Source organism: Mariniflexile ostreae (assembly GCF_042427585.1).
Taxonomy (GTDB): domain Bacteria; phylum Bacteroidota; class Bacteroidia; order Flavobacteriales; family Flavobacteriaceae; genus Pseudalgibacter; species Pseudalgibacter ostreae.
The window spans coordinates 1-57,671 of the sequence record NZ_JBHMFC010000007.1 but is presented as its reverse complement, the minus strand read 5'-3'; the positions used below and the strand labels follow the sequence as shown (position 1 = coordinate 57,671).

53 protein-coding genes and 1 tRNA gene (1 of these 54 running past the window's edge) are annotated in these 57,671 nt (G+C 35.5%); 24 read left to right on the top strand and 30 right to left on the bottom strand.

Features of this window, described 5'->3' with window-relative positions; all coding sequences use genetic code 11:
- From mdxK to ACFFU9_RS02085, 5 genes are all read left to right on the top strand, one after another.
- A protein-coding gene (mdxK, locus tag ACFFU9_RS02105) for a maltose phosphorylase MdxK (protein WP_379859709.1) crosses the window boundary here: on the top strand, window positions 1–897 show its end. The gene continues 1,395 nt to the left of window position 1, outside the view; the window shows 897 of its 2,292 coding nt (coding positions 1,396–2,292); its start codon lies beyond the left edge, outside the window; its stop codon occupies window positions 895–897.
- Window positions 898–945: 48 nt separating this feature from the next.
- Window positions 946–3,057: a glycoside hydrolase family 97 protein gene (locus ACFFU9_RS02100; RefSeq protein ID WP_379859723.1), complete on the top strand. Its 2,112-nt coding sequence runs from the start codon at window positions 946–948 to the stop codon at window positions 3,055–3,057.
- Between the two features lie 94 nt (window positions 3,058–3,151).
- The gene (locus tag ACFFU9_RS02095) at window positions 3,152–5,101 is read left to right on the top strand and encodes a glycoside hydrolase family 13 protein (RefSeq protein ID WP_379859708.1); all 1,950 of its coding nucleotides are present in this window, start codon (window positions 3,152–3,154) and stop codon (window positions 5,099–5,101) included.
- A gap of 193 nt (window positions 5,102–5,294) precedes the next feature.
- Window positions 5,295–7,175, top strand: a complete 1,881-nt coding sequence (locus ACFFU9_RS02090; protein ID WP_379859707.1) for an alpha-amylase family protein — start codon at window positions 5,295–5,297, stop codon at window positions 7,173–7,175.
- Window positions 7,176–7,211: 36 nt separating this feature from the next.
- Entirely contained in the window at window positions 7,212–8,870 is a 1,659-nt protein-coding gene (locus ACFFU9_RS02085; protein WP_379859706.1) for an alpha-amylase family glycosyl hydrolase, read from the top strand.
- Between the two features lie 33 nt (window positions 8,871–8,903).
- On the opposite strand, the gene recO is transcribed toward ACFFU9_RS02085, so the two are convergent.
- The 3 genes from recO to gdhA all read right to left on the bottom strand — a co-directional run bounded on the left by recO (window position 8,904) and on the right by gdhA (window position 13,443).
- A complete protein-coding gene (recO, locus tag ACFFU9_RS02080; RefSeq protein WP_379859705.1) occupies window positions 8,904–9,623 on the bottom strand; it encodes a DNA repair protein RecO in 720 nt (239 codons plus the stop codon).
- Window positions 9,623–11,971, bottom strand: coding sequence for a type IX secretion system anionic LPS delivery protein PorZ (porZ, locus tag ACFFU9_RS02075; protein ID WP_379859704.1), 2,349 nt, complete (start codon window positions 11,969–11,971; stop codon window positions 9,623–9,625). Before porZ ends, recO begins: the two co-directional genes overlap by 1 nt.
- A gap of 128 nt (window positions 11,972–12,099) precedes the next feature.
- Entirely contained in the window at window positions 12,100–13,443 is a 1,344-nt protein-coding gene (gene gdhA / locus ACFFU9_RS02070) for an NADP-specific glutamate dehydrogenase (protein WP_379859703.1), read from the bottom strand.
- 284 nt (window positions 13,444–13,727) lie between these two features.
- Here gdhA and ACFFU9_RS02065 point away from each other — a divergent pair, with 284 nt between their 5' ends.
- A complete protein-coding gene (locus tag ACFFU9_RS02065) occupies window positions 13,728–14,531 on the top strand; it encodes a THC0290_0291 family protein (RefSeq protein WP_379859702.1) in 804 nt (267 codons plus the stop codon).
- A 68-nt stretch (window positions 14,532–14,599) separates the two neighbouring features.
- On the top strand, window positions 14,600–15,319 hold the full coding sequence (locus ACFFU9_RS02060) for a DUF3298 and DUF4163 domain-containing protein (protein ID WP_379859701.1): 720 nt from the start codon (window positions 14,600–14,602) through the stop codon (window positions 15,317–15,319).
- On the opposite strand, the gene ACFFU9_RS02055 is transcribed toward ACFFU9_RS02060, so the two are convergent.
- Window positions 15,299–15,763 (bottom strand): DinB family protein, encoded by a 465-nt coding sequence (locus ACFFU9_RS02055; RefSeq protein WP_379859700.1) that lies wholly within the window; start codon window positions 15,761–15,763, stop codon window positions 15,299–15,301. The genes ACFFU9_RS02060 and ACFFU9_RS02055 overlap by 21 nt on opposite strands.
- Before the next feature lie 125 nt (window positions 15,764–15,888).
- Between ACFFU9_RS02055 and ACFFU9_RS02050 the strand changes: the two genes are divergently transcribed.
- A complete protein-coding gene (locus ACFFU9_RS02050) occupies window positions 15,889–16,236 on the top strand; it encodes an arsenate reductase family protein (protein ID WP_379859699.1) in 348 nt (115 codons plus the stop codon).
- A 17-nt stretch (window positions 16,237–16,253) separates the two neighbouring features.
- Here ACFFU9_RS02050 and ACFFU9_RS02045 read toward each other — a convergent pair.
- Window positions 16,254–16,325, bottom strand: a tRNA-Arg gene (locus ACFFU9_RS02045).
- Window positions 16,326–16,418: 93 nt separating this feature from the next.
- Window positions 16,419–16,814, bottom strand: coding sequence for a hypothetical protein (locus ACFFU9_RS02040; RefSeq protein ID WP_379859698.1), 396 nt, complete (start codon window positions 16,812–16,814; stop codon window positions 16,419–16,421).
- 270 nt (window positions 16,815–17,084) lie between these two features.
- On the opposite strand from ACFFU9_RS02040, the gene ACFFU9_RS02035 reads away from it, so the two are divergent.
- The 5 genes from ACFFU9_RS02035 to ACFFU9_RS02015 all read left to right on the top strand — a co-directional run bounded on the left by ACFFU9_RS02035 (window position 17,085) and on the right by ACFFU9_RS02015 (window position 21,394).
- A complete protein-coding gene (locus ACFFU9_RS02035; protein ID WP_379859697.1) occupies window positions 17,085–17,804 on the top strand; it encodes a hypothetical protein in 720 nt (239 codons plus the stop codon).
- A 5-nt stretch (window positions 17,805–17,809) separates the two neighbouring features.
- A complete protein-coding gene (locus ACFFU9_RS02030; protein ID WP_379859722.1) occupies window positions 17,810–18,133 on the top strand; it encodes a DUF4286 family protein in 324 nt (107 codons plus the stop codon).
- A 199-nt stretch (window positions 18,134–18,332) separates the two neighbouring features.
- The gene (gene rsmA, locus ACFFU9_RS02025) at window positions 18,333–19,106 is read left to right on the top strand and encodes a 16S rRNA (adenine(1518)-N(6)/adenine(1519)-N(6))-dimethyltransferase RsmA (RefSeq protein ID WP_379859696.1); all 774 of its coding nucleotides are present in this window, start codon (window positions 18,333–18,335) and stop codon (window positions 19,104–19,106) included.
- Between the two features lie 11 nt (window positions 19,107–19,117).
- Window positions 19,118–20,491, top strand: coding sequence for a magnesium transporter (mgtE, locus tag ACFFU9_RS02020; RefSeq protein ID WP_379859695.1), 1,374 nt, complete (start codon window positions 19,118–19,120; stop codon window positions 20,489–20,491).
- A 120-nt stretch (window positions 20,492–20,611) separates the two neighbouring features.
- A complete protein-coding gene (locus ACFFU9_RS02015) occupies window positions 20,612–21,394 on the top strand; it encodes an enoyl-CoA hydratase/isomerase family protein (protein ID WP_379859694.1) in 783 nt (260 codons plus the stop codon).
- A 69-nt stretch (window positions 21,395–21,463) separates the two neighbouring features.
- Here ACFFU9_RS02015 and ACFFU9_RS02010 read toward each other — a convergent pair whose 3' ends face one another.
- Window positions 21,464–21,883 (bottom strand): DUF1801 domain-containing protein, encoded by a 420-nt coding sequence (locus ACFFU9_RS02010; protein WP_379859693.1) that lies wholly within the window; start codon window positions 21,881–21,883, stop codon window positions 21,464–21,466.
- A gap of 237 nt (window positions 21,884–22,120) precedes the next feature.
- Here ACFFU9_RS02010 and ACFFU9_RS02005 point away from each other — a divergent pair, with 237 nt between their 5' ends.
- Window positions 22,121–23,194 (top strand): PA0069 family radical SAM protein, encoded by a 1,074-nt coding sequence (locus ACFFU9_RS02005; protein WP_379859692.1) that lies wholly within the window; start codon window positions 22,121–22,123, stop codon window positions 23,192–23,194.
- Between the two features lie 98 nt (window positions 23,195–23,292).
- Here the strand turns inward: ACFFU9_RS02005 and ACFFU9_RS02000 are convergent, their stop codons facing one another.
- Together ACFFU9_RS02000 and ACFFU9_RS01995 are read right to left on the bottom strand one after the other, a co-directional pair.
- A complete protein-coding gene (locus ACFFU9_RS02000) occupies window positions 23,293–23,892 on the bottom strand; it encodes a hypothetical protein (protein WP_379859691.1) in 600 nt (199 codons plus the stop codon).
- 566 nt (window positions 23,893–24,458) lie between these two features.
- A complete protein-coding gene (locus tag ACFFU9_RS01995) occupies window positions 24,459–25,055 on the bottom strand; it encodes a hypothetical protein (RefSeq protein ID WP_379859690.1) in 597 nt (198 codons plus the stop codon).
- A 205-nt stretch (window positions 25,056–25,260) separates the two neighbouring features.
- On the opposite strand from ACFFU9_RS01995, the gene ACFFU9_RS01990 reads away from it, so the two are divergent.
- Window positions 25,261–26,133, top strand: coding sequence for an AraC family transcriptional regulator (locus tag ACFFU9_RS01990; RefSeq protein WP_379859689.1), 873 nt, complete (start codon window positions 25,261–25,263; stop codon window positions 26,131–26,133).
- Between the two features lie 39 nt (window positions 26,134–26,172).
- On the opposite strand, the gene ACFFU9_RS01985 is transcribed toward ACFFU9_RS01990, so the two are convergent.
- The 5 genes from ACFFU9_RS01985 to ACFFU9_RS01965 form a co-directional block, all read right to left on the bottom strand.
- Complete coding sequence (locus ACFFU9_RS01985) at window positions 26,173–26,826, bottom strand: HD domain-containing protein (protein WP_379859688.1); 654 nt, start codon at window positions 26,824–26,826, stop codon at window positions 26,173–26,175.
- Window positions 26,827–26,896: 70 nt separating this feature from the next.
- Complete coding sequence (locus tag ACFFU9_RS01980) at window positions 26,897–27,889, bottom strand: acyl-ACP desaturase (RefSeq protein ID WP_379859687.1); 993 nt, start codon at window positions 27,887–27,889, stop codon at window positions 26,897–26,899.
- Between the two features lie 10 nt (window positions 27,890–27,899).
- A complete protein-coding gene (locus ACFFU9_RS01975; RefSeq protein WP_379859686.1) occupies window positions 27,900–28,637 on the bottom strand; it encodes a lysophospholipid acyltransferase family protein in 738 nt (245 codons plus the stop codon).
- 26 nt (window positions 28,638–28,663) lie between these two features.
- On the bottom strand, window positions 28,664–29,059 hold the full coding sequence (locus tag ACFFU9_RS01970; protein WP_379859685.1) for a hypothetical protein: 396 nt from the start codon (window positions 29,057–29,059) through the stop codon (window positions 28,664–28,666).
- A 320-nt stretch (window positions 29,060–29,379) separates the two neighbouring features.
- Entirely contained in the window at window positions 29,380–29,790 is a 411-nt protein-coding gene (locus tag ACFFU9_RS01965; RefSeq protein WP_379859684.1) for a BrxA/BrxB family bacilliredoxin, read from the bottom strand.
- Between the two features lie 209 nt (window positions 29,791–29,999).
- Here ACFFU9_RS01965 and ACFFU9_RS01960 point away from each other — a divergent pair, with 209 nt between their 5' ends.
- Window positions 30,000–30,776 carry a TerB family tellurite resistance protein gene (locus ACFFU9_RS01960; RefSeq protein ID WP_379859683.1) on the top strand — a complete coding sequence of 259 codons (777 nt, stop codon included), beginning with the start codon at window positions 30,000–30,002 and terminating at the stop codon, window positions 30,774–30,776.
- A 78-nt stretch (window positions 30,777–30,854) separates the two neighbouring features.
- Here the strand turns inward: ACFFU9_RS01960 and ACFFU9_RS01955 are convergent, their stop codons facing one another.
- The 4 genes from ACFFU9_RS01955 to ACFFU9_RS01940 all read right to left on the bottom strand — a co-directional run bounded on the left by ACFFU9_RS01955 (window position 30,855) and on the right by ACFFU9_RS01940 (window position 33,928).
- Complete coding sequence (locus ACFFU9_RS01955; RefSeq protein ID WP_379859682.1) at window positions 30,855–31,028, bottom strand: hypothetical protein; 174 nt, start codon at window positions 31,026–31,028, stop codon at window positions 30,855–30,857.
- 226 nt (window positions 31,029–31,254) lie between these two features.
- Complete coding sequence (locus ACFFU9_RS01950; protein ID WP_379859681.1) at window positions 31,255–31,905, bottom strand: porin family protein; 651 nt, start codon at window positions 31,903–31,905, stop codon at window positions 31,255–31,257.
- A gap of 197 nt (window positions 31,906–32,102) precedes the next feature.
- Window positions 32,103–32,477 (bottom strand): GreA/GreB family elongation factor, encoded by a 375-nt coding sequence (locus ACFFU9_RS01945; protein ID WP_379859680.1) that lies wholly within the window; start codon window positions 32,475–32,477, stop codon window positions 32,103–32,105.
- Window positions 32,478–32,908: 431 nt separating this feature from the next.
- Window positions 32,909–33,928: a S66 peptidase family protein gene (locus ACFFU9_RS01940; RefSeq protein WP_379859679.1), complete on the bottom strand. Its 1,020-nt coding sequence runs from the start codon at window positions 33,926–33,928 to the stop codon at window positions 32,909–32,911.
- A 181-nt stretch (window positions 33,929–34,109) separates the two neighbouring features.
- Here ACFFU9_RS01940 and metG point away from each other — a divergent pair, with 181 nt between their 5' ends.
- From metG to ACFFU9_RS01900, 8 genes are all read left to right on the top strand, one after another.
- Window positions 34,110–36,188 (top strand): methionine--tRNA ligase, encoded by a 2,079-nt coding sequence (gene metG / locus ACFFU9_RS01935; protein ID WP_379859678.1) that lies wholly within the window; start codon window positions 34,110–34,112, stop codon window positions 36,186–36,188.
- A gap of 27 nt (window positions 36,189–36,215) precedes the next feature.
- Complete coding sequence (locus ACFFU9_RS01930) at window positions 36,216–36,734, top strand: ferritin (protein WP_379859677.1); 519 nt, start codon at window positions 36,216–36,218, stop codon at window positions 36,732–36,734.
- A 76-nt stretch (window positions 36,735–36,810) separates the two neighbouring features.
- Window positions 36,811–36,972: a hypothetical protein gene (locus ACFFU9_RS01925; RefSeq protein ID WP_379859675.1), complete on the top strand. Its 162-nt coding sequence runs from the start codon at window positions 36,811–36,813 to the stop codon at window positions 36,970–36,972.
- Between the two features lie 151 nt (window positions 36,973–37,123).
- Window positions 37,124–37,594 (top strand): lipocalin family protein, encoded by a 471-nt coding sequence (locus ACFFU9_RS01920; protein ID WP_379859674.1) that lies wholly within the window; start codon window positions 37,124–37,126, stop codon window positions 37,592–37,594.
- A 10-nt stretch (window positions 37,595–37,604) separates the two neighbouring features.
- The gene (locus ACFFU9_RS01915; protein WP_379859673.1) at window positions 37,605–38,312 is read left to right on the top strand and encodes a YiaD family glycine zipper/OmpA-like lipoprotein; all 708 of its coding nucleotides are present in this window, start codon (window positions 37,605–37,607) and stop codon (window positions 38,310–38,312) included.
- An 18-nt stretch (window positions 38,313–38,330) separates the two neighbouring features.
- A complete protein-coding gene (locus ACFFU9_RS01910) occupies window positions 38,331–39,116 on the top strand; it encodes a copper resistance protein NlpE N-terminal domain-containing protein (RefSeq protein WP_379859671.1) in 786 nt (261 codons plus the stop codon).
- 170 nt (window positions 39,117–39,286) lie between these two features.
- Window positions 39,287–41,410: a Tex family protein gene (locus tag ACFFU9_RS01905; RefSeq protein WP_379859670.1), complete on the top strand. Its 2,124-nt coding sequence runs from the start codon at window positions 39,287–39,289 to the stop codon at window positions 41,408–41,410.
- Between the two features lie 118 nt (window positions 41,411–41,528).
- Window positions 41,529–42,440: a DMT family transporter gene (locus ACFFU9_RS01900; protein ID WP_379859669.1), complete on the top strand. Its 912-nt coding sequence runs from the start codon at window positions 41,529–41,531 to the stop codon at window positions 42,438–42,440.
- Between the two features lie 14 nt (window positions 42,441–42,454).
- On the opposite strand, the gene ACFFU9_RS01895 is transcribed toward ACFFU9_RS01900, so the two are convergent.
- The 12 genes from ACFFU9_RS01895 to ACFFU9_RS01840 all read right to left on the bottom strand — a co-directional run bounded on the left by ACFFU9_RS01895 (window position 42,455) and on the right by ACFFU9_RS01840 (window position 57,558).
- Window positions 42,455–42,958, bottom strand: coding sequence for a hypothetical protein (locus ACFFU9_RS01895; RefSeq protein WP_379859668.1), 504 nt, complete (start codon window positions 42,956–42,958; stop codon window positions 42,455–42,457).
- A gap of 91 nt (window positions 42,959–43,049) precedes the next feature.
- Window positions 43,050–43,337, bottom strand: a complete 288-nt coding sequence (locus tag ACFFU9_RS01890; protein WP_379859667.1) for a hypothetical protein — start codon at window positions 43,335–43,337, stop codon at window positions 43,050–43,052.
- A gap of 225 nt (window positions 43,338–43,562) precedes the next feature.
- A complete protein-coding gene (locus ACFFU9_RS01885) occupies window positions 43,563–44,390 on the bottom strand; it encodes a hypothetical protein (RefSeq protein WP_379859666.1) in 828 nt (275 codons plus the stop codon).
- Window positions 44,391–44,400: 10 nt separating this feature from the next.
- Window positions 44,401–46,155 (bottom strand): sodium:solute symporter family transporter, encoded by a 1,755-nt coding sequence (locus ACFFU9_RS01880; RefSeq protein ID WP_379859665.1) that lies wholly within the window; start codon window positions 46,153–46,155, stop codon window positions 44,401–44,403.
- A 12-nt stretch (window positions 46,156–46,167) separates the two neighbouring features.
- Complete coding sequence (locus ACFFU9_RS01875) at window positions 46,168–47,307, bottom strand: Gfo/Idh/MocA family protein (protein ID WP_379859664.1); 1,140 nt, start codon at window positions 47,305–47,307, stop codon at window positions 46,168–46,170.
- Window positions 47,308–47,714: 407 nt separating this feature from the next.
- Window positions 47,715–48,149, bottom strand: coding sequence for an RbsD/FucU domain-containing protein (locus tag ACFFU9_RS01870; protein ID WP_379859663.1), 435 nt, complete (start codon window positions 48,147–48,149; stop codon window positions 47,715–47,717).
- A gap of 66 nt (window positions 48,150–48,215) precedes the next feature.
- Window positions 48,216–48,986: an SDR family NAD(P)-dependent oxidoreductase gene (locus tag ACFFU9_RS01865; protein ID WP_379859662.1), complete on the bottom strand. Its 771-nt coding sequence runs from the start codon at window positions 48,984–48,986 to the stop codon at window positions 48,216–48,218.
- A 175-nt stretch (window positions 48,987–49,161) separates the two neighbouring features.
- Complete coding sequence (locus ACFFU9_RS01860) at window positions 49,162–49,869, bottom strand: FadR/GntR family transcriptional regulator (protein ID WP_379859661.1); 708 nt, start codon at window positions 49,867–49,869, stop codon at window positions 49,162–49,164.
- A 176-nt stretch (window positions 49,870–50,045) separates the two neighbouring features.
- The gene (locus ACFFU9_RS01855; protein ID WP_379859660.1) at window positions 50,046–51,386 is read right to left on the bottom strand and encodes a RagB/SusD family nutrient uptake outer membrane protein; all 1,341 of its coding nucleotides are present in this window, start codon (window positions 51,384–51,386) and stop codon (window positions 50,046–50,048) included.
- A gap of 19 nt (window positions 51,387–51,405) precedes the next feature.
- Entirely contained in the window at window positions 51,406–54,597 is a 3,192-nt protein-coding gene (locus ACFFU9_RS01850; RefSeq protein ID WP_379859659.1) for a SusC/RagA family TonB-linked outer membrane protein, read from the bottom strand.
- Between the two features lie 532 nt (window positions 54,598–55,129).
- Window positions 55,130–56,347 (bottom strand): D-mannonate dehydratase ManD, encoded by a 1,218-nt coding sequence (gene manD, locus ACFFU9_RS01845; protein WP_379859658.1) that lies wholly within the window; start codon window positions 56,345–56,347, stop codon window positions 55,130–55,132.
- Window positions 56,348–56,448: 101 nt separating this feature from the next.
- Window positions 56,449–57,558 (bottom strand): polysaccharide lyase family 7 protein, encoded by a 1,110-nt coding sequence (locus ACFFU9_RS01840; protein WP_379859657.1) that lies wholly within the window; start codon window positions 57,556–57,558, stop codon window positions 56,449–56,451.
- Window positions 57,559–57,671 lie beyond the last annotated feature (113 nt).

The following is a 57,671-nucleotide window of genomic DNA, read 5'->3' as shown; positions in this document are numbered from 1 at the left end:
TTTTGGCAACAACGCGCCACATTTTCAAAAAACAAAAACGAGTATGTTATCTTGGGCGTTACAGGACCTAATGAATATGAAAATAATGTAAACAACAACTGGTATACAAACTATTTAGCACAATGGTGCATCCGCTATACTATTGAGAATATTGAAAAAGTAGAAAATGAATTTCCTTCAGATTTTACTAGAATCATAAATAAAGTGGCGCTTAGGCCTTCGGAAATCACAGAATGGAAAGCTACCGCAGACCATATGTACCTCCCTTTTTCGGAAGAACATGATATTTATCTCCAACAGGATGGTTTTTTAGATAAAGAGCTTATTACCGTTTCAGATTTAGACGACGCTCAACGCCCCATCAACCAGAAATGGAGTTGGGATAGAATTTTGCGTTCACCATATATCAAGCAAGCCGATGTTTTACAAGGGTTTTACTTTTTTGAGACTCATTTTTCTACAGAAGCATTAGAACGTCATTTCAATTTCTATGAGCCATTTACAGTTCACGAGAGCTCTCTATCGCCCTGCGTACATAGCATTCAGGCTGCAAAACTGGACAAAATGGACCAAGCGTACACCTTTTATTTACGCACCTCTCGTTTGGATTTAGATGATTATAACAAAGAAGTGCACGAAGGTCTACATATTACCTCTATGGCGGGCACTTGGATGAGTATTGTTGAAGGGTTTGGAGGCATGAGAATTATAGATAATCAATTGTCATTCACACCTAAAATCCCCAAACAGTGGGAGGCGTACTCGTTTAAGGTTAATTTTAGAAATCAAATTTTAAAAGTCACTATCACCCAAAAAGAGACGCATTTCGAAATAGAACAAGGCACAGAGTTAAATGTGCTTGTAAACAACAAACCCAGATTACTTAAGAAAAAGTAGTGGGATTCTTAAAATAAAGTAGCGTACTAATATTTAATACTAATGAAGATGAAATCATTTGGAATCATTCTAGCCTTTTTTTTAATAACAAGCTCGGGACACGCCCAAGAATTAAAATCACCTAATGGCGCATTGTCGATGCAGTTTTTAATTGAGACCAACGGCATACCCACATACAAACTATCTTATAAAAACAAAACTGTTATAAAAACAAGTCGTTTAGGCTTGGAGTTAAAAAACGATAAAACATCGTTGGTTAATGACTTTGTGATTTCAAACACAGAAACGGCAACATTTGATGATACATGGCAACCTGTATGGGGCGAAGTAAAAGACATTCGCAATCATTACAACGAACTGGCCGTAACCTTAAAACAACAAGAAACCGAACGACGTATTATAATTCGGTTTAGACTATTTGATGACGGACTAGGCTTTCGCTACGAATTCCCGATGCAAAAGAACTTAGTATATTTTATTATTAAAGAGGAAAAAACCCAATTTGCCATGGCTGGCGACCATACTGCTTTTTGGATCCCGGGTGATTATGATACCCAAGAATATGATTATACAGAATCTAAATTATCTGAAATAAGAGGGTTTTCAGAAAAAGCCATTACCGAAAATTTATCGCAGACCTCCTTTTCACCTACGGGCGTACAAACGTCTTTAATGATGAAAACCGACAATGGCCTTTATATTAATTTACATGAAGCCGCGCTAATAAATTACTCTTGTATGCACCTTAATTTGGACGATGAGAATATGATCTTTGAATCGTGGCTAACTCCTGATGCCAAAGGGGACAAAGGTTACATGCAGGCCCCTTCTAATACGCCTTGGAGAACCGTTTTAGTGAGTGATGATGCTCGCGACATTTTAGCTTCTAAGATGACTTTAAACTTAAACGAGCCCAGCGCTATAGACGATACCTCGTGGATAAAACCCGTTAAATATATTGGTGTTTGGTGGGAAATGATTACCGGAAAAAGCTCATGGGCCTATACCGACGAATTACCTGCAGTACAACTTGGCATCACAGATTATTCCAAGGTGAAGCCCAATACCACGCACGCTGCAAATAACACTAAAGTAAAGCGTTATATCGATTTTGCCTCTAAACATGGGTTTGATGCTGTTCTAGTTGAAGGCTGGAATGAAGGCTGGGAAGATTGGTTCGGACATTCTAAAGATAATGTTTTTGATTTTGTAACCCCATATCCCGACTTCGATGTTGAAGAAATCCATGCGTATGCTCAATCTAAAGGTGTTAAAATGATGATGCACCATGAAACCTCATCTTCAGTACGAAATTATGAAAGACATATGGACAAGGCCTATCAATTTATGAAAGACCATGGTTATGATGCCGTTAAAAGCGGTTACGTTGGCGATATTTTGCCAAGAGGAGAAAATCATTACAGCCAATGGATTGTAAACCATTATCAATATGCTTTAGAAAAAGCGGCAGATTACAAAATTATGGTGAATGCTCATGAAGCGGTACGCCCTACAGGCATCTCTAGAACTTATCCTAACTTAATAGGAAACGAATCTGCTCGAGGCACAGAGTACCAGGCCTTTGGAGGCTCCAAGCCCAATCATGTTACGGTATTGCCTTTTACACGATTAATTGGCGGCCCGATGGATTATACACCTGGTATTTTTGAAATGGATATTAGCAAGTTCAGTCCAAATAACAACTCACACGTTAATAGCACCATAGCCAACCAACTGGCGCTCTATGTTACCATGTACAGTCCGTTACAAATGGCAGCCGATCTACCAGAACATTATGAGCGGTTTATGGATGCTTTCCAATTTATAAAAGATGTGGGAATGGATTGGGATGAAAGCCATTATCTCGAAGCAGAACCTGGCCACTATCTCACCGTAGCCCGTAAAGAAAAAAATACTGGTAATTGGTTTGTAGGCAACGTGAATGGTAACGAAATAAGAACATCGAAAATAGCATTCAATTTTTTAGAAAAAGGCAAAAAATACAAAGCTACCATTTATGCAGATGCTAAAGATGCACATTACAAAACCAATCCGCAAGCCTATACCATTTCAACAAAAACAATCACCAGTACATCAAAATTATCACAACGATCTGTAGCGGGCGGTGGTTACGCGATTAGTATCCAAGAAATTAAGTAGCATAGTATTTATAAATGTTCGCAATACCACACTAATCAATTAAAAGTATAAGTATTATAATGGCTCATGTTTAAGCCAATTTACAACCAATACCATGAAAAAATCGATAACTTTATATTTTTTATGTGTTATGGCACTTAACAGCTCTTGCCAAAAACAAAACCCCATGACTATAGAACAGGTGGAGACTGCATTGATTACAACAGAAAGGCATGACCTAAATCGTGTTGAGCCCCCCAATTGGTGGATTGGCTTTAAAAACACATCTTTACAATTACTGATACATCATCCTGAAATTTCAAAAACACATCCTGAAATCTCTTATGCTGGCGTTTCTATTAAACAGGTTCATAAAGCGAATAGTCCAAATTATTTATTTATCGATTTAGAGATTTCAAAAAACACAAAGCCAGGAACATTCAACATCATATTCAAACAAGAAAATCACGAGGATTTAGTTTACACCTATACGCTAAAGTCCAGAGAGCAACCCGCAGAAGATTATGTTGGCTTTAATAGTAGCGATGCTGTGTATTTGATTACGCCCGACCGTTTTTCGAATGGAGACCCTTCGAATGACATACATGAAACATTACTTGAAAAAACTATCGATAGATCCAACAATTATGCTCGTCATGGTGGAGATATACAAGGGATTACCAACCATCTAGATTACATTCAGGATTTAGGTTTTACAGCCATTTGGCCCTGCCCTCTTCTTATGAACGATATGTCACAAGGCTCTTATCATGGGTACGCGATGACCGACTTCTATCTTATAGACCCTCGTTTTGGAACTTTAGAAAACTATTTGGAACTCAGTTCTAAAATGTCTAAAAAAGGCATGAAACTAATTATGGATCACGTGGCGAACCATTGTGGTGTTGAGCATTGGTGGATGAAAGACTTGCCCTTTAAAGATTGGATAAATCATCAGGATATTTTTGAAAAGAGCGAAAAAGACCAAGATGTTAAAAACCCGATAATAACGAGCCATAGACGCACCACGAATCAAGACCAATACGCCTCGGAAATAGATAAAAAAGCGATGAATGAAGGCTGGTTTGTTTCGGCCATGCCAGACTTAAACCAACGCAATCCTTTTATGGCCAAATACACCATTCAGAATAGTATTTGGTGGATTGAAACAGCAAAATTGAGCGGTATTAGACAAGATACCTATCCTTATCCCGATAAAAATTTTATGAGTACTTGGGCCGGCGAAATCATGAATGAATATCCCAACTTTAGTATTGTAGGTGAAGAATGGACTACCAACCCTTTATTAATTGCGTATTGGCAACAAGGCCATCAAAACAAAGACGGCTACAATTCCAATTTAAAGTCTCCCATGGATTTTGCCATGCAGGATCAAATAGTTAAAGGCTTAAATAATGACGAGTCTTTTAGTACGGGACTAATCGAAATCTATAAAGGTCTTGCCAATGACTTTGCTTACGCAAAGCCCGAAGACCTTATGGTTTTTGTAGACAACCATGATATGAGCCGTATTTTTACTCAATTAAAAGGCGATGTAGCAAACACAAAAGCAGCACTAAGCTACTTGTTGATGTTACCACGTATTCCACAAATCTATTACGGGACAGAAATTTTAATGCACGATTTCGACCACCCTGGAGACCATGGCCTAATTCGCAGTGATTTCCCTGGTGGCTGGGAAGGCGATAGTGCAAATGCATTCACAACCGAAGGCTTAACGGATGCCCAAAAGGACATGCAAATATATTTAAAGAAAATATTAAACTATCGTAAAACTAGTAAAGCCATACATGAAGGCAAAACTATTCATTTTGCACCAGAAGATGGTGTTTATGCATTGTTTAGGGTTTTAGAGGAAGAAACCGTAGTTCATATTATAAATAAAAACGAAAATGGTATTCAATTAAATACGCAAAGGTTTGATGAGATGGGATTAAAAGGAAAAACATTAAAAAACATTATCAATGAACAGCAGTTCGATTGGCCAGAAAGCTTATTTCTTCAAGAAAAAGGAAGTATTATCTTAAGCACTAAAACAGATTAAATATAAACAATCAAAGCATCAAAATCAGGTCGTTATATTTCATTACAAAGCAAGCAACCGCTATTGTATTTATAAAAACCATGGCAACATAGCAATGCACGCCATGCTTAAACACGTTTTTCAAGGAAATAAAGTTTAAAAAGACCTTATAACAGTGGATTGTTCTTAAAATACTCCATTAAAAAAATCCAAAATGAAACACATAACTATTTTTATCGCATCATTTGCCCTAGTCTTTCTCTTTGGATGTAAAGATGACAAAACACCAGTACAAGACCCCACCATGCAGTTTAATAAACTTAATAAAAAAGAAGTTATTTATCAAGTGTTCACGCGCTTGTTTGGCAATACGAACACCAACAACATCCCTTGGGGAACTATTGAAGAAAATGGCGTAGGCAAATTCAATGATTTCACAGACAAAGCTCTAATGGAGATAAAAGATTTAGGTGTAACATACATTTGGTATACAGGTGTTCCACACCACAATGTTATTAAAGATTATAGTGCTTATGGCATTTCTGATGACGACCCCGATGTTGTAAAAGGTCGAGCAGGATCACCTTATGCTGTAAAAGATTATTACAACGTAAACCCAGATTTAGCTGTAAATGTCGAGAACCGATTAGCAGAATTTCAGGCACTTATTGAACGCTCTCATAACGCTGGCCTAAAAGTTATTATTGATATTGTACCCAATCATGTTGCGAGAAACTACCAAAGCATAACCCACCCAGAAGGTGTTAAGAATTTTGGAGAAGAAGATGATAAAAATGTGGTTTATCATGTAGACAACAATTTCTATTACAACCCAAACGAATCTTTTAAAGTTCCCATTTGGGAAGAAGGCTACTCCCCTTTAGGGCCAGAAAAGCATCCTTTAGAAGATAATGAATTTGATGAGACCCCAGCAAAGTGGACAGGAAATGGCTCACGGTTATCTCAACCACATGTTAACGATTGGTATGAAACCGTAAAAATCAATTATGGCGTGTCTCCAGAAGGGAAAAACGATTTTGACGCCTTACCAGAAGGGTTTGAAAATGAAGACTATAAAAAACATTTTAATTTTTGGAAAGATAAAACTGTACCAAATTCATGGATTAAGTTTAAAGATATCGCACTCTATTGGTTAAATATGGGCGTAGATGGCTTTAGGTATGATATGGCAGAGATGGTTCCTGTTGAATTTTGGAGTTTTATGAATTCCACTATTAAAATGAAAAATCCTGAGGCTTTTTTATTAGCAGAAGTCTATAACCCTGCATTATATAGGGATTATATTAAAAAAGGGAAAATGGACTACCTTTATGATAAAGTCCAGTTGTATGACACCATTAAACATATTATGCAGGGACATGGAAAGACCGATTACATCCCTCACATCCAGAATGAGCTTAAGGACATAGAACACCACATGCTCCATTTTTTAGAAAACCACGATGAACAACGCATTGCAAGTCCGGAATTTGCAGGACAAGCGGAAAAAGGAAAACCCGCTATGGTGGTTTCCACCACGATAAGCAGCTCGCCTACCATGATCTATTTTGGTCAAGAACTAGGAGAACCAGGTGCTGAAGATGCAGGCTTCGGGAAACCTTCAAGGACTTCTATTTTCGATTACATTGGTGTTCCTCATCTTCAACGTTGGGTAAACAACAAACAATTTGATGGCGGGCAATCCACTTCAGAAGAAAAAGAGTTAAGAGATTTTTACAAACGGCTTTTAAATTTTAGTGTCAATAGCCCAGCATTAATGGGGGCTTATAAAGACATCCATTTGTACAATCGCGAGAACACCGAAAATTATACAGATAGAGTCATGTCTTTTATTCGCTGGAAAGACAATGAGAAACTGATTATCATTTCAAATTTTGATGCTGATAAAGGCCACACTTTCAATTTAAAAATCCCAGAAGATATTATTGAAAACTGGAAATTATTAAAAGAAGAATATAAGGTTAAAGACCAGCTATATCAACAATTCTCATCCCGTTTAGTTATTAAAAATGGCATTGGCACGGTTACCGTTAGCTTAAATCCTTTAGAGTCCTTTATTTTAAAAGTTGAGTAACAATAAGAACGTATCCGTTTTCCTAAATACGACACCATGAAATATATTTTTATTACAATAATTACATTTTCGCTAATAATGAGCTGCCAGAATAAGAACAAAGCTATTGAGCCCGATGTAAAAGCGCCATTTGTTTGGGAAGCTGCCACAATATATTTCTTATTAACAGACCGTTTTAATAATGCTGATCCAACCAATGATGTCCATTTTGAAAGAACTGCCGAAACCGGAAAGCTTCGTGGATTTGAAGGTGGCGATCTAAAAGGTATCACCCAAAAAATTGAAAAAGGCTATTTTACAGACTTAGGCATTAATGCTATTTGGATGAGCCCAATTGTAGAACAGATCCATGGAGGAGTTGATGAAGGCACTGGGTTAAGTTATGGGTTCCATGGCTATTGGACGCGTGATTGGACTGCTTTGGACCCTAATTTTGGAACGCAAGAAGATTTACGCACACTCGTTGAAACCGCACATAAAAAAGGGATTCGTATTTTATTGGATGCTGTTATAAACCACACAGGACCTGTTACCGAGAAGGATCCTGTATGGCCAAAGGAATGGGTGCGTACTGGTCCAACTTGTACCTACACCTCTTACGAAACGACTACAGCATGCACTTTGGTTGAAAACCTTCCAGATATTTTAACCGAGAATAATGAAGCCGTTGATTTACCTCCACATTTAATAGAAAAATGGAAATCGGAAGGACGTTATGAACAGGAAATCCTAGAGCTAGACGATTTCTTTAAAAGAACAGGGCACCCCAGGGCCCCTAGATTTTATATCATGAAATGGCTGACCGATTATATCACAGAATTTGGTATTGATGGCTATCGCGTAGACACCGTAAAGCACACCGATAAATATGTTTGGGAAGAGTTTAAAGAGGCCTGCGATGCGGCCTTCTCAGAATTTAAGAAAAAAAACCCAGATAAGGTGTTAGATGATAATGGCTTTTATTTAGTAGGTGAGGTTTACAATTATACCATTTCAAATGGAAAACTATTTGATTTTGGCGATAAAAAGATAAACTATTTTGATGGCGCTTTTCAAAGTCTAATCAATTTCGAAATGAAATGGAATGCCGCCCAAAATTCTAAAGAAGACTTGTTTAAACGTTATTCTGATATTTTAAACTCAGATTTAAAACATTTTGGAGTGTTAAACTATTTGAGTTCCCACGACGATGGCCAACCTTTTGATGCCATGCGCCAAAAACCTTTTGAAACTGCAGTGAAACTATTATTATGTCCTGGCACCTCACAAGTATATTACGGCGATGAGTCGGCACGAGCCTTAATTATAGAAGGCACGGAAGGCGATGCCACCTTACGCTCTTTCATGAATTGGAAGGATATCCAAAATAATCCCGACACAAAAAACATTTTAAACCATTGGCAAAAGTTAGGGCAGTTCCGTGCTAAACATCCCGCTGTGGGCGCAGGTATACATGAGATGTTAAGCGAAGAACCTTATGTTTTTTCTAGACACTTTTCTAAAAATGAATATACAGACGAAGTTATTGTAGGGTTAGATTTACCTGAAGGCGAAAACACCATAACTGTTTCTGCTGTCTTTAAAGATGATGTGCTTTTAAAAGACGCCTATTCGGGCAAGGAAGTAAAAGTGAGCAATGGTATGGTTAAAATAAATACGCCTTACACTATTGTGCTTTTAGAAAGAAAAAAATAATGCAATATAAAAAACTTGAAATTCTTAAAGCGCTTAATTAAACACTTGATTTAATATCTGCAAAGATTTAGGCGTTTTAAAACCACCCGTATGCAATTCAAAATAAAGCAACATCATATTTAAAAAAGACTGCCGTTGAGAGCCATTAATTTTTATTAAAGATAACATATCGAATTTTGTAATTAGGAGGCGTTTTAATACCTCTAAATTATCACCAGACACCGTATATTTTCCAATAGGTTTTGTTTCAAAAGTACCCGTAAGCAAATTAAAATAGTTGTTATTTAAGTTTGTGTCTTCTGGGTAAAATCCTAAATACTTAGTTAGTTTAAGCAAAAAAAGCAGATGAAAATTCGCAAAATCATTGTGGATATCCAACCAACTTAACGAGGTTTCTAAATAGTGATAAAGGGTTTCATTTTGCTCTTCTTCTTGAAGTATATTAGACAGAACCTCAGCGAGAAACATCACGATAGCGCTTTTAAAAACATGGGTATGCAAACTAGAATACGTGTAATTTAATTTTGTTTCTTTAATACTATGTAGCGAACGATTGTCTTTATAATCAATATGCAACTGCAACTGGGAAAGCGGCTGAAAGTAGGCTATTTTATTATATCCCTTTTTGCTTTTTAAAACACCTCTAAGCAAAAAACTAACCACGCCTAGTTGTTGGGTATAACATTTCACTATTAAATCGTTATCCGCATATCTTAACTTTGAAAGCACGATGGCATTAGTAGTAACAAGCATTATCTTACAACCATTAGTTTCAAGACCTTTGTTTCAAAAGTGTCCAAATTAGAGAGCATAACCAAATACACTCCAGAAGCAACAACATGGTTCGCCAAGTTTTTGCCATTCCAGTAGGCCGTTCCGCCATCTATTTCTAAATTGTAGCCTCTGTGCCGTAAATTGATTTTTGACTGCGCTTCTGCCACCAAATTACCTTCAATATCTGTTATTTTTATATTAACATTTTCTGAAACCTCTTTTATTTTCACTTTATCTTCAACAATATTAAAATGAGGCCTTACGGGATTTGGATAAACAAAGGCACGTTCCAAATCTTCTGCGGTTCCAGAACTTCCTGACCGGAATGACACCAGCCCTTTGCTTGTTGCTATATAAACCGTACCATTATTATTATCAATTGAAACATCTACAATATCATTAGACGGTAAGGGGGAGTTTTTAGTGGTAAAATGGTAAATGGTTTTCTGTCCATCAGAAGAGAGGTAAAACAAACCTGTACCAATAGTAGCAACCCATTTATTATTAGAACCATCCACTTCAATATCTGATATAAACTGCTGGAACAACAACTCTTTAGCAATACCATCCTCCAGTATAATAATTTCATCAACTTTGGCATTATTATCTGTAAAAAAATTAGCTGTATTATATAACACTCTCAAACCTTTAAAAGTACCAATCCACAATTGATCTCTTTTATCTAAAGCCAAAGCTGTCACATATTCTGTGGGCATATTTTCTTCTTCTTTTTTAATATTTTTTAATAATGGGTTTGCTCCGTTTTCTTTAAAACCTATAACGCCATATTTATAACTTCCTGTCCATTTTGTACCATCCCGTCCTATAACTAAATCGGAAAAACCTAAATTACTGCCATATTCTTTAGGAATTACGTCTGTAAAATCATAAGATTTCCATTGGTTATTGCTAAGATTAAATGATTTCAGTGGCTTATCTATAAGACTGGTCATTGACCAAAGCACTCCATTCTCATCAAAAGCAGAAGCTCCAACCCTTACATCTATATAATTAGGATCAGTTGGCAGTACTAAAGATTCTAGGCCGCTATTATCTTGGTTATACAAAATACTAGGAACGTCTTGTTTAACTTCTAATAGACCACTATAGAAAGAGCTAATAAAAACGTGATCATTATTAAATGGATTTACAGAGATTGCATTTAAATTTTTAGCATTAAAGACCTCGCTATAAGGCGTATTAATCCATGTTGTACCTTTTAAATGGCTAATGCCTCGATTATTTAATGGGTAAGAATTAAAAAATAGATTATACTCCCCAAAAGTAACCCATAAATCATTGGCCCCCGCTTTTAGAGAAAAGGGAACATTTAGTAATGGCCCCTCTGGGTGTAGTTCTTCAAACAAAATAGGGCTCGATAGAGCTGTTTTTAATAGTCCAAATTTAGAAGTTCCAACATAGATATGATCCCCCCCTATGGCTGCAGCGGTATAAGATGTTAAAAAGGCGTCACTAACATCTATTTGAGACACCATATTAAAGGCACTATCATAAACAAACACATTATTTGCTGTAGTTACTATTAAGTTAGTGCCATTCGACGTTATGGCCTTAGGAAGCACATTATATTGAAACAAAGGATTTAAAACATCGTTTATTATTTTAAACATAGTCCTGTCCGTTCGTAAACCGAATAGATTATTTTCTATATTTTGAACACCAATAAAGCTTCCTGAAACGATTGTCTGCCAGTTTTGAAAGTCGGCTAAGGCACTACTGGACACCAACGCTTTACGTATCCCATTGCCATTGGAACAAGCTGCATAAATATACTCTCCAATAATAGCGGTTTGATTTACTTTAATTTCGTCGCCGTTATTTCCAATTAGATACGTGTCTACAAACTCCAGACGTTCCATATTATAAACGGAAATTCCATAGTTTGTAGCGATATAGACCACATTACCAAATGCATTGAAATGATTGATACGCTTATTTGTTGGGGAGATATTTGTTTTATCAATAATATCTACAATGGTAAGTACAGCACTGTCATGATCAAACACCATTTCTATAAGTCCGCTTTCGTATCCAATCAGTAATAACTGAAAAGGTTCGCTATAATAAATCGTGGATATACTTTCTCCCGATAATCCATTTATGGTATTAAGCTCTTCAATAGCATGAGTTTTCAAATCATAGCTAAAAATAGCATTATCTGATGCGGCATATATTTTATCATGTCCTTCTACAACATCTTTAATAGTATTGTAAGAGAAATGACCTTTCCATAGCGCAGAAAAATCTTGACCAAATTGCATGAGCGGCCAAAGAAAAACAATTGATAACAGTACGCTTCTAAACATATCCCTTCTTTTCAATATTCAAATATATTTATATCCAACGAGTTTTGCGTGAAAATCATATATTTAAACAAAAAAAGCTTCTTAGTTGAACTAAGAAGCTTATAATTATTAAATATATAGATTATTTTTTAAACAACACCTTGAGCAAGCATGGCATCTGCAACTTTTACGAATCCAGCAATATTAGCGCCTTTAACGTAATCGATATAACCATCATCACAAGTTCCATATTCTAAACAGGACTTGTGTATGTCTGTCATGATAACCTTAAGTCTGTTATCTACCTCATCTCGTGTCCATTGGTATCTTAATGAGTTTTGCGTCATTTCTAAACCAGAAACAGCAACGCCTCCCGCATTTGATGCTTTACCTGGCGCATACAATATTCTTGCTTTCTGGAAAGCTTCTACAGCTTTTAAAGTAGAAGGCATGTTTGCCCCTTCGCTAACACAGATACAACCATTATTTAAAAGCATAATAGCATCCTCTTCATTAACTTCGTTCTGTGTGGCACATGGCAATGCAATATCGCATTTAATTTCCCAAGGGGTTTTACCTGCCACAAAAGTAGCTTTTGGATAAGCTTCAACATACTCACTGATTCGTCCACGTTTTTCATTTTTCAATTTCATTACGAAAACCAGCTTTTCTTCATCTATACCATCTGCATCATAAATATATCCTGAAGAATCGGAAAGTGTTAACACTTTAGCCCCTAGGTGTAATGCTTTTTCTACAGCGTATTGAGCAACATTTCCAGATCCAGAAATAACTACTGTTTTTCCTGCTACCGTATCTTTTCTAGTTTCAAGCATTTTTTGTGCAAAATAAACAGTACCGTATCCTGTAGCTTCAGGCCTTATAAGCGACCCTCCATAAGACAAGCCTTTTCCTGTTAGAACACCAGTAAATTCGTTTCTTAGTTTTTTATACATGCCCATCATGAATCCAATCTCTCTAGCCCCTACACCTATATCACCGGCAGGAACGTCTGTATTAGGGCCAATATGCCTGAATAGTTCTCCCATAAAAGATTGACAGAAACGCATAATCTCACCATCACTTTTTCCTTTCGGATCAAAATCACTACCGCCTTTTCCTCCGCCCATAGGCAATGAGGTTAAGCTATTTTTAAACACTTGCTCAAAGGCCAAGAATTTTAAAATACTTAAATTGACCGATGGGTGAAAACGCAAACCGCCTTTGTATGGACCTATTGCGGAATTCATCTGAATTCTATAGCCTCTATTTACTTGTATTTCACCTTCATCGTCAACCCAGCACACTCTAAAAATCACAACACGCTCTGGCTCTACCATTCTTAACAAAAGGTTTTTACCAAAATAATTTTCATTCTCCACAATATAAGGAATCACATTTTCTGCTACTTCCTCTACAGCTTGTAAAAATTCTGGTTCATGGTCATTTCTCTGTTTTACAAGTTCTAAAAATCCTTCAACGATGTTTTTCATGTACTTAAATTTAATTCTTAACAGGTTACAAGTAAAACAAGTTTTATATTGTTTTTAAAACGACCTTAGCCGTATTAAAAGGGTTTAATTTATTCTATTGTAACTAATTGTTTATGTTTTACGAGGAACAAATATAATACACCTTTAAAAATTATAATGCATTTTTTTGTAAATTCATTTCAATTTATTTTTTTTAACTTTGATATACACGTGTACAAATATTTGTTTGTTAACTCTGTTTTAATATATTTGTCGGGTAATTGCCTCAACAAAAAACCATAAATATGCCTAACTGGAAACATTTTGCCTTTTTTGTTTGCACCTTACTAGTTAGTCAAACAAGTTTCTCACAATTAGGCTTCTCCCATCAAATAGGTGTTATTGCGGGCCCTGTTCAATTCAAATCCGATTTTGGAAAACGTTCAGACGGAGAAACCAATTTTGGTAATTCGGGGTTTGGAATTGGTTTTGTACATTATTTAGATTTTTCCTATAGGCGCCATTATAACTTCTTTAAATCTGACTCTTATTTTAGAGACCATTTTCAAATAAGAAACGAGATATCTTGGAATAAGACCCATTTAGAGCACTTAGGAAAATGGGTGGATCCTAGTAAAACATCATCACAGGCCAATCAATTGAGAGGTCATAAGGGAGTAGCCCATAATTTAGATATTGGCACACAATTAGAGTTTTACCCTTTAAGCATTAAAGCATTCCAGTCTTTTAGTCCGAAATTCGCTCCCTTTACGAGCTTTGGTGTTCATTTTACGTCCTATACACCCCAAGTAAGTACTACTTACGAAAACCCCAATCCGCTTTTAACCGGAAACGTAACCGAGCCTAGTAATTTTTATTCTGAATGGGCTCCGGGCTCCATCGATGCTTCTCCAGGCAGCACATGGTCTATTGTCTCAAGTGTTGGTGTAAGGTACAAGCTCGACAAGCTTTCAGATTTGATGTTAGATTTAAGATGGCAATATTATTTTAGCGATTGGGTGGATGGACTTAATCATAATCTCGATTACAATAAACATAACGACTGGCTACTTTGGCTAAATATTGGCTATATTTATTATTTGGATTAAAAATATCTTCTTTTATATCATTTTTGCAATTCCCAATATTTACCTTTGGCATATATCCCTTAAAAGCTATGTCTAAACGTCCTTATTATATAGTTATATGTTTGTTTTTACTCTTAAACAGTTGTAAAAATGAAACGAATCTTTCATTCTCTGAAACTGAGATTACGACACCAAACAATACTATTGTTCAAGTTAATATCCCTAAAGCCAATAATAGCAATGTTGTGTCCAAAAACATAAATGCAGAAATTAATAAAACGGTTATTACATCCTTACATCTTGGAGAGCCAGATGTTATCAACTCTACATCCATAGAAGAAAGCATTATCGCTTTTAATGACGAATATAATGCCTTCCAATCGGATTTTCCAGAAACTGCACAAGCTTGGGAAGCGCAAGTGGATGGTGATGTGATGTATCAATCTCCTGAAATAATCAGTATAGCCATTACCTCCTATGTTAATACTGGTGGCGCACATGGGATCCTTAATATCGTTGTGTTAAATTTTGACGGCGAAACTGGTGAGCCTTTAGAAAATTCCACATTAATAAAGGACAAAGAAACATTTAAAACCGTTTTAAAAAGCCATTTTCAAAACGCCACAAAAGATAAAGATGTTTTTACAGATAACGACAGCCTAGAACTACCCGCTAATATGGGGTACAGCAAAGAAGGTTTTGTAATGCTTTACAACGCATACGAGGTGGCGCCTTACTCTACTGGAATCATTCAATTTGCAATCCCATTTGATGAGCTTGAAGGACTTTTAAATTTTAATAGCCTTTAATAACGCTAAAATGTAACCATAATGAATGCCGTCATGTAGCAATACAAATTGTAACGCTTCGTTAAAAGAAGTTAACGTATTTCCCGTTGTCGAAACGGTATAAGCGTTATAATCTTTAAAAACACCATTATCGTAATCTGTTTTCGTTTGGTTTAAAGTGGAAACCAATAAATCTTGAATGATGTTTACTTCATGCTGATCAATAAGACCTTCTGGCTTGGTGTCTTTTTTATATTTATTTATTATATCATTAGGAATGCTTGGTTCTAATCCAGACATTTTATAAATTAACAGTTGCTCTACAACCACAACATGCCCAATATTCCAGATAATATTGTTATTAAACCCTTCGGGTACTGCATTAAGCTCTTCTAAAGAATGATTATCTACAATAGTACTTAAAATAGTCCTTAAATTATTTAAAACTTGGAATGTAAACTTCATGTTTATTAATTTTTCGCTAAATATAGTTCTTAATGTTATAATTATTTTATTTTGGTGTTAAATATCTTTAGATTTTACGCGCTAGCGCCATTTATATCATATAAAAATTAAAAACATAATACCCTATGAAAAAAGTATACTATTTAAAAACGTGCAGTACCTGTGTTCGAATTTTAAAAGAACTGAATCTCCTGTCAGAATTTATCTTACAGGATATTAAAACAGAACCTATAAGCACGGAACAGCTCGAGCAAATGGCTCAAATGGCAGGAAGCTATGAAGCTCTTTTTAGCAAGCGCGCCAAACTTTATAAAGACATGGATTTAAAGAACCGGACGCTTGAAGAACACGACTACAAACATTATATCTTAGAACATTATACCTTTTTAAGTCGTCCTGTAATTATAATGGATGATGCCATATTTATCGGGAATTCTAAAAAAGTGGTCGAAGCAGCAAAAGCTAGTCTTTGATATATTTGATATAATAGTGACTCCACCAGGATTCGAACCTGGATCTAAAGTTTAGGAAACTTTTGTTCTATCCCTTGAACTATGGAGCCTTTAAAAAGTATCACACACACAAAAAAACGATATTGCTCTTTATTAAAGATAAATATAATTTTTTTGAACTGTTTTTTAAATTATTTACACATTTATTTTACCAATACACCTTTTACGTCCATTAGCGGTATAGGCCGCAAGGCTTTTATATTAACTGTGTTTTTTCTAAAAAGAAATGTTTTGTCGAACATTTTGTTACCTTCAAAAAAAGACACTTTAAAAGTGTTGTTAAGCGCAAATAAATCTTCCTGCATCAATTCTATTTTAGCGTAGCTCTTGGCAGGAAGTTTATCTAGCTGTTTTCTAAATGTAGCGGTAATTTTATCTTTAGAATAGCCGCTCGTTACAATAAGCACAACATCTAAATCCACATTCTTATCATTAATAATATAAGCATTCCAGTCATCAGTTTTATAAATGCTATTGTGTTCCAAAACGATTGCCACGTAAACATCTTCAACTTCTGGTATTATTATGTCTTTTTTCATTTCAAAATAAAAATGGATATAAGTTGCAAAAATAAGCGTTTTAGAAACTGAACCATTTTTATTTCTTGTTTTTTTTTATTTTCAGTCATCTCAGGTGTTTGGTGTTATGAACATAAAAAGAATGGAGTAAGTCCAGCTTCAAAAAAAACCCCCTAAAGCATGCTCCTAAAAACTTAACAAAACCAACCTTTCACTGTTAAAGCCAAAACAAATAAGGGGTGTTACATGATAAAATAACTATTTTCGCAACCAACTAAAACGTCATATACTATGAGCCGTTATTCAAAACCCATAAACGCTGTGGCATTATTAATTATAATATTAATTCCTATAGTTATGAACGCACAGTCCAGCACTGAAAAAGCAAACGCCATTGCCGAAAAAGTAATGGACGCCATGGGAGGGAAAGAACATTATAACAACACCCGTTTTATCAAGTGGGATTTTGCAAAACGCACGCTATATTGGGATAAATGGACTGGCGATGTGAGGGTTGAAAGCCCCGAGAACAAACTTGTGATTTTAGTGAACATAAACACATTAACAGGACGTGTTTATGAAAATAACGTATTGGTTTTAGATAAAGAAAAACAAAAGAAGCTCCTTACGCAAGGTAAAAATTGGTGGATCAACGATTCCTATTGGTTAGTTATGCCTTGGAAATTACAAGACCCCGGCGTAACGCTAAGCTATCTAAAAACAACTGTTTTGCCTAATGCTAATAAAGCCGATGTTTTGCAAATGACATTTGAAAGCGTTGGTGTAACCCCCCACAATAAATATTTAATTTATATAGACCAAGAGGACCATCTTGTTAAACAATGGGCTTATTTTAAAAACTTTAATGATGTTGAGCCTGCATTTGTAAGACCTTGGGACCATTACCAACAAATGGGTTCTATTCTATTGTCTTTTAACAGAAGTGATTTTGGCCCTACCCAGGTTGAAGTGAAACAAAAAATGGACGAAAAAATCTTTACAAACTTATGAAACACATGTATATTTATAATGAAACCGCAAATATAGACGCCTCCATACATCAAGAGTGGTTGATCTGGATTAAAGAACACATCCCCATGGTATTATCTTCTGGTAAATTTGAAAAAGCCACGCTTACTAAAGTTCTAGTTGAAGAAGATATGGGCAGTGTAACATACTCCATCCAATACCGCTCTTATTCTCGTGAAGCCCTAGACGCTTATTATAAAGAAGACGCTCCAAAACATCGAAGCGAAGCACTGAAGAAGTTTTCTGATAAAATGCTGACTTTTAGAACTGAGCTTCAGATTATTGACGAGTATACGGTTAATTTCAAATAAGCTCTCAAGACTAAAGATAAAGCTCTTTTTAATAGAGCATGATATTGCCTTTTAAGCTTAAAAAAAAATATTTTTTATTTTGAAAGTCTAACATGATACCAAAAGCATGCGCTTTTGTATCTTTGATTGTTAAACCAATCTTCCCAGATACGTCCAATACAGGTTTCTCCAAGGTTTATTAATTAAATAGTAACGTTTTATGACAGTAAAAGCAAAGAAATACTTAGGTCAACACTTTTTAAACGACGAAAGTGTAGCCCAAAGCATTGCAGATACACTCCAGCTAAAAGACTATAAAAACATTTTGGAAATTGGGCCAGGTATGGGGGTGCTTACCAAGTATTTGCTTAAAAAGAATATTACGACCTATGCTATTGAAATAGATCCCGAATCTGTAGCATACTTAAAGGCCAACTACCTTAATCTTGCACCAAGAATTATTGAAAAAGACTTTTTAAAGTTCGATATAAATACTGTTTTTAAAGGAGAACCATTTGCTATTATAGGTAATTTTCCTTACAATATTTCTACTCAAATCGTATTTAAAACCTTAGAAATGCGGGATCAGATTCCTGAATTCTCTGGCATGTTCCAGAAAGAGGTTGCAGAGCGTATTTGTTCTAAAGAAGGCAGCAAAGTTTATGGAATTTTATCCGTTTTAACACAAGCCTTTTACGATGCCGAATACCTGTTTACCGTCCCTCCATCGGTTTTTACTCCGCCACCAAAAGTAGAATCTGGAGTATTAAGGCTTAGTAGAAAAGAAAATTACAGTTTGCCATGCGATGAGCAATTGCTTTTTAAAGTAGTTAAGGCGGCCTTCCAGCAACGTAGAAAAACCCTTCGCAATAGTTTAAAAACATTCCATTTAAACGATGTTATAAGAGAAGATAGTATCTTTGGCAAACGTCCAGAACAATTGAGTGTCCAAGACTTTATCGCACTCACTTTATTAATCCAAAACAACATATAACCACTCCCACTTTGGCTGAAGATATAGAGAACATACAATTCGAACTCACCGACGATCTTGTTAAACAAGTTGAAAACCTTATCAAAATTAATGATGATGATGGACTTAACCAACTATTAGCCGATTTTCATTATGCCGATATTGCTGAAATTCTAGATGAATTAAATCTGGATGAAGCCATGTATGTAATCAAGCTTTTAGATTCTGAAACGACATCAGACATATTGATGGAGCTTAATGAAGATAATAGGGAAAAAGTATTAAGAAATCTTTCAGCAAAAGAAATTGCTGAAGAAATACAAGAACTGGATACGGATGACGCCGCCGATATTATTGCAGAGTTGCCAGAAGAGCGCCAACTTGAAGTCATCTCGAACATACAAGATGAGGAGCATAAAGCCGAAATTAAGGAATTATTAGCTTACCATGAAGATACTGCGGGTGGACTTATGGCAAAAGAACTGGTAAAGGTTTATGAAACCTGGACGGTTGGAGGTTGCTTACGCCGCATTAGAGTACAGGCCAAAGATGTAACTCGCGTCCATTCCATATACGTAGTTAACAAACAAAACAAATTAATTGGACGCTTGTCTTTAAAAGATCTTATTGTTGCCAAAAGCGACCAAAAAATCTCCGACATTTATATCACTAGCGTCGATAGCGTAAACGTACATGACGACGCCATCGATGTTGTTAGGGTGATGCAAAAATACGATCTAGAAGCCATACCTGTTATAGACGATAATCAAAAACTTTTAGGCAGAATTACGATAGATGATATTGTAGATGTTATGAAGGAAGAAGCTGAAAAAGATTACCAATTGGCAGCAGGTATTACAAGTGATGTAGAAGCAGATGATAGCATTTTCGAACTCACAAAAGCACGTTTACCTTGGCTATTAATTGGGATGTTTGGAGGTATTGGTGCGGCAAGCATAATAAACGGCTTTAGCGATGCCATGGTAAAATACCCAGAACTTATGCTTTTTATTCCTTTAATACAAGCCACCGCAGGTAATGTAGGTGTTCAATCTTCTGCTATTGTAGTACAAGGACTTGCTAACGATACCATAGATGGGAAAATACTACAACGGCTTTTTAAAGAATTTTTGTTAGGGCTAGTAAACGGGTTAGCCATAGCTTTTATTGTTCTTTTAATTAGCCATTTTATATTTAAAACCACTTATTACGAATCTTTAACGATATGTTTGGCCCTTATAGCTGTTATTATAATGGCCGCAACAATAGGCACCTTTATACCCATATTTTTAGATAAGCGAGGTATCGACCCCGCTGTAGCTACAGGTCCATTTATTACCACTAGCAATGATGTGTTTGGCATTTTAACGTACTTTTTAATAGCCAAACTTATTTTAGGGTTTTAGTCTTTTTTAATATTTTTAGGCATTCCTTGTAGCATAAATTTCTTAAATTTAATGCTGTAGCTTATTTAAAACATTATCGAACGGATTGTGTTTAACAAACCCCTATTTATAATTTATATTATGGCATATACTAATATTTTATCCAGCTTTAAAAATGGTATTACAACTATAACGGTTAACCGTCCCACTAAGCTCAATGCTCTAAATAGAGAGACCATACAAGAGTTATACGAAGCACTAACGATTGCTAATACCCATAAAAAAACCAAAGTAATCCTTATTACGGGCAGCGGAGAGAAGGCCTTTGTGGCGGGTGCAGATATTAGTGAGTTTGCAGATTATAATGTGAATGACGGAACAAAACTAGCCGCTAAAGGCCATCGTATATTATTCGATTATATTGAAAACTTACCAAAACCTGTGATAGCAGCGGTAAACGGTTTTGCATTGGGCGGCGGTTTAGAATTGGCCATGGCATGCCACTTTAGAGTAGCCAGCGACACTGCAAAAATGGGGCTGCCTGAAGTATCTTTAGGCCTTATCCCTGGCTATGGCGGCACACAGCGCTTACCTCAGCTCATTGGTAAAGGGCGCGCCATGGAATTGATTATGACAGCAAAAATGATTGATGCCAACCAAGCTTTGAATTATGGCTTAGTCAATCACGTGACAACGGCAGACGACCTATTACCCCTTTGCGAAAAAATAGCAGCTAAGATCTCCAACAACTCCTCAATAGCCATTGCATCTGCCATTAAAGCTATAAATGCCAATTTTAAAGATGGTGAAAACGGATTTGAAGTTGAGATTGAAGCCTTCGGGAGCTGTTTTGGAACAGAAGATTTTAAGGAAGGCACTAGGGCTTTTTTACAAAAACGTAAAGCAAATTTCCCAGGAGAATAAAGCGGTTTTAAGATGGATGGTAATCGTCTTAAACAGTCCCCATTTCATACATAAAACCCGCGACGTTATTTAAGCTCCCAATAAGGGAAGGTGTTTTATCTTATGATAGGTTAAAGCTAAGCAGATGCAGTGTTTTAATTCTTTTTCAGGAATATCGTCATGAAGTTTAAATATAATCGCTCGTGTTCCTTCAAAAATGAATTTATCACCATAAATAACCTTAAAAGTCTCTACTAATTTGGATGTACATTTAAAATAAACGGCAAACTGGCTGGGATGTTTCTCTTTCCAGCCCATTCTAAGAGTACTTCCATGTTTAGTTAAATAACTGGGTTCTCCCCACTTCAACGTTTCTTGGAGTTTATCAAGACCCTTAATTTCTGATGCTGTATTTAAAACCAAGAGTCTTACTTTTAATAGTTGCGCTCTAACAGGTTCTGGGTATTGCTCAAAAACAGTCTTAACCACTGGATCAATTATCAGTTCCATCTTCAGTTTTTAGTCATATTATATTCAAATATAATTTTATACGCTTCCATATCCACTTTATTGTTTTATATACGACACCTATTAAACATTATGCTACAATATCATTCTCATACCACATACCATACCCATCTCCATTATATTTTGTTAATAAACCCCTCATTCTTTAACTTGCTAAAATAAAATTTATAATTAATTTTAAAGACCCACCAACTCTTTAAATCTTTATAGTTTATAAAAATGAATCCAAAATTTAATACAAAAGGACGTGGCGCACAGCTTCATGTTCCCAATCGCTTTTCCGAAATAAGTCATAACATGCGTGATGATTTTTTAGAGTATTGCCATAAAGAAAGAGAAGAAACCGATAACAACAAAACTCAATATTTACCGGTATTTCCAAAAACCATTGTAAACAAAGTTGAAAGTCCAGATGTAGGCATGTCGTATTCCATGAATCCCTATCAAGGTTGTGAACATGGTTGTGTGTATTGTTATGCTCGAAACTCACATGAGTTTTGGGGCTATGGTGCTGGGTTAGATTTCGAGCGTCGTATTATGGTAAAAAAAGAAGCTCCAAAACTTTTAGAAAACGTATTAAAGAAAAAAAACTGGAAACCTCATCCTATTGTAATGTCTGGAAATACAGATTGTTATCAACCCGCCGAAAGGCAGTTTGAAATTACACGACAATGCTTGGAGGTGTTTTTAAAATATAAACATCCTGTATCCATCATCACCAAAAACGCCTTGATTCTTCGCGATCTAGACCTCTTAAAAAAACTTTCTGAAGACCATTTAATTGGAGTAAATATGTCTATAACAACATTATCAGAAGATATTAAACACATTTTAGAACCTAGAACCACCTCAATAAAGAAACGGCTTAACACTGTAAAGGTATTAAGTGAGCATGGTATTCCTGTTAATGTCATGCTAGCTCCTATTATTCCCTCCATAAACAGTCATGAAATTTTACCATTAGCCAAAGCAGCTTCAGAACATGGTGCTTTAGGCATTACACACACCATTGTAAGGCTAAATGGGGCAATAGGTGAAATTTTCACAGATTGGATTCGTAAAACGATGCCAGACCGCGCAGATAAAGTATTACACCAGATTGAAGATTGCCATGGCGGGAACTTAAATGATAGTCGTTATGAAACCCGAATTCACGGCGAAGGGAAAATTGCAGAACACATTAATATCCTTATAAACTTGGGGAAACAAAAGTATTTTAAAGATAAAAAAATGCCTAAATTAAACTGTGATCTGCACGAGCCGTATAAAAATGGACAATTAAAATTGTTTTAATTTTATATTTGTCGCGCTCTATAGAAAAATATCACTAAAAATAAAACAAAAAAAATGAGCTATTATAGCCCACTTTTTTTATAAAGTAATATTGGGATTTATTGAATTATTTTCTCATATTCCCTACCTTCTGAATGAAGTACTAATTTATAACGCCCCTCATTCAATCTACTCAGTTTGAATACTTTTTTTATATCTTGGATGTTTTCTATGTTTTCAGAATATACCAGTTCAAAATCATTCCCTTCCGCAAAGAACATATCTATTTTTAAAGGCGCTTTATTTACCGTTAATTGGGTAACATACACTATATCGTCCTTAATTCTAACAAAAGGTTTAAAAATGGTTTTTTCTTCTTCTTTTTTAAAAGAAACAAGACTAGCGTTTACGGAAAAAGGAATAATACTGATTTCCATATCCTTATCTAATTCAAAAATATAAGAACCATTTGGAAGAGATGTTAAATCAAACCCTTTAGTGTACACACCTTCCTTTTGAATGTGCTCTTTATATAAAACAATACCGTTATCATCCTTAATTGATAATAAATTCCCCTTCTTTACATTTAAAGTCAGTGAGATTTTTTCAGCTTCATTTTTAATAGTAAATAATGAAACTTCATGCGCAGAACTTAACAAGGTAGCTAGCAATGTTACCATCAAGATTCCTTTCTTTGAGTACTTAATTACATTTTTCATAAGTTGTTTTTTTTAATGTTCAACACTGCAAATATAGAACAGAATACCACCTCATAAAACATTGATATTGATGGATTTATATGCTATTTTATCTGTTAATTTTACATCAAATTTAGGTTAATTTAAAACATATTTTTTAGCCATTTAAATAGCATTTATTAAAGAGGTGTTTTTTGTTTGAGAATAAAAAAGTGATAAGACTTAACCTTCGTACAGTTAGCATCTATTTTATGGGATAACATAAATTATGCTCTATTAAAGTAATAAATACCGCAGCTTTTTTTTACTTTAAAAATATAAACACCTTAAGCGGATATAACTCAAATGGCGATGCTAAGTGACCTGGTTATTTAAAAAAATAACGGTAACGTTTACATCTTTCATATATTCCAATTATCTTTAAAATTAACAATATAGACCCTACGATTACCAAACCATGTATAAACAATATAGATCACAAAAATTTATTATTTCAAAAAACGGAATAATATAGAAACAAAAAAAGTGGGCCACCACAGCCCACTTTTACAAACTAAACTAAACTAAACTAAACTAAATGATATTAACTAAAAGTTAATGTGCTTTACAAATACTCTACCTGATATGGTATAGATTATTTTATATTGTCCTTTTTGAAGTTCCGATAATTCATAAACCCTTTCAGCAGGATTAGCGTCTTTTATTATTTCAGAATTTATCAATTCATAAACACCAGATGCGCCTTCATAAAAAAGTTCTATTTTAAGGGGTTCTAGATTTTTTGAAATTTTTGAAATAGACAATACATTATTCTCCAATGCTGTTGCAGGCATATGAATTATAGATTCCTTTTCTTTATCAAAAACAACATTGTTTTTATTTACAGAAAAAGGAATAATTTCTATCTTATTGTAGCCATATAGCTCAAAGAAATAGTCTCCATTAGGAAGCTCTGCCAGATCAAAATCTTTACTGTAATTACCAGTGCTCATGATAACTTCATTATAAAGAGCAAAACCTAAATCATCTTTAATAGATACAAATTCACCTTTTACTACATTTTCTATAACTAAAGCAGTTTCTTTATTTCCTTTTTTAACTAATAACGCAGAAGGCTCATTTGCATAACTCATCGAAGCAGTCATTAAGACTACCATTACCATAATTGTTTTAATTGTTTTCATAATTTTGTATGTATTAACATTCAACGGTGCAAATGTATAACCGATTACCTCCTTAAAAAACATCTAATTTGGCTACTTTATATGCTATCTTACCTGTTAAATAGATGTTAAATAGATGTTAAGTTAAAATAGCACACGTTTAAGGTAATTAAATACACAAAGTATGAATAATAATCTGTAATTTTGTATTTAAATTTTGTAAGTAATGAAGAACAAGAAGCCTACTTTAAGAAAGTTAAGTCCAACTTTTGGAAGTTCTATAATAGTAAAACAACATATTGAAAGTGTTGACAGAAGTGGCGCCTATTGGCATTTTCACCCCGAACTTGAACTTATATATATAAATAAAGGACAAGGGAAAACCCATATTGGAAACCATTTATCCTATTTTAACAATAGCCAGCTCATCTTAATAGGATCGAACTTGCCGCATAATGGTTTTACAGATCGACTTACGGCCAATGGCTCTGAAACCACCGTACAGTTTAAAGCTGATTTTTTAGGAAACGATTTTATTAGTATCCCCGAGATGACAAATGTGGTTGCTTTATTTGATCGTGCCAAGAAAGGAATACGGTTTAAAATGGAAACCAAGGCTGTTATAGGCCCTAAAATTGATAAATTACTAAGCTATGAAGGCTTAGAGCGCGTTATAAAGTTTTTAGAAATCCTTAATCATTTAGCATTAACAGACGATTACTCTTTATTAAATGCGGACGGATTTGCTTTTGAAGCAGAAGCACAAGACAGCGCCAAAATTGCTGTTGTATTTAAATATGTAAATAAAAATTTTCAAAAACACATTACTTTAGATGAAATTGCAAACGAAGTAAGCATGACCATTCCTGCTTTTTGTAGATACTTTAAAAAAGCTACAGGAAAAACCTTTACACAGCTGGTAAATGAGTATCGTGTTGTACATGCCACTAAGTTATTAAATGAAAGCCAAATGAGTATTGCCGATATATGCTTTGAGTGTGGTTTTAATAACTTCTCCCATTTCAATAAGCAGTTTAATGAAATTACAGGAAAAAGTGCGTCCAATTATAGAAAAGAAATAAAAATGATTATTCAATAATCCTTATAATTTGGAATTACTAGAGCACTTAATAAGCGTTTAAATCATGCCGTTCCACTCTTTATAAAATCGATCTAGAAATTGCTCCATAAATTCGTGCCTTTTTACAGCGATTTGTTTCGCTGTATCCGTGTTCATCTTGTTCTTTAAGAGCAGAAGCTTTTCGTAAAAATGATTAATGGTTGGTGCTGTAGACGCCTTATACTCAGCTTTAGTCATATTAAGATTAACCTTTATAGCAGGATTATAGAGCGGTCTGTTTTTAAAACCACCATAATTAAAAGTACGTGCAATACCAATAGCTCCCATAGCATCTAATCTATCGGCATCTTGGATAACGTCCAGCTCTGCAGAATGGTATTTCAAAACCTCATGCCCGCCTTTAAAGGAAACATGCGCAATAATATTTATAACATGCTCGATAACCTCCCGATCAACATTTAAATGGGATAAAAATTTATAAGCTTTTTTAGGACCAATAGTTTCGTCGCCGTGATGAAACTTACTATCGGCAATGTCGTGCAACAAAGCACCCAATGCCACCACAAACACATCTACATTTTCTTTTTCTGAAATAAGTAAAGCATTTTTATAAACACGCTCTGTATGAAACCAATCATGGCCACCTTCAGCATTCACAAGGGCTTGCTGTACAAACTTTTTTGTTTCACTAATTATTTCGTCTTGGCTCATGCTGCATTAAAAATAAAAAATTCCTTTCTTAGTAGAAAGGAATTAATTTACAAATTTAATAGGTTCTTGTTTATTTTACAATTGCTGGATTTACCCATTTAAATTGATAAGAGTTTTCTGGAATTTTAATGCGATCTGCCAAACGCAACATTCTGGATGGCAACTTCATTAAATAATCACGTGCTTTCTCTGCTTCATCATCAAGGTTTGTTATTTTATCAATTTCCCAACGGTCAATTAATTTTTGCAAGATATCCACATAGTCTTTAGAGGTATATACTCCAATTCGCTGTGCAGTATTTGAAAACTCTTCAAAAGCAGTTCCTATCTTATCGCCAGATTCTCTTAAAAAATGTGCTGGCATTGTTATTTTTTGCTTCATCATATAATGGAATGCCATCATCATCTGGCTAGGATCCACTTTAAAAATACGGTCTACAAAATCGGAATATGCATGATGATGTCTCATTTCATCACCAGAAATAATCTGGCACATCTTCCCTAATTGTTTGTTTCCGGTCTTTCTTGCTATTTTAGCAACACGATTATGAGAGATATAAGTCGCCAGCTCTTGAAAACTGGTGTAAACAAAGTTTTTATAAGGATCTCTATCTGTACCGATATCAAATCCATCTGCAATTAAATGCTGAGTAGTAACCTCTATTTCGCGCATGTTTACACGACCGGAGAGGTATAGGTATTTATTAAGTACATCGCCATGCCTATTTTCCTCTGCCGTCCATTGCCTTACCCATTTAGACCAACCGTTTTGGCCGTTAACTTGATCCACGCCTTCTACGTCCATTAACCAAGATTCGTAAGTTGGCAAAGCTTCCTCGGTAATCATATCGCCCACTAAAACCACCCAAAAATCATAAGGTAATTCTTTTGAAAGCTCTCTTATTTCTTCAATTTGATTATAAAATTGATCACTATCAGGGTTTGGCAAAAAATCTGTGGGTTGCCATATTTTTTCTGGTTCTATTAAATATTTTTCGATTAAAGTTTCTACGTCTTTCTCTAAAAACTTCATAACCTCTAACCTAACATTCTTTAAAGACATAATATTTTTTTTAAGGGTTTATATGTTTTTTTATAGTAGCTTCAATATGATGGATAAGCACTTCGGTATTTGCAAAGGTATCTATTTTTACTGGTTTGTGAACAGTAAATGTAATATGTGCCCCTAATCCCATGGGGAATTTACCATATTTTAAAGTTTTCCATGAATTGTTTATTGTTAAGGGCAGCACTATCGCCGATGGTATTTTTTTAAACAATACCTCCAAGCCTTTTGTTTGAAAAGGTTTAGGCGTGCCATCCTGACTTCGCGTACCTTCTGGAAAAATAACAGCAGCATGCTTGTTTTTTTCAATATACTCCCCAAACTTAATAAGTGCCGGAATAGCTTGACGCGGGTTCTTTCTATCAATCAAAACAGACCCACCATGGGTTAAGTTGTAGGATACACTGGGAATACCTTTTCCCAATTCAATTTTACTGATAAATTTAGGGTGATACCTTCGCATAAACCAATGCATAGGCGAAATATCATTCATACTTTGATGGTTAGAAACAATAATTACAGGTCGATCAGGTGGAATTTCATAAGGGTTAAAATATGAAAAACGCGTTCCTATAATATGCAAACATCGCATCAGGCACAAGTTCATGATATCTACACATTTCTTATGTGCCTGATAGCCAAATAGATTAAAGCAAATCCACTGTATGGGGTGAAACACCAAAATAGTAATACCAAAACATAGTATATAAACTGCCGATAAAGGGTAGGACAAAAATTTCATCATACCTCAAAAATAACAAAAACAAGCATTCAATAACTAGGAACACAAATGTTATTTTCGCAGGTTATGTTTACAGGAGGTTCTAGAAACGCACAATCTGAAACAATCCCCCACTTTGTATTAAAAGCAGCCTCTTTAGTATTGTATAGTTCAATTAAAGTTTTTAGTTTTTCTTCGTCAATAGAAGTCGTATATAACAAGTAACGCCACGGTCCTCCACAGGGTTTACTACCAAATGCAATATATTTACAAGTGGTAGACTTATCACATATCGATGTGTTTATCAAAGTTTCAATTTTAGATTTTAAACTTTTAAGTTCGGCTTGTTCTACTTCTTGAGTTTTATTTGCATCATCACCTTCGCACTGAAAGGTTATTAACGCGAAACAAAGGGTTAAAATACTTAAAAGGTGTTTTGGCATCATATAGTTTGTTTAAATGGTCTTTTATTTAATATACGCTTAGGTTCGTTCTTAAAATCTCATTTCTCATCTAGTTTCTGGGTGTTTTCAATCCCCAAAGCTGCCGCACTAATAATTAATGGCGAACCATTTAATAGATTCTATTTTGCAAGAGAGATCATATAAAAACAATACGCTTATAAATATTAACATTAAAAAAATTGTTTTATAAGGGTATCTATTTTATTTATAGATGTAAATTTCTACAAAAGGTTGCGTTATGCACATAAAAAAACCACGATGCAGTATCGTGGTTCCATTTTAATCTATAATTCAACACCTATTTAGCAATTTGCATTATAAGCATCTTTAAGGTTTTCTGCAATTAGTTCTGCTGCTCTGCCTTCAATATGATGACGTTCTAGAACATGCACCAATTCACCATCTTTAAACAAAGCCATACTTGGCGAACTTGGAGGAAATGGTAACATATGGCCTCTGGCCGCATCTACCGCTTCTTTATCAACTCCCGCAAAAACCGTTACAATATGGTCTGGCTTTTTGTCGTTTTGCAAACTCATACGAGCACCTGGGCGCGCATTGGCTGCCGCACAACCACAAACTGAATTAATCACGAGTAACGTCGTGCCTTTTTTCTCTAAAACCTCATCAACTGCTTGTGCAGTATGTAATTCTTCGAAACCAACTTTCGTTAAATCTTCGCGCATTGGTTTCACTAATTCTGCTGGATACATATGTTTTAAATTTTAATAATTAACGTCTTATACGGCAAAGATACCAATTGTACAATTAAACTAGGCTGCATTCTAAAAACAAATATCATCCTAATGGGCAACATCTCTTAAATAATCCATAAATTGATAGCCATGCACTTAATAAGATTTCTTCTTTTAAAAGAATGAATTTATATGTAGGTTTGACGTAATAAATAAAACTTACTTACATGAGTATTTCAAAATGGATAGGCGGGGCTATTGGATGGTCGTTTGGCGGCCCGATTGGCGCCATTATAGGATTGGCCATTGGTAGCATGGTGGATGCGTTTTCAGATGGAAAAAACAATCCATTTTTAGGAGAAGGTGAACAAACAAGAGGCCCTAGAAGACCACATTACGGATCACAATCATCACCACGCACACAATCTGGTGATTTTGAAGTAAGCTTATTAATACTCTCGTCTATAGTTATAAAAGCCGATGGCATACAAGACCAACGCGAACTGGATTTTGTACGCAATCAATTTGTAAGCATGTATGGAAAAGAGCGCGCAAACCAAGCATTTAGGTTATTCAAAAACATAAATAACCAAAATAACATTCCGATTAAACAAGTGTGCCTTCAGATAAAGACCATGATGGACCATCCATCTCGCTTACAACTTATGCATTTTCTATTTGGTATCGCAAAGGCAGATGGTATGGTTACAGATAATGAAGAACGCCAAATCCATAGTATTTCTGGTTTTTTAGGGATTAGCCAAAGAGACTATGAAAGCATTAAAGCCATGTTTTACAACAGTAGTGATAATGCTTACAAAATATTGGAAATTAACAAAGGGGCCACTGCAGAAGAGGTTAAGAAAGCTTATCGTACCATGGCTAAAAAATACCATCCCGACAAAGTGATCCATTTAGGTGAAGCGCATCGTAAAGGTGCTGAAGAAAAGTTCAGACAGGTTCAAACAGCATATGAACAAATACAAAAAGAACAAGGCTTTTAAAGCGTAATCGAGGCTTTTATGCCATTCAAAATGTTTAAGAGTTTTGTGTTAAAAGCTCCTAGCTTATCATTTTAGCATTTACGATTCGCCAAAAAACATTCCAGAATAGACTACGGCAATACCCAGTAACACGAGTATTATAATAATAAAAAGCATCGTTCCTTTAGTTATCTTATCTTTTTTTAAGATGTAATTTTTTTTATGGTCTTCTGCTTCTTTTACAAATTCGAAATCCTCTTTTTCATTTTCCATAATAGTTCTATTTAAATATCATACGTTAGGCAAACTCCTTACCGTAAAACTACGGACTAGAACTACATCCTTTTGTTTCTAATAAAGCAAACTTTAACTCTTTTGGAACACGCCCAAACTAGTTGAAATAATATAGATGGAATTTGAACAAAAAAAACCCGCTAGATATCTTTTATAGAACCAGCGGGTAGTCATTTTTTTTAAGGCCCGATTTTAAAACAAGCGCTTAATTAAGTTTTAAGGCCACATACAAACTAATATTACTGTTTTTACCATCTGGAAAAGTATAGTCTTGTCCTGCAAAAGTTCGTTCTTTACCAACTGTAGATAAGCCATAATTATATCTTAACCCAATACCAATGGCATCTAAATCTAAACCAACACCTGCAGAAAGGCCTACGTCAAATTTATTAAAATCATCATTATCTATTTCTTCTTCAAAATTAAAAGAACCACCATCTGTTTCATTTGAGATCTGAGAATCCACTAGATAAGCAAAATAAGGACCGGCATGTATATTAATGTTTTTAGCAACATTGAATTTTACTAAAACAGGCACTTCTACATAGTTTAATTTAAATTTTGCAGTTCCTGATGTTAATGCATTATCATAAACCAGCTCTGAACCTTTTCGAGAATACAATAGCTCTGGCTGAATGGCAATAAAGTCTGTTATTGGAAAACTAGCGTACAAACCGGCATTAAAACTGGTCAATACATTATTGTCGTCCACATCATCTGTATATAAATTAGAGAAGTTTACACCGCCCTTTACTCCAATTTGAGGGGTTAATGATTCGCTAACTTGTGCATTTAAAGAGGTTGTTAAACCAAGTGCCAGAAAAAAGGCCACTGAAATTTTTCCTAAATTTTTCATTATCTTTTTTTTAAAATTCTACACTACAAAGATGCCCAGGATATGCTGGGTATATGTTATATCATTTTTTAGATCACTTATAGAATTTCCATTTTTTGTTTAGGAATTATAATTATTTAGAAAAAAGCAAAAAAAAACCCTTGCTAATAAATAGCTAAGGATCTTTATTTGTTTTGAAACAACGACGCTTAAACGTATTAAAAGCTTTCTACATTCAAGATTTCAATTTTCTTTTCCCCATTCTTAAATGGCCAATCGATAACATCTCCAACTTTACGTCCAACAGTCGCTACAGCAACATCGCATAAAATAGAGAATTTTCTTTTCTTATTATTGACTTTGTTTGTAGAAACAAAAAAGTAATCTTCTTCTTTATTAGCGGTATGATCCTTGATTGTTACCTTACGATTTACAGTAACCACATCATTAGGTAAATCTTTACGCAATACCTGTTGGGCACTTTTCAATTCGGCAATCAAAAGCTCCTCTTCTTGTTTGGTTACTTTTTTTCTTCTTACGTGTTCTTTGATCATATCGTAAATCCCGGTAGTTAAAATAACATGCTCTGACATAATAATAGTTTTTTTTTGAAATTCTCTGTTTGAAACTTTTGCATTCGACTCAATACAAATAAACGCCATACAAAGGCATAGCGTGTTAATTGCAAAAAGCAAAGTCTAAAAGAAAATAAATGATTAAATTTTATTCTATAATTCGTGTAAAAAGCCCTGTCTTGAGTCCTGACAGGGTTTAGCAAATAAACTCTTTAGAATTTTTAAGGAAGATATCATCGTGTAAATACATCAATGACAACAACAGTCCTGAAGCATCTTCTTGCAAATATGGAAAACAACTTGTTATCATAAATCGTACTAATTTAGTACAAAGTTAATCTTTAAATTTGACATCTACAAAGTTGCGGATGCTTTATAAAATTAAAGGCAACTTACGGCCTAACAAAAACATAACAAATTAACAATTAAAGCATTACGACTTAACACGTTTAATTTTCAAAAACAAGTTTCGATTTCTCTTTTTCAACCGATAATCCTACTGTTCGGCCTAAAATTAAGGCACGATTGTCCTTTTCATGCCCCGCTGGCATGTTAAAAGCTACAGGAAAATCATACTCCGATAAAACATCTAAAATCAATTGTTCAATTGAAGCCCCCCAAAGGGTTGTGTTTTTTCTTATTTTATTAATATCGCCTACTAAAACGGCTTTACAATTATTAAAATATCCCGCCCGTTTTAAACTTTGCAACATCCGGTCGATATGATACTTATATTCGCCTATCTCTTCAATAAACAGTATTTTACCAGTAGTATCGATACTGGTATTAGACCCTAGCATACTATATAGGATGCTTAGATTTCCACCTACCAAAGGCCCTGTAACGGTTCCCGTTTTATTGTACGCAGAGCCTTTAAGTTCGTAAAATAATGGTTCCCCAAAAAGCGTAGCTTTAAACGTTTCAATAGTTTCTTTTATAGCCTCGGGGTTGTCTTGTAAACTTGTGCACATCATGGCATGAATACTTTCGACACCTTGGTTGTGTATTTGATTATGAAGGGCGGTAATATCTGAATAACCAATAACCCACTTTGGATTTTCTTTAAATTTGGAATACTCCAATTTATCTAATATTCGCACCGTGCCATAGCCTCCGCGTGCGCACCAAATTGCTTTAATCTTGGGGTCGTCCATAGCATTTTGAAAATCTTCACATCGTTCATCATCTGTTCCTGCAAAATGATGGGCTTGTGCAAAAACATGTTTTCCAATAACATAATGCAGCCCCCAACTTTTTAGTAATGCTTTAGCTTGTTCAATCTCCCTTGTTCTATGTTTTAAAATGCCCGATGGCGCAACAATGGCAACAGTATCACCTGCCACTAAATATGGTGGTTTTTTCAAAGTATAGTATTGGTTTTCAGGGTTTTGATTTTGTGAAATACTTGTTTTTGTTCCGAAGAAAAACACAAGACAAAACAGGCTTAATATAAATAGGGTTCGTGACATTATGTAAATGTACATTTTTTTTCTAAATAGCACTCAAAATGTGTACTTTTACGGCCTTAAAACAATCCGTCAATTTGATAAAAGCGTAGAACCTATTAAATTAAAATCTATTTTATAAGATTCTTTCACTACCCAATATTAAGGATTTATCAATATGGCGCCAAAATTTAATTTTACATTGATGAGTAAACCAAAACGTTATACTGTTACTGCAGCACTACCTTACACCAACGGCCCTATCCATATTGGGCATTTAGCAGGCGTGTATGTACCCGCCGATATTTATGTGCGCTATTTGCGTTTAACAGGTCATGATGTGGTTTTTATAGGCGGTAGTGATGAGCATGGGGTTCCCATTACCATAAAAGCAAAAAACGAAGGGGTTTCACCCCAAGATATTGTCGACAAATATCATGCTATTATTAAAAAATCGTTTGAAGATTTTGGTATTACTTATGATAATTATTCGCGCACCTCTGCCCAAGTCCATCACGACACTGCATCTGAGTTCTTTAAAACTTTAAATGAAAAAGGTGAATTTATTGAAGAAACCTCAGAGCAATTATACGACGAGAAAGCCAATCAGTTTTTGGCCGATCGTTTTGTAGTAGGCACTTGTCCGAAATGTGGAAATGAAGAAGCCTATGGCGATCAATGTGAAAAGTGCGGTACCAGTTTAAACGCTACAGATTTAATCCATCCAAAATCTGTATTAACAGGTAATGTCCCTACTTTAAAAGAAACGAAACACTGGTATTTACCTTTAGATAAACATGAAGCCTTTTTAAAAGAATGGATTCTGAAAGGCCATAAAAAAGACTGGAAGCCCAATGTTTACGGTCAAGTAAAATCATGGATCGACGATGGTCTACGCCCAAGGGCTGTAACCCGCGATCTAGATTGGGGCATTCCCGTTCCAGCACAAGGCGGTGAAGGCAAAGTGCTTTATGTTTGGTTTGATGCCCCTATTGGTTACATCTCGTCTACAAAAGAATGGGCTGCACGCGAAGGTAAAGACTGGGAGCCATATTGGAAAGACAAAGACACCAAATTGGTGCATTTTATTGGTAAAGACAATATTGTATTCCATTGTATCATTTTCCCGGCCATGCTTAAGGCAGAAGGCTCTTATATATTACCAGAAAATGTACCTGCAAACGAGTTTTTAAACTTAGAAGGCCATAAATTATCCACATCAAAAAATTGGGCGGTTTGGCTGCCAGAATATTTAGAAGAATTTCCAGACCAGCAAGATGTTTTACGTTATGTGCTAACGGCGAATGCTCCAGAAACGAAAGATAACGATTTTACTTGGAAAGATTTTCAAGCCAGAAACAATAATGAATTGGTGGCTATTTTTGGAAATTTTATAAATCGCGTAGTCGTATTGACCAATAAGTATTATGAAGGTATGGTACCAAAGCCTTCAGAGCTTTTAGAGGTGGATCAAAACACTCTAGCGGCCTTAAAAGCTTATCCAGATGTGATTGCAAGCTCCATCGAGCGGTATCGTTTTAGAGAAGCAGGGCAAGAGCTCATGAACCTCGCCAGATTAGGAAATAAATACTTAGCTGATGCCGAGCCTTGGAAAGTGATAAAAGAGGATGAAGAACGAACCAAAACCATTATGTATGTGGCGCTTCAAATAGCATCGGCATTGGCCACATTAAGCGAACCTTTTTTACCGTTCACTTCAACAAAATTAAAAGACATCTTAAAAATCAACTTTGGCGTCGAAACCTCTTGGAATGAAGTGAGTACAAAGGAAGCACTACTTCCTGCGGGCCATACCATAGGGGAAGCCAAATTGTTGTTTAGTAAAATAGAAGATGAAACCATTCAAAAACAACTCGACAAATTGGAAGCCAACAAAAAAGCCAATGAAGCTGCAAATAAAACCTTAACACCTCAAAAAGAAACTATTACATTTGAAGACTTTACCAAGTTGGATATGCGTGTGGGTACAATTATAGCAGCTGAAAAAATGCCGAAAACCAAAAAGCTTTTAGTTTTAAAAGTAGACACAGGTATAGATGTACGCACGATCGTATCGGGAATTGCAGAATGCTATTCTGCCGAAGACGTTATAGGAAAACGCGTTACGGTGTTAATAAATTTAGCACCAAGACCGTTACGCGGTGTAGAAAGCGAAGGTATGATTTTAATGACGGAGACACCAGAGGGTCATTTAGTGTTTGTAAACCCAGACACCTCCACTTCGTTTAACCACAGTGTAGCAAATGGATTGCAAATAAGTTAGGTATTCACTAACTTTACAAAAAAAACTATGTTATCAAAATCGATAGAAAAAGCATTAAATAACCAAATTAGAATTGAAGCAGAGTCTTCTCAAATATACTTAGCCATGGCGTGTTGGGCAGAAGTAAAAGGCCTGGAAGGTGTTGCAGGCTTTATGTACGACCAATCTAATGAAGAGCGCGATCATATGCTTAAATTGGTAAAATTTGTAAACGAACGTGGCGGCCACGCTCACATCTCTGAGTTAAAAGCACCCAATGTTACGTTTGATTCTTTTAAAGACATGTTCGAAATGCTTTTTAATCATGAGGTTTTTGTTTCTGAAAGCATTAACGAATTAGTACATATATCCCTTCAGGAAAAAGATTATGCATCCCATAATTTCTTGCAATGGTACGTTGCGGAACAAATTGAAGAAGAAGCAATGGCGCGAACCATTCTGGATAAAATCAATTTGATTGGTGATGATAAAGGAGGTTTATATTTATTCGACAGAGATATTCAACAATTAACAGTTAATTCTGCTTCTAATGATAGTACACTGTAATTTTTAACTTTAATTATTATTTAGATTAATTAAAAATAAGTTATTTTTGCCCAATCATTTATCAACACGATTTGTTTTGGGCAAAAAAAAACAAAAAAAAGCGATTAAAAAATTACAGAGCTTAGGCGTTATCACTTCAGATAAGGTAAAAAGTAGTTGCTGTAAAAAATATAAAAAAGGAGAACAGAAGCGTTGTAAAAAATGCCCTTGTTTTGACTTATTAAAAAAGGTAGCTTAAGCTTTATAGCTATTCCATTAGATAAATATTTTCTCTTCCCACTATGCAATACAATTTTAAATGGAAATATTGTAATCCTAATACATAATACTGTAACAAAAAATCTGCAATGATTTTTTAACTTTGTACCCATAACCAATTTCGAAAAAAAATGAAAAAATTTTTAATTCTATGCCTATCTATTGGACTACTATCTTGTGGTTCATCAAAAACTGTTAGAGATTCTAAAAAAGTCATTAAAGGCAGCTGGACGCTAAACTCCATCACTTATAGCAAAACCGGAAAATACAATGTTACACTTTTAAACGACACGTCTAAAGATTGTTTTGAAGGTAGTACATGGCAGTTTGTTCCTAATAATAATACGGGAACCTACTCGATTAATGAAGCCAGTTGTTCTACAGGCATGCGAAACTTTGTTTTTACAATACAAGAGGTAAATGCCGAAACTGGTTTTTATGATTTTCTATTAAAACCTACCGATGAAAAATATAGATCGGAAACCAATCAAGGTTTTAGATTGGAATTAAAATCATTATCCGATACCACGATGCAATGGCAACAAACCGTATCGGTTGACGGAACACCCTTTATAATTAACATGAACTTTATTAAAATTTAAAAATAGAACAATGAAAAAAAATATTAAAAAATTAGGGATTTTGCTTTTTGCATTTATTTTAGTTGCTGGATTTACGAACTGTAAATCTGTACAAAATGCCAATAATAAACAAAAAGGTGCTGTAATAGGTGCTGCCGGAGGTTCCATTTTAGGTGCTATTATAGGAAACAATTTAGGCAAAGGCGGTAAAGGCGAATTAGGTGCTGTAATAGGTGGCGTAGTTGGCGGTGGTGCTGGTGTTCTAATAGGAAACAAAATGGATAAACAAGCACAAAAAATTGAAGAAGAAATTCCTGGCGCACAAGTAGAGCGTGTAGATAACGGCATTGTACTTACTTTTGATGAAAATAGCGGTGTTTATTTCGCTACAGAAAAATATAATATAAACGAGGCTTCTAGGCAATCTCTAGATAAATTAGCATCTGTGTTTCAAGAATATCCAGATACGAACATTCTGATTGTTGGCCATACGGATAGTTCTGGTAATGATAGTTATAACATGACATTATCAAAAAATAGAGCTAATGCGGTTACCGATTATTTGAAAAACTCAAAAGGCATCAAAGCTTCTCGTCTTACTACACATTGGTTTGGGGAGGAACAACCTGTTGCAGACAATACCACTGCAGAAGGCCGTGCTAAAAACAGACGTGTGAACATTGCCATTGTTCCTAATGAAGACATGATCAATGAGGCTGAAAAAGAGTCTAATAATTAACAAACGGCTTCTAATTCTATGAAAAAACACTTAGCAGTCTTGGTGCTTTTAATGCTTCTTTTTTTTGCCGGATGTAAATCCGATAAAAAAGGAGATACAACACCATTAGATATTGAGCCAAAACCTGACATGCATACTAGCCAAATCGCTATAGACTTAGTGGGTTCGTATGAAGGTATTTTACCTTGTGCAGATTGTGAGGGTATTAAATCAACCATCTTGCTTAATGAAGACATGACTTACAAGTCTACATCAAACTATATGGGCAAGGATGGTATGGTTTTTACTACCCAAGGCCAATATAAGTGGCAAGAGGGCGGTGAAACGATTATTCTTTTAGGGGACGACCCAACCACTTATAAAGTGGGTGAGAATCAATTAACACATTTAGATAAGTCGGGTAAACACGTTACTGGAGATTTAGCACATTTATATATATTGAAAAAGCAAACGGATAGTAACCATACTAGCATTGGTTTTACAGATACTAAATGGATGTTAGTAAAACTTTTTGGAAAAGACATAAAAAACTCTGACGCTTTTATTTCTTTTAATACGAGTGAATATATGGTTTTTGGTAACACAGGCTGCAATAACTTTAATGGTAATTACACCATAGAAAACGAAAACCAAGTCACGTTATCACAAGTCGCAACTACCATGATGTCCTGTCCAGATATGTCCATTGAAAAAGCCTTTATGGAAGTTCTTAACACTACTGATAATTATTCCCTTAACGGAAACACCATGACGCTTAACAAAGCTAAAATGGCGCCTTTAGCCGTTTTTGAAGCTATAGAATAAAAACTAAAATATCCATAAAATATAAAAAAGACCAATAAAATTATTGGTCTTTTTTAGTTCTATTAAGTTTCAAAATAGAGCATTCATCATAAATCAGAAACATTTTTAATGAATTTTTTAACATGCTAACTTAGTATATTTGCCTTTCAATTTATTTAACTTCTTATCATATGGCATTGATTTCCTATATTATTTCACAAACTCAATTACCAGAACATTCCGTAAAAAACACGGTAAGCTTACTAAACGATGCGGCTACCATTCCATTCATTTCCAGATATCGAAAAGAACAGACCGGAAATTTAGACGAGGTTCAAGTGGGAGACATTGTAAAATATAAAGACCAGTATGAAACTTTAGAGAAACGGAAATTGGCCATAATAAAAGCATTAGAAGACCAAGCTGTTTTAACCCCAGAATTGAGACAAAAAATTGAAACTACCTTAGAGTTAACCACCCTGGAAGACCTCTATTTGCCCTATAAAAAAACAAGAAAGACCAAAGCAGACACAGCCAGACAACATGGGCTAGAACCTTTAGCTAAAAGTATCATGTCGCAAAACGCTCATGACATAAACGCTATAGCGTTAAAATATACAAATAAAGATTTATCATCTAGTGAAGATGTTTTAGAAGGTGCACGCCATATTATCGCCGAATGGATCAATGAACGCATCGATATCCGAAACAGTATCAGACTTCAATTAGAGCGGTTTGCTATAATTTCTACAAAAGCAGTAAAGTCTAAAATCGATGATGAAAACGCCCAAAAATTTAGAGACTATTTCGATTGGGAAGAATCCTTAAACCGCATACCTTCACATAGACTATTGGCTATTTTAAGAGCAGAAAAAGAAGGCTTTATAAAATTAAAAATTACTATTGACGACGACAAAGCACTGTCCAAAATAGAAGCACGTCTAATCCGTTCGCAAAATGCTTGCACAACACATATCCTCATAGCGGCTCAAGATGCTTATAAACGCTTATTACTCCCCTCATTATCAAACGAAGCATTACAGTTAGCAAAAGACAAAGCAGATGCATCTGCCATACACGTTTTTGCCAAAAATTTAAAACAACTTCTTTTAGGGTCCCCTTTAGGAGAAAAGCGAATATTAGCCATAGACCCAGGCTTTCGATCGGGTTGCAAAGTAGTTTGTTTAGATCGCCAAGGGCGCCTATTACACAATGAAACCATATACCCACACCCACCAAAAAACGAGAGCATAGCTGCCATTAAAAAACTAAGCACTTTATCTGAAACGTATAACATAGAAGCTATTGCCATAGGTAATGGCACCGCCTCTAGAGATACTGAAGCTATAGTTAAGAAAGTGCCCTTTAAAAATGATGTACAAATTTTTGTGGTTAGCGAGGCTGGAGCCAGTATCTATTCAGCTTCAAAAATTGCCCGAGATGAATTTCCTGATTATGATGTTACAGTTCGTGGATCCGTTTCTATTGGCAGACGCCTGCAAGATCCTTTAGCCGAATTAGTTAAAATAGATGCCAAATCTATAGGAGTTGGACAATATCAGCATGATGTGGATCAAACCAAACTAAAAAAAGAATTAGATGCTGTAGTGGAAAGCTGTGTTAATGCTGTTGGAGTAAATATCAATACGGCAAGTGCTAGCTTATTGAGCTATGTGTCTGGTATTGGTCCGAAATTGGCAGAAAACATAATCCTTTATAGAAATGAACATGGTGCTTTTACTTCTAGAAATGGGATAAAAAAAGTACCCCGATTAGGAGGAAAAGCTTTTGAGCAAAGCGCCGCTTTTTTGAGAATTAAAGATGCGAAAAACCCATTGGACAACTCTGCGGTACACCCTGAACGTTATGATTTGATAAAACACATGGCAAAAGATTTAGGAATGCGCCCAGAGGCTCTTATCGGAAACCAAGACATGCTTCAAAAAATCGATTTAAAAAAATATTGCACCGATAATGTAGGACTTCCCACCTTAGAAGATATTTTAAAAGAATTGGAAAAACCTGGTCTGGATATTCGCAAGCCTGCTAAGGTTTTTGCTTTTGAACAAAATATAAAAACAATTCATGATTTACACGAGGGCCAACAACTTCCCGGCATTGTTAACAACATCACTAATTTTGGCTGTTTTGTAGATATTGGCATAAAGGAAAGTGGTCTTATACACGTTTCTAATTTATCCGATAGTTTTGTAAAAGATGTTAACGAGCATGTAAGCCTTCAGCAGCACATTATGGTTCAGGTACTAGAAGTTGATGTACCCCGAAAACGCATTCAGCTAAAGCTTCAAAAATAAAATCATAAAACACTCTTATTCAGAGCCTAATGTTGTGTTAAAAATTAAAATTTAACAGCTTTGAAAGCTGTATTAGGATTACTTTTGCAAAATATTAAAAAATCATTTTTAAAATGTCATGAAAAAGGCAAGATTAGCACTCTTTATCGGAGTTATTTGTATTTCTGTATTCCCTATTTTAGTTAAGCTAAATTTAACTTCTGGTCTTATTTCTGCATTTTATCGCATGATGTTTTCATTTATAGCATTGCTTCCGTATGTTTTGATAACCAAAACATTTAAATGGCCTGGAATTAAAATAGGCCTTTTAGCCGCATTGTGCGGCGTTATTTTTGGAAGTGATGTTGCTGTATGGAATATCGCTATACAAGAGTCTACAGCTACACAGGCCTCTTTACTTACCAACTTATCACCGGTTTGGTTGGGCTTTATGGCTTTATTCTTTTTAAAAGATAAACCCAGGACCAATTTTTGGATTGGTACGTGTATAGCCGTTTTTGGAATGGTAGTATTGGTGGGCTTTTCTATATTTAGAAACTTAGATTTCGATTTAGGCTTTAATTTTGCAGTACTCTCGGGTATGCTTTATGCCATATACATGTTGCTTAGCAAGTTTGTTCTCAAGTCCATGGATGTTATTTCTTTTATGTTTATGGTTTTAGCTGCCTCATCCATATATTTAGGCATTATAAGTATTGCTTTAAACGAACCTTTTTCAGATTTTTCAACAACTGGCTGGCTAGTGCTTATTGTACAAGCCCTAGTATGCCAATTATTAGCATGGCTGCTTATTAGTTACGCAACTCAGCATATGAGAGCGACCCGAGTATCTGTTAGTCTGCTAGGCCAAGGGCTTTTAGCATCTATTTTGGCATGGGTGTTTTTAGGCGAAATCATTTCGTTTCAAATGGTTTTAGGCGGTGTGATGTTGTTATGCGGCATTGGTATAACATTTTTGGACAAGCCCCTACTTCATAAAAATAGGTTTGACTTAAAAAAAACAAAAGCCTTACTTCTAGTAAAGAAATAAGGCTTTTAGGATGTTTAAGAGGCCATCTTCATGGCCATAGAAGATTGGTTAATATGACTTTCAATTAAGCCTTTCCATTTCTCAATACGCTGTAACTCGAAGTCTTCGATTAAGTCTTCATCAATATTAAAAAAGGTAATCCTACTATTAGGCTTATGAGCAGATTTATAAACAAATTCGAGACTTAATTTCTTCAAGCTCATTACTTTTTTAGCGCCATTGCCGTTCTCTTTGTGTATGATACACTGTTTTAAATCATCTAATGCCAAGGTTTCCAAAACAGGGTTTTCTGTGTTTAGGTTTATATAAATAAGCATTTTATTATCTGTACTAATACCTATAAAGTTTTTACGCCATATAGTTTTCGTTTTACACACAATATCATGACTTTTAAGCAACTTACTTACTTGGTTTTTAGTGCTATTGGTGTTTTTCATACCGTTGTAGATAAATAAAAAAACAGGCACTAATACGCTTAAAACCAAAAGCGCAGAAATAATTATCAATGAGGTTTTCATCTTGTATATTTTTTATATTTTTTTTCTGGAAATTAAAACTTGCTAGAACATAGTTCTAGGGTTTGATGTATACACTAAAAAAAACAAGAGGTTACAAGAAAGAATGAAAAGGAAAAATAATATCCCTGATGGTGAGATTTAAATCAAAAAAATTACACAGCTTCAAATACTGTAGGGCACTTACAAAAAGTGAATCCTTTAAAAGTGCTGTTGCGAAAAAATGATGTAGTGTAGGCAGCTCATTAGGCTCCTCAATATTCAATAGTTCTACTTGAAAGGCGTTCGTGATGGAAATGGCACTACTATTAAAAGCATGCTCATTTTGAAAACCATGTCCTGGAGCATCTAGAAGCGTATCGCTATCCGTATTAAAGGCCATATCGATTTCCGCTTTGTTAAAAAACAAAACAAAAGAACATAGGAGGACCGTAAAAAACAAATAATTAAGCTTCCGCATTTAAATACGTATTATCATATAAAGGTAAAACTTATTTATATGAATAAAACCTATTTTTTTGTTAATATATTTCTGTGTATTGTAATTATAAAAAACAAGGCTTCATTTTACCCTCTTGATTCCTTAAATTATTTTAACTATAGGTTTTCAGTCGAGTATCCGCCTAATAGCTTGGCTAATTACCGAGTACTCTGTCGATTCTACAAAGCCAATAGAAAATGTTTGAACAGTGCTTAGGAATTTGCTTGTTGTTTCTTTGTTTTGTCTACCAAAACCAAAAACCGTCATATAAGGTCTACTCACAAAATTATCAGGATGTTCATCATCCTCATGATGAAGCATATACAGCATACGTGCAGAATTTTCATCACCGAAAGCCATCCATTCGGGAGCAGGTAAATCTCCAAAAAAAGGTTCTTCTATGGGGTGTTTTTTGGTGTTGGCAGAAGAGTACCAAAAATCTGTGCTATCCATTTCCCCGCCAGGCACACCTTCATACTGTACCCAGTATTTATAACCCGCGCTAACTTTAATCATAGAGAAGTCGCAGCGGTCTGGGTAAAAATCCCATTGCCCTTGCCATTGTTCGTTATTTGAAGTAAAGACAATACGAACATGATTTTGAGACTCGATCTCTATGACTGAGGTTGAAGGTTCGGTTCCATCGTTCATGGCATGAAAGTAATTTCCGTCCTGACGATGAATCGCATTAGGAAATCCTCGATACTCACCTTTCCAGCCGGATCCTTTTTTATTATGGAACCCTATCCAGTCTATCCCATCTCTATCCATCATACTTGACAAGCCACCCCCTTCTTTTTCCAGATAATAAACAGCTGAAGATGTGGTAATGATATATGTCAATCCGTCACCAGCAGAAGTATCTACACCATGTGTAAGCAACACGCTCTGCCCATTACACAAACTAAAACTTAATTGAAGTAGAAAGACTATCGCTAATTTTTTAAAACACATAATTACAATCTTAAGGTGAAGTTGTTTTTACTTTAGAACTACGCTTTAATAAAAAACCAATACCAGAAATACCCAGTGCGCAAAGCACAAACATAATTCTGCCCCAAAGTGGATTTGGAATTAGAGCCATCAATAAAATACCGGAACTCATAACAATTACCATATTACCTAATTTCTTTCTTTGCTGACGGTCTACTTCATCCTGTTGATTATCTGCAATAAATGGGGTTTCGAGGTTCTTGAAAAACTGATCGGTTTCCTGTTTATTCTCGTCTTTTGCTTCCTTGTAAAATAAGGACGTAGCCCAGAAAAAACTAGAAGTAATAAACACATGGCCTGCAATGGTTAGAATGATATCCATGTCTATCGTTTCACGTTCTGTTAAGGATTCGATGCCAAATAGTGAAGCACATACTTCTGCTGTAAACACATTCATAACAAACCAGGAGACAAAAAATCCTAATACAATAGTAACCCAGGGCGCCCATTGCGGTGTTTTTTTCACAATAATTCCAACTACTAATGGTACCATCATAGGCAACTGAACCATTGTAGAAACAGACATCATAAGTTGAAATAAACTCAGTTCTTTAAGCGATGCAAAATATAATGCAGCTAAAATAACGCCTACCCCACTTATAAAGCTCACTAATTGACTGATGCTCAATAATTTCCTATCACTATTTTGTATGTTTTTCTTTTTCAAAAAAGGCTCATAGATACTCCTAATAAAGATTCCTGCATTTTTATTTAATGCCGAGTCCATAGAAGACATAGATGCTGCAAAAAGGGCTGCCATAAGCAACCCAATGGTACCTATAGGCATGGCATTACGTGCAAATACAAGGTATACTGCATCTGCTGCCTTATTGCCAAGCTGGGCATAATCGGCTGCTGCATCTGGATATAACGTTGCCGCTGCCCATGGGGGAATAAACCAAATGATCGTCCCTACGCCCATTAAAATCATGGCCAATAAAGCCGCTTTTCGGGCATTAAAAGAGTCTTTTGCATTTAAGAATCTAAATGAATCATGAAGATTCATCATTGTTATAATTTGTTTAGGCAAAAAGAAAATGAAAGTACCTATTAATATTAAAGGATAATTCATATTGGGGCCTATGAGAAAACCACCTGGAAAATTTTCAACCATATTAACCGGACCTCCAACTTTTACCAAGGCCACTATTGCACAAGCTATTGAAACGACAGCCACCACCAGAGTTTGGACAAAATCGGAAGCAACAACGCCCCAAGCCCCAGATAGCACAGATACAAAAAGCACTGTTACACCAATAGCAATAATAGTTAAGCTTATATCTGCATCAAACACGGCGCTAGTAAAAACACCTAGAGCATTTAACCAAACACCCGCATTTAAAAAAGAAAACATGATTAATGCCCATGAAAAAAACTGTTCATTCTGAGTACCAAAGCGCCCTCTTATCGCTTGAGTGGGAGTATCTACCCTCATTTGCCTAAACCTATGGGCAAAGTACGCCCAGCCACAAAAGAAAGCAAAGGTATTACCAATATACACCGCAACAATAGCAAAGCCATCGGTGAATGCTTTACCTGCCGCACCAGTAAAGGTAACGGCCGAAAACTGTGCCATAAAAGCTGTTGAACCAACCATCCACCACAGCATTCTACCGCCTCCTCGAAAATAGTCACTTGTAGATTTACTGGCCATTCGTGAAAACACAACACCAATTACAAGAATTAATATAAAGTAGAGCGCAATTACAAGATAGTCATAAAACATAGTTTTTCTTTTTTATTGTAAATGACGGACATCCGTCCATTTGTCATTTTTTCTAATTAAGTCGATAAGTTGCTGATATAAACTACCTTCCTTGAAAGTTTGGTACGGCGCTACTTTTTCACCCTTAATATCTTTCACAAATTCTCTTACCAAGTAATGCCAATTGCGCTCGGTATCTCCCTCTACTTTTGGTAAATTATCCATAATGCCTTGAGGCAATGGTAATCCTTGCCAGTTTTTATTCTTATCCCATACATACAAGGGGCCCATGCCATAATGGCCTTCAATGAAGATAGCCCCTTTTGTACCATAAAATACGATATGATTCTCATGGTATTTAGGATTTAGCCCTCCATGTTTAAATAGTACCGATACAGGTTTAGATGCTATAGGACTTTCCAGTTTTGCCAGTACCGTATAAGACCACTCTACATTACTTTCTCCCCATTTAAGATTAGGATCGTTTAGGTTTGTTGGAATAAAATCTCTTCTTGTTTTAAAATTATGTACCCCTTCCACTATGGGCGCTTTTCCCAAGTCGTCTCGCACATCGCCGATTATAGAGAGTATTTTTTCACCAATTACAGATGTGACAATCGATATCATATGCGTGAAATTGTTATTTAAACGACCACCGCCATCTTCTTTTCGATGCGACCAGCCAAAAGGAATATCGCGCTCTAGATTAAAGTGTGATATACATTCTACTTCAGTAGGCTCTCCTATAGCACCATTTGCCACCAGTTGTTTTGCGTGTTGAATACATGGCATATAACGAAAACTAGATGCGTATGCCGTTTTTACATTTTTCTTTATGGCCAATTCATATAACGCTACTGCGGAATCGGCACTATCTGTCAATGGTTTATCACTAAACACATGGCATCCAAACGCAATAGCCTGTTTTATGGGTTCATAATGGGCACCACCAGGCGTTGCTATAGAAACAATGTCCGGTTGACAATCCTTTAAAGCCTGTTCCCAGTCTGTACCGAAATATGGAATAGTTTTTTTTGTAGCTACTTCTTTTACTACACTTTCTGTTCGACCTACAATACCTACAACCTCAACACCTGCAGCGCGAAATGCATCTGCATGCCCTTGTCCAGCAAATCCAGATCCAGAAATTAATACTTTTAATTTATTATCCATTTCTTTATGTTTTAAACGAATTTTTTAACCGTTAATCATTATTATATACCTACAAGTCCATTTACCTATTGCTTGTTAAGCGTTTCTCTATGTTTACTCAAGCTAGATTATAGCATTAGAAATATTATTAAACTTAAGATTAGAAAGTACAGCAATAACGATATATTTCTTTGTGAGTATACTTTTTTATGACCGTCATATTTTTTTGGGATTAGATTTATCCTTGTTTTTATAATTAAGATCTAAACCACAAGACTCAAAAAACGAAGGCACTATGCAACAAGGGTTTTGATACGCTTTTGCTTTGTTGTTCAGAATCTAATTTGCGATATTAAAAGCTTTAGCTTAAGTAAGAAGCTCCTACCTGAAATCTGATTTAATTCAGAGCCAAATAAATTTTAAAACATCTAAAAATGAGCCTCTTCTACCATTTTAACAACACCAACGGTTAAAATTAAATTAGCAAATCGACGAAGTTCACCTGTCTGAATAATTAATGTGGTGGCAGAATCCTTAATTTTATCGTAAAAAGCCCAGCGTTCCATTTCGTTCCACGTAACGTTTCCCAATAATTTTTTATAAGCATTATGTATGTCTGCGTTTGCTTCGGCAGGCTTTTCCATAACGATGGCCCCTTGAATAGGACAAACTTCCAATAGTCCTTCAAGTACCGTAAGTGCGTCCAGTAGTCCGGGCCGGAAGTTAAGGTGTACGGTAGTGGCGTTAGGCCCTGCCATGGCAGCAACGGGCAAATTACCATCTGCAATAACAATTTGCGCAAAATGGCCCGAGCGCGCAAGCACCTCCATGATGGTGGGGTGAATTACTGGAGTTTTTAGCATACATTTATATTTTAAATGATTAAAATCAGATGATTAAGCATTCCCTTACATATCAATTAACGCGGGTTATGTATTATAAACGCCACCATTGATATCGAGCGTAGCACCAGTAATAAAGCCGTCATATTCAGACGCCAGATATAAAACCGCCCGCGCTACATCGTCTGCATTACCTGCCCGTTGGATGGGTATACTAGCCGTTGTTGCTGCAGCAGATTCTTTTGTAGTATGCGTGTTATGAAATGAAGTCCCGAGAATAAGACCTGGAGCAACGGCATTAACCCGAATCCCTTGAGGGCCTAATTCTTCAGAAAGCGCCCGTGTTAAGGTTAGGATTGCACCTTTACTGGTAGAATATACCAGAGACCCAGGATGTCCGCCTTTACGTCCTGCAAGTGATGCCAAATTAACAATACTGCTATTCTTGTTTTTCGCTAAGAAAGGAGCAGCGGCTCGCGTTACAAACATCATGGATGTTAAGTTTATATCCATTACCTTATGCCAGAAATCGGCCTCCATTTCGCTTAGCATTTTACGTGCAACAAGAGACCCTGCATTATTAATTAGGATGTCCAGACCCCCAAAGGCTTCTACTGTTTTTTCTACTACAGCATTTGCATCTGCTTCTTTTGTTAAATCGCCATTTATAACAATTGCATTTTGTCCTTTGCTAGTAGCGTATTCCTTCAATTGGTTTGCAGTATCGGCACTGGAAAAGTAATGGATGGCAACATGGGCTCCACTATCAATAAAATGTCTTGTGATAGACTCCCCAATACCCTGAGCACCAGCTGTAATGAGAACACTTTTCCCTGTTAATTTGTTGTTTTTTTTCATATAATTATTATATTAATAGAAACTGGTATTCCTTAAATTTTCAAAATTACCATTTGATCTATTTTTATCTAAGTTCAAAATAAGTTTTAAACACCACGATAAAAGGATCGAAAAAGCTCTAATTTGTTCTTAACCCCTTCTATTACTTAGAGATAGAAAATTCTCTAATCCTATATTAGAAATCACAATATTCATAAAGAAGATGAAAATGTTTTTTCATTCTTTTTTTTGCTAATTTGGGGTCCTGATCTCTAATAGCTTCATAAATTTTGGTATGTTCTATTATTCTTAGTTCATCTAAGGAATTATAGTCTGTATGGTACTTTTTAAAGTCTACAATTATTTGAGGAGTTATTCCAATCATAATCTCATTTATTGTAACATTACCACTTGCCTTAGCAATTGCTAAATGAAACAGTAAATCTTCTTGTACAGCATCTTCTCCAGATAGTAGTTTGGATTCATGAGCGTCCAAGGCCTTTTTTATTCTCTGCAAATCTTTTTTTGAACGTCGTACTGCTGCTAATCGAACCGCTTTCAATTCTAGTAAGATTCTAGTTTCTACTAAAGATTTAAAATCAGGTAAACCAAGACTTAAAATATCTTCAATCATGCCGTTCATGGCAATAGGGCCTATATTTGCAACAAATGTTCCGCTTTGTGGCATCGATCTTAATATGCCGTAGGATTCCAATTTAAGAATAGCCACCCTAATGGTTCTTCTACTAACATCAAATTTTTCAGCCAACAACCTTTCTGCAGGCAATTTATCTCCAGGCTGTAAGTGTTTTTCGTTAATTAAATCGCCTATTTTAGTAATTATTATTTTAACGCGATTAGTAATTTCTTGGGTTTCATTTTTAGAACGGGTGTCTAAGTTCATACAAATAGAATTAAATTGGTGTACCAGATTGGTGCGGTAAATTTATTAAATTTATTCCATTTATAAAACAAAGCCCCTTCTTATAATCGAGTTTTATAAAGTTAACCGACCCCTTTAAATTCAGGCCGGTTAACCTATAAAAAACTAAACTAACTTATTATTGAAGATTGTAAGGATTAGTATCCTGCATTTTGGGTAATAACGCCATTTGTAGCAAGAATTTCTGAATTTGGAATTGGAAACACATGATAGTTACTGTTAACGGTTAAACCCATAGCAGCATCAACTGTACCTGTTCTTACCAAATCAAACCACCTGTGGCCTTCTAGAGCCAATTCTAATCTTCTTTCATTTGCAATAGCCGTTCTAACAGCTGCTTGTGTTGTTGCTGTACCAACTAAGCTAGTCAATCCTGCTCGGGATCTTATTGCATCTAATCCTGCCAAAATAGTTGCAGATTGCGCTCCAGCAGCGTTTGTGGTTTCGTTTAAGGCTTCAGCATATAATAAAATTACATCAGATAATCTCATTTCTATAGCATCTTGATCAAGACCACCAGTATATTTAACACCTGTTTGATTTACTTCATTAATAGTTAAAGCTTTTCTTAAATCTGTACCACCTCCAGCAGCACTACTAGCATCAAATGCAGCAGTTAAACGGGCATCTAACGGCGTAAGTGTTTTGGTGTCAGCTCCGCTAAACCATCCTACAAAGGTAGAGGCAGAAGAGGAACCATCGGCATTTGGAATGGCTGCTGATATTTGAGTAGCGAATAGAATTTCTGAACTTACATCTGTTACTACATTTGCAAAATCGGCCTCTAAAGTTACTCCGGCAGCGGCAGCTCCGTTTACAACAGCAGCAAGCTCCGGTACCGCACTAGTAAAATCACCTCTGTGCATATATACTTTACCTAGATATGCCTGTGCTGCTATTTTAGACGCACGTCCAGACACTAATCCAGAATTAGTTAATCCCGCAATGGCATTTTTAAAATCAGGAATTATTACATTATTATAAACATCTTCTACTGGCTGCCTCACTAAAATAGATGTATCTGTAGTACTTGGAGAAGGTATTAAATTTACCGGTACATCACCAAAAACCAATACAAGTTTAAAATAAGATAATGCTCTTAAAAATTGAGCTTCAGCCACTTGAGTTGCATCCAACGAATTTTCAATCACGTTATTTGCACTTAAAATAGATTTATACAAATTACTATATACTGGGCTAAAAAAGGCTCCGGTAACATCTCCACCTGCCAAATCTGCATTATATGTATCCATTGCAGTATATGGACTTTCTATCATTTTCATGTTATCAGCTCTAAAATCGCCCATAACCAATTGTGACATCGCTACGCCTGTATGATAGTAGTATGCTGCATTTAAAACAGGTGCAAACTCCGTCAAATTACTTGCTTCTAAATCTAAAGTAGGTGATTGATCCAAATCATTATCGCAGGCTGTTATCAACACCATAGACAAAATTGCTATATATATAAATTTCATTTTTTTCATTTTTTCTTAATTAAAAATTAACATTTACACCGAATGTGAAACTCCTAACAATCGGGCTTGCACCTTCTTGGTATCCATACGTTGTAGGCCCTCCATAATTTGAATTTTCAATTTCTATCCCTTCTGGGTTATATGACGTATAATCTTTACCCATAACATATAATAAATTAGTTGCAGCTACGTATACTCTCATCGAACCAACACCTACTTTACTAACAAAACCAGGATTAAGTGTATACCCTAAAGTTAAGTTTCTTAATGCAATGTAAGAGGCATCTTGAATAAATCCGCCATGTACATTTCTAGACTCCTCATAATGCAACCCATTATGATCGGCGATGCCATCGCTATTAGCATCAAAACTCGGACCTGTAGCGTCACGGAATAATGATTGCCAGTAAATGGGATCAATATTATATACTTCTGCCCCTTGAGATCCCTGAAATTGAAATGACAAATCAAATTCTTTATAGTTTAAATTACTTGAAAGTCCCCAATAAAAATCTGGAGTTGCTGATCCTAATTTAACATAATCATTTTCTTTAGTAATTTGACCATCACCATCTTGATCTACAACATAATGAACACCGCTTCCATAACCAACGTTTCTAGTTGGATCGGCAATGTAAATTGTTTCTACTTGACCTGCACTCTCGTAACCCCACATTTCACCAAGTTCACCCCCTACATAATTTCTAAATTCAGGACCTCTATCTCCTGGGCCTCCATAAATTTGACGTGGTAGTTCATCTAAATCACCTAAGCTCGTGATTTCTGATTTAACCGTGGATAAATTAGCATTAACAGTCCAAGAAAAATCTCCTTTTTGAATGATATTTGCATTAAGTTCTAATTCTAAACCTGAACTTTTGATATCACCACGATTAAGTCGAACTTGAGGTGTACCAAGAACCTCAGAAACACTTTGATTGATTAGCATATCATTAACATCAGACGTATAATAGTCTATACTAAATCTGAAACGGTTATTTAAGAATCCTGTATCAATACCGTAATTCGTTTCTTTGTTGGTTTGCCAAGTTAAATCGGCATTTGCAACGTCATCTGGGATTAAGAAACCTGGACCAAAGGCCGTTGGCGTAGTCCCTAAAATACTTAATGCACTATACGAACCTAAGTCTGAAGACGTTCCCAAAGATCCCATACTAAATCTAGGTTTTAACAAACTTATCACTTCATTACCTTGTAAAAAAGCTTCATTATGTACGTTCCATCCTAAAGATACTGCTGGAAATACTGCATATTTTTCATTAGCTCCAAAACGTGAATCGCCATCTCTTCTTATCGAAGCCGATACTAAATAACGGTCATCATAAGCATAAGCAACACGCCCGAAAACACCTCTTCTTGACTGTTTTTCTTCAATTCTACGAGAGATAACATCCTCAGCTCCAAAATAAGAGTAATTTAAAGGTAACCCCATTTGCACATTCGAGCCAAGTGATGACAATCCATTGAACTTAGTATTTACAAATTCCAAACCAATAACTGCAGAAATATCATGCTTTTCAGCTATCACTTTTGCATAATCTACAGTAGTAGTACTTAATATAGTAGATTTTTTAATATCTGATATATCTAAATCTGTTTGATTAGTACGTTGTTGCCCATCTGACAATATTCCACGATAGTAGTACTCGTTAACATCTTGTAAATCTGCTCCAAAAATGGTTTTCACATTTAAGCCATCCAAGATTTCATATTGTAAATAAGAGCTCATATTGCCGTAAAGCGTTTTCTTATATCGTCTTGAGTTATCAAACTTGGCGCCTACACCTGCGTCACCTGTTCCACCAATTCCATTAAGGTTTCTACCATATTGCCAATCGTGAACTACGTCACCTGGTTGTAAATCGTAGATACTTTGAGGGTCTAAACCTAGGGCTTTATTACCTCTGTAATCTTGATCAAATGAACGGCCGAAATTATTTGCTGTATATCCTGAATTAAATAAAGCTTGTCTTCTAGCATCTAGATCCTGAACAAAATCAATAGACGCCTGCGTATGGTAAACAGGACTAATAGCATATGCCCTTAAAAGATCTCTCATTTCCCAAGGTACAATATCTTGATTGCCATAAAAACCATTCATACTAAGACCCGCTTTTAACTTATCATTTAAAGAGGCATCAATATTCATACGTCCGCTATACTTTTCATAGCCTTGTCCTTTAACAATACCTTCTGTATTTAAATACCCAAGAGAAGCAAATGCTTTTACATTTTCAGACCCGCCACTCATGCTAAAGTCATGACTTGTACTGCTACCAGATTTAAATAACCAATCTTCCATACCAATTACGTCTGGAGCATTTTCATATCCATAAAGTCTATACTCTAGCAAATCAGGATTGGTTTGACTAAGATCATAAGCGCCAGATTGTAACTCCTGTGCCCACTCTCCAGCAGTTTTAAGCATATCTATATTTTTCACATACTTCCTTGAAGTACTTGTATAAGCATTATAGCTGAAATTAACCTTACCTTGTTTTCCTTTTTTAGTAGTAACCAAGATAACTCCGTTTGCCCCTAAAGACCCGTATATTGCAGCAGAAGCAGCATCCTTTAATACTTCTAAACTTTCAATATCGTTTGGATTTACAGTGGCTAAGTTTCCTGAAATAGGAAAACCATCTACTACAATTAGTGGATCTGAATTGCTTGAAAGAGATGAGCCCGATCTAATTTGAATTTTAAGATCTGAACCTGGTTCACCGCTTTGATTTTGAATAATAACACCTGGCAGCTTACCTGCTAGAGCCTCGTCTACACGTGCCACTTGAACCGAAGCCACTTCCTCACCACCTATTTTTGCAATAGCTCCTGTAAGATGTGACTTTTTTCGAGTCCCGTAACCCACTACAACAACTTCTTCTAATTTAGCAGCATCTTCTGCCATAACTACGCTAAGTGTTGTTTGATCTGTAATCGTTATAGATTGCTTAATATAGCCTAAATACGAAAACTGGAGTACATCTCCTTTTTTAACATCTAACTGGAATTGCCCATCAAAATCTGTAGCGGTACCTTTTGAGGTATTCGCTATAATTACGTTAACCCCAGGAATGGGCATATTCGCCTCATCTTTTACTGTGCCGGATAATTTATACCCGTTTTGAGCAAATAATGATATATTAAATATCATAATCAGCATTAATGTTAGTTTGGTTTTTAATTTCATTTGTTAATTTGTTTAGTTTAATAAATTGTTAAATGCAATGTAAAACATAGTTGTTTTTAAATATCAATCACTTGTTCAGGCGGTTTATAGATCATAAATATTTTAGTTTAATTTACGTTTTAACTGGTGCGCCAATCTGGTATCCCAATTTGGTTTACCAAACATATGTTAAAAAATTGTTATATCAAAATATATTTTAAGTTAACATTAACATAGCTTGTAAGAAATGATTGTTTTTTTATAAAAAACAATCATTTCTTAGTCCTCCCAGTAGGGTTTAAACATCTAGGAAATCGATACCCTAATGAAAGTATGGTCCATATTAATCTTAAAACCATAAAAGCATCCGTTTTAGAACAATGGGACCCTCCTTATTTAAGATGCTTTGTTTATCTAAAATTATTTTAAAAAAATAAATAAAAATACAAATTTGTAAAAATTTACAACCTTAATATGCAATCAAAATCCATGTAACCCATTAAGAATAACCTACAACTATTCTAATAATAGTCTTATACCACACACCTTTCAATTACCAACTCCATAAGGTACCATCTTCTAATCTAGTAACGGGAAGGTAGGATCTTTTATAGGGATACTTTTTAGCAGCCGCTTCATTGAAATCCACCCCTAATCCTGGTAAATCTTCTATGTATATACTGCCCTCTTTTAATTCAGCTTTGTAGCTAAATATTTCATTTAATTCGGGTGTTCCAAAGCCAACAAATTCCTGAATTCCAAAATTTGGTGCCCATAAATCCAAATGCATGTGTGCCATGAAACAAATTGGAGAAAGATCGGGGGCACCGTGGGGCGCCATTCTAACATGATAAAGCGAAGCGAAATCAGCCAGTTTTTTTAATGGCGTTAATCCGCCACCATGGGTTACGGCAGTTCTCACATAATCAATATATTGATTTTCAATTACATGTTTTGCATCCCAAATCGTATTGAATTTTTCTCCTAGTGCCAGGGGAGTAGTGGTGTGGTTTCTTATTATTTTATAACCTTCAGGGTTATCGTAAGTTACGGCATCTTCAAGAAACTTCAAACGGTAGGGTTCTAGCATTTTTCCTAATTGTGCGGCCTCTATAGGTGTTAGCCTGCTATGGACATCGTGACACAATTCTATTTCAAAACCAAACTTCTCTCTCGCTTGTTTAAATAATTCAGGAATAAAATTGAGATACTTGGTTGTAGACCAACCATGCTCTGGTGGCAAGGGTCTATTGCCTTGCAGCTCATAATAATTTTTTTTATCGCCTAAGGTTCCGTAAGTTCCTTCTGTGCCAGGAATGGTACATTGTAATCTAACCGCCTTATACCCTTCATTTATGGCTATTTCCAAACCATTAAGAACCTCTTCAATAGTTTCACCATTTACATGCGCATAAACCGTAACAGCCCGTCTACTTTTACCGCCAAGTAGTTGGTAAACTGGCAAACCAGCAATTTTTCCTTTAATATCCCAAAGGGCCACATCTATAGCTCCAATTGCCGCCATACTAACAGCGCCGTTTTGCCAATAAGCCCCTTTGAACAGGTATTGCCAAATATCTTCTATTTGGTGCGGGTCTTTTCCAATTAAACATGGGATTACGTGGTCTTCCAGATAAGCTACAACAGCTAATTCACGGCCATTTAACGTGGCATCTCCAATTCCATATATACCTTGATCGGTTATGATTTTTACTGTAACGAAATTTCGACCAGGACAACAAACAAAAACTTTTATATCTTTTATTTTCATATGAACCATACTATATTTAATGTTTCTTTAAACTATTGTAAATTTTAACCCATTATCCTGAACTAAATCTCAATGCTTGTAAAAAAGAACGAAGAGCCCATTTAATCGTTTTTAGTAAAATAACCCTCATTGGATACGGCGTTCTCACTTATAGAAATACTTCCGGTTTTAAACCATACTTCAGCATAATTTCCATCAGCGTATTGCTTTTTAAGATTACCATCATGCGTCTCGGCGCCAGAGCACCAGTTTTTATTTTCTTCTGGCGACTTTCCATTGGTTTGATTATAAGCTCCAAGCTTGAAAAAACAACCTTCACCAGCGTATGCATTTGCACGCTCTACACCGTCTTGACCAAGTGGCACAAACAATTTTTGTGTTTGCTCTGGTATATCTGAAGTTTTTGTGTATTCTGATTCGACTAGGTTTTTTGTAAATGTTTTTGTTTCATGACCTTCACTCATAAAATTCAAGGTCATAATACCATTCTTGACCGCGACTTCATAACTAAACGCTTCGCCTAAAGCAATACCATCCTTAGGTTCTGCTGGGTAGGTATTTGCTTCTGGCCCCACCACGGAAAAATCATCACCCCACACGGCCGTTGAAAAATCCCATCTTCCAGAATTATCATCCCCTGCGGTATTGATTTCATAGTGCCAAAAAACGGAGCCTTTAGTATGACCTGGAAATTTCTTATAAAATATTTTAAGCGGTTCGTTTTCATGTTTATCTGCACTATGTATCTGACCTACCACTACGGAATACGAAGCGGCCACCCGTGCATCACCAGTTGCAGAAACATTCATGACCTTAAGCGTTGCCGACAATTTATCGTCTGCTGTTTTTGGATACCACTTTTTTGTTTGAGCTAATTCTGTTCTTGTATTATTTGATGTCCCATGGGTATCTCCTGCATTTGGAGTTTTAAAAACAACCCAATCGCTATCATCATCATGTGTAACATAAAAGAAATCTTTATTTTCAAAATTATTCGCAATACCCACATTAGAACCATCGCCTAAAATGAGTTTCCAATGATCAAAAAACGGAATCACGTCACTTGCGTAAACGGTTTCCTCATCCTTATTCTCACTGGAGCTAGAGGCAGCCGTTGTATTGGATTCTTTAGCTTTATTTTTACAACTATTTAGCACTAAAAAAAGACTAAGCGCTATAAAGGTTACCGTTATAATGTTTTTTTTATTCATTTTATTATGGAAGTGATTTAAACTTTTTTTAAAAAAAATGAGAAGGGTTGTGGATATTTGTGTTGCGAAACATAAATAACTAAATCACAACCCTATATGTACTCAGTACTCGA

Bases quoted from the DNA above. Each gene is read 5' to 3' on its own strand.
- ACFFU9_RS01915 (WP_379859673.1), top strand. From the start codon at position 37,605: ATGAAAAAAAATATTAAAAAATTAGGGATTTTGCTTTTTGCATTTATT.
- ACFFU9_RS01940 (WP_379859679.1), bottom strand. From the start codon at position 33,928: ATGTCACGAACCCTATTTATATTAAGCCTGTTTTGTCTTGTGTTTTTC.
- gdhA (WP_379859703.1), bottom strand. From the start codon at position 13,443: ATGAAAAACATCGTTGAAGGATTTTTAGAACTTGTAAAACAGAGAAAT.
- metG (WP_379859678.1), top strand. From the start codon at position 34,110: ATGAGTAAACCAAAACGTTATACTGTTACTGCAGCACTACCTTACACC.
- ACFFU9_RS01960 (WP_379859683.1), top strand. From the start codon at position 30,000: ATGAGTATTTCAAAATGGATAGGCGGGGCTATTGGATGGTCGTTTGGC.
- ACFFU9_RS02100 (WP_379859723.1), top strand. From the start codon at position 946: ATGAAATCATTTGGAATCATTCTAGCCTTTTTTTTAATAACAAGCTCG.
- ACFFU9_RS01995 (WP_379859690.1), bottom strand. From the start codon at position 25,055: ATGAAAACAATTAAAACAATTATGGTAATGGTAGTCTTAATGACTGCT.
- ACFFU9_RS01875 (WP_379859664.1), bottom strand. From the start codon at position 47,307: ATGGATAATAAATTAAAAGTATTAATTTCTGGATCTGGATTTGCTGGA.
- ACFFU9_RS01850 (WP_379859659.1), bottom strand. From the start codon at position 54,597: ATGAAATTAAAAACCAAACTAACATTAATGCTGATTATGATATTTAAT.
- ACFFU9_RS02010 (WP_379859693.1), bottom strand. From the start codon at position 21,883: ATGGAACTGATAATTGATCCAGTGGTTAAGACTGTTTTTGAGCAATAC.
- ACFFU9_RS02095 (WP_379859708.1), top strand. From the start codon at position 3,152: ATGAAAAAATCGATAACTTTATATTTTTTATGTGTTATGGCACTTAAC.
- ACFFU9_RS02090 (WP_379859707.1), top strand. From the start codon at position 5,295: ATGAAACACATAACTATTTTTATCGCATCATTTGCCCTAGTCTTTCTC.
- ACFFU9_RS01945 (WP_379859680.1), bottom strand. From the start codon at position 32,477: ATGTCAGAGCATGTTATTTTAACTACCGGGATTTACGATATGATCAAA.
- ACFFU9_RS01865 (WP_379859662.1), bottom strand. From the start codon at position 48,986: ATGAAAAAAAACAACAAATTAACAGGGAAAAGTGTTCTCATTACAGCT.
- ACFFU9_RS01955 (WP_379859682.1), bottom strand. From the start codon at position 31,028: ATGGAAAATGAAAAAGAGGATTTCGAATTTGTAAAAGAAGCAGAAGAC.
- ACFFU9_RS02085 (WP_379859706.1), top strand. From the start codon at position 7,212: ATGAAATATATTTTTATTACAATAATTACATTTTCGCTAATAATGAGC.
- ACFFU9_RS02060 (WP_379859701.1), top strand. From the start codon at position 14,600: ATGTCTAAACGTCCTTATTATATAGTTATATGTTTGTTTTTACTCTTA.
- ACFFU9_RS02000 (WP_379859691.1), bottom strand. From the start codon at position 23,892: ATGAAAAATGTAATTAAGTACTCAAAGAAAGGAATCTTGATGGTAACA.
- ACFFU9_RS01985 (WP_379859688.1), bottom strand. From the start codon at position 26,826: ATGAGCCAAGACGAAATAATTAGTGAAACAAAAAAGTTTGTACAGCAA.
- ACFFU9_RS01900 (WP_379859669.1), top strand. From the start codon at position 41,529: ATGAAAAAGGCAAGATTAGCACTCTTTATCGGAGTTATTTGTATTTCT.
- ACFFU9_RS01930 (WP_379859677.1), top strand. From the start codon at position 36,216: ATGTTATCAAAATCGATAGAAAAAGCATTAAATAACCAAATTAGAATT.
- ACFFU9_RS02065 (WP_379859702.1), top strand. From the start codon at position 13,728: ATGCCTAACTGGAAACATTTTGCCTTTTTTGTTTGCACCTTACTAGTT.
- ACFFU9_RS01965 (WP_379859684.1), bottom strand. From the start codon at position 29,790: ATGTATCCAGCAGAATTAGTGAAACCAATGCGCGAAGATTTAACGAAA.
- ACFFU9_RS01970 (WP_379859685.1), bottom strand. From the start codon at position 29,059: ATGATGCCAAAACACCTTTTAAGTATTTTAACCCTTTGTTTCGCGTTA.
- ACFFU9_RS01920 (WP_379859674.1), top strand. From the start codon at position 37,124: ATGAAAAAATTTTTAATTCTATGCCTATCTATTGGACTACTATCTTGT.
- ACFFU9_RS01905 (WP_379859670.1), top strand. From the start codon at position 39,287: ATGGCATTGATTTCCTATATTATTTCACAAACTCAATTACCAGAACAT.
- manD (WP_379859658.1), bottom strand. From the start codon at position 56,347: ATGAAAATAAAAGATATAAAAGTTTTTGTTTGTTGTCCTGGTCGAAAT.
- ACFFU9_RS01910 (WP_379859671.1), top strand. From the start codon at position 38,331: ATGAAAAAACACTTAGCAGTCTTGGTGCTTTTAATGCTTCTTTTTTTT.
- ACFFU9_RS02030 (WP_379859722.1), top strand. From the start codon at position 17,810: ATGTATATTTATAATGAAACCGCAAATATAGACGCCTCCATACATCAA.
- ACFFU9_RS01950 (WP_379859681.1), bottom strand. From the start codon at position 31,905: ATGAAAAATTTAGGAAAAATTTCAGTGGCCTTTTTTCTGGCACTTGGT.
- recO (WP_379859705.1), bottom strand. From the start codon at position 9,623: ATGCTTGTTACTACTAATGCCATCGTGCTTTCAAAGTTAAGATATGCG.
- ACFFU9_RS01895 (WP_379859668.1), bottom strand. From the start codon at position 42,958: ATGAAAACCTCATTGATAATTATTTCTGCGCTTTTGGTTTTAAGCGTA.
- ACFFU9_RS01860 (WP_379859661.1), bottom strand. From the start codon at position 49,869: ATGAACTTAGACACCCGTTCTAAAAATGAAACCCAAGAAATTACTAAT.
- ACFFU9_RS01870 (WP_379859663.1), bottom strand. From the start codon at position 48,149: ATGCTAAAAACTCCAGTAATTCACCCCACCATCATGGAGGTGCTTGCG.
- ACFFU9_RS02055 (WP_379859700.1), bottom strand. From the start codon at position 15,763: ATGAAGTTTACATTCCAAGTTTTAAATAATTTAAGGACTATTTTAAGT.
- ACFFU9_RS02005 (WP_379859692.1), top strand. From the start codon at position 22,121: ATGAATCCAAAATTTAATACAAAAGGACGTGGCGCACAGCTTCATGTT.
- porZ (WP_379859704.1), bottom strand. From the start codon at position 11,971: ATGTTTAGAAGCGTACTGTTATCAATTGTTTTTCTTTGGCCGCTCATG.
- ACFFU9_RS01840 (WP_379859657.1), bottom strand. From the start codon at position 57,558: ATGAATAAAAAAAACATTATAACGGTAACCTTTATAGCGCTTAGTCTT.
- ACFFU9_RS01980 (WP_379859687.1), bottom strand. From the start codon at position 27,889: ATGTCTTTAAAGAATGTTAGGTTAGAGGTTATGAAGTTTTTAGAGAAA.
- ACFFU9_RS02040 (WP_379859698.1), bottom strand. From the start codon at position 16,814: ATGAAAAAAGACATAATAATACCAGAAGTTGAAGATGTTTACGTGGCA.
- ACFFU9_RS01885 (WP_379859666.1), bottom strand. From the start codon at position 44,390: ATGTGTTTTAAAAAATTAGCGATAGTCTTTCTACTTCAATTAAGTTTT.
- ACFFU9_RS01855 (WP_379859660.1), bottom strand. From the start codon at position 51,386: ATGAAATTTATATATATAGCAATTTTGTCTATGGTGTTGATAACAGCC.
- ACFFU9_RS02050 (WP_379859699.1), top strand. From the start codon at position 15,889: ATGAAAAAAGTATACTATTTAAAAACGTGCAGTACCTGTGTTCGAATT.
- ACFFU9_RS02035 (WP_379859697.1), top strand. From the start codon at position 17,085: ATGAGCCGTTATTCAAAACCCATAAACGCTGTGGCATTATTAATTATA.
- ACFFU9_RS02015 (WP_379859694.1), top strand. From the start codon at position 20,612: ATGGCATATACTAATATTTTATCCAGCTTTAAAAATGGTATTACAACT.
- ACFFU9_RS01880 (WP_379859665.1), bottom strand. From the start codon at position 46,155: ATGTTTTATGACTATCTTGTAATTGCGCTCTACTTTATATTAATTCTT.
- rsmA (WP_379859696.1), top strand. From the start codon at position 18,333: ATGACAGTAAAAGCAAAGAAATACTTAGGTCAACACTTTTTAAACGAC.
- ACFFU9_RS01975 (WP_379859686.1), bottom strand. From the start codon at position 28,637: ATGATGAAATTTTTGTCCTACCCTTTATCGGCAGTTTATATACTATGT.
- ACFFU9_RS01890 (WP_379859667.1), bottom strand. From the start codon at position 43,337: ATGGCCTTTAATACGGATAGCGATACGCTTCTAGATGCTCCAGGACAT.
- ACFFU9_RS01990 (WP_379859689.1), top strand. From the start codon at position 25,261: ATGAAGAACAAGAAGCCTACTTTAAGAAAGTTAAGTCCAACTTTTGGA.